The following is a 52,281-nucleotide window of genomic DNA, read 5'->3' as shown; positions in this document are numbered from 1 at the left end:
GTGTTTCGCCCGCATCAAATGTGCCGTTTTTGTTCACGTCGAAGGCAACTGTCAGACGGTTAGGAAATGTTGGTGAAGTCGTCGGGAATAATGTAACTTGAACGGTTCTTTTAGTATTAGCATCCGTGCGACTGGTTGCATTTATATTATCTATGCCACCGGGAACGACTGTGCTAGTTAAAAAATTATAAGATGTGCTTTGGCTGCCTCTAAGTCCTACTGCATCAGGTAGCTGCCCCGTGCCGCCCTGTTTGCCAGCAATAGTGCTAGAATAATTGCCAAATTCGTCTAATCCGACACCTAAATAACCTCCTACAATACCGGGTGAATTTGAATTAGTATTTTGAGCATAGCCGAGAGAGCCCCTAAAGCCTCCCGCTTGTGTTGGCGTAGCTGTTCCATCAATGAGGAAAAAACTAATGCCATCGGCACCAAGGAGGGAACCATCCCCTGGTGAAGGGACAGTACCTCTGTTATAGGCAAAGAAATCAAAGGTAATTCTCAGACCCTCAGTGGCGGAGATGGGGTTGTTGTAGATTACAAAAGCTGCTTGGTCAAAGGCGTTTGAGGTTAATCTCAAAGTACCTGTTCCGGGTGTATCGCCAGTCCCTAAAGCGGGAATAACGCCGCTGCTGTTGGGTGTACTACCTGCGGTTAAGCCTGGGTTAGCTGTAGAGGCGTTGCCAACTCCATATATCCAAGGCCCGATTACGGTTGGATTTTTAAATTCTTCAGCCGCTAAGGTAGCCAGGACTGATGTGTAGCCTTCTATGACTTCTTTTTCAAAGGCTATGTCGGTATTTATTTGTCCTGTAGTAATTTCTAATTCCCAGTCGCCACCTAATGCTGCACTCCCTGTTAGGTTATTGGAAGCGGCAATATTTGCCCCGGTTAATTCGCTGAGTTTTTGTATGAATTTAATGCCGGATTCGCCGGCGGCTATGTTACAGCCGTAAAGCAGAATGCTGCCGGATTCGTTAAGGGCTTTTCCCCACTGCTGCAATTGGTTGCTGTAGGTTTCTAGATTATCAATATTAAGTTCTGTTGAGCCGATTTCTACTGCTGCTTCTCTGCCGTGAGAAACTATGTGCAGGCTGGTGATGCTGCGCTGACCCAGAATTTCGGTGATTTGCTCGATCCCATCCCGCGTTTCATCTAGGATAATTACTTCAGCATTTGGGGAAATGCCGCTAATTAAACTCTGATAATCTTCAACATTTGAGTCAATAAAAACTAGAATTGAGTCCCATTTTTGGTGTATTATTTGCATTATATTTAATTTGAGATTTTTAGATTTTTCCTTCAAACAATATTTATGTAAGCACTAGCAATCAGATGCTAGTGCTTACATCATTCCTTGCGATTGCTTCGCTTCGTCCGCAATGATATGGTTAGTATTTATGCACTTACTACTAGGTCATTACGAATAACACAGCAATTTTATGTCGCGATTCAAGAAGCAATTGCAATCACCTTTATACCTTACCAAGGACTTCCAATCATTGTAAAGCCAGACCAATAATAAGGATGGTAAAGGTTTTGATTACCTAGTTTAGCTAATTCTGGTGGCAATTCTAACTCCTTATTTAAGTTAGACAAAATTAAACGGCCATTTTCAATGCGAACTTGACCTTTGATCATGGCGATTTGAGCCTGCCGTAAGGCTTCGGCTTTAATAGGCGCGACTTTTAACTCATGGTAAAATTCAGCCATTAACCCTAAAGTACCTTCATCGCTGACGTACCAAAGACTCGCCAAAACTGACTTCACCCCCGCTTGCACAGCTAGCCCCGCAAAGCCTAATTCAGCGTCATTATCACCCACAGCAGTTTTACAAGCGCTCAACACCAATAGCTCAACTTTAGGCGGCTGATTCCACCCTAGTTCGCGAACGCGATCGAGCGTTAGTCTGGTGTCTGCTAACTGGATGTAAGAATTGCTCGGTGCTCCCGGCTTAAATTCTCCGTGAGTGGCGAGGTGAATAATCCGATAGGGTCTGTCATTGCGCTGCGATTGAAGATTATTGAGAGTAAAGGTTTGGTTGAGGAAAGATTCGCCTTTCCATTCTGAGGCAATAGCATTAAGTTCTGCGGGCACTGCTGGCAAGGGTTGGTTATTGGTAAATTGCGAGGCTCCCATTGCTAAAACTTCAGCATTTTTAACGCTTTCATAGTTAGTATCGGTCAAGTTGACACTGGGAATAAGTGCGATGCTGTATTTTTCTACTAGAAATTGAGAACCGTCATGGAGGGCGGCTAAGGGGAGCGATCGCAACCCCGCATCCATACTAAAAACTAGCGTATCGATGCCCTGAGCTTTCAAATCAGCTTCCAAGGGTGCAATTATCCACTGGTAAAGTTGTTGGGATGCTGGCAAATAGCTCTGAGTATTGATTTTGCTGGGACTAAGGAGTTCAGACCTCAAATTGGCGACGACTTGCATCAAAGTTTCGCGCTTAGCTGGGGGGATGCTTTTATGAATTGGGATGCCTGTAGGGGGAACGATGATCAGGTCTAATTGTTCAGGGCGGGCTAAGGCGTAAATAATGGCTGGTTTCTTACCAGTTTGGTTGGCGATGACTTTAGTTCTTTGCTGTATTGCCGTAAAAGATTGGAAATCCCGCCTGATTTCCTGGTTAATGTATGACCCCACTTGTTCGCTATAGAAGATATCCATAAAGACACTGGCTTGAGAGATATCGCCCTTATCGATTAGCCCTGTGATATCGCTGGGGCTAACTATATTTAGAGGCGATGCCGTTTGGACAACTTCGCTTACCCAATCGGATCTGTAGTTAAAAAGAGATTCAATTCTATTAATGATACTCAGGTTGTCAGATTGAGCGATCGCGTTGGTAGTTGAAATATCCGGTAAAGAGAAGGTGGCATCAAGAGACGGAGATAAAGTTGGTGTCGGACTAGGTAATGGCATCGGGGCTAGCATTTCAGGCGCAATGGAGGGCACAAGCAATATCGGAGACGGTATTGCTTGTGGAATTGGCGCGGGTGATGGGGTTGGTTCTGGTATTAAAGATGGCGCAGGTGATGGCGTTGGTTCTGGTATTAAAGATGGCGCAGGTGATGGGGTTGGTTCTGGTATTAAAGATGGCGCAGGTGATGGGGTTGGTTCTGGTATTAAAGATGGCGCAGGTGATGGAGATGGTGTCGGTTCCGGTGTTGGAGATGGTGTCGGTTCCGGTGTTGGAGATGGTGTCGGTTCCGGTGTCGGTTCCGGTGTTGGAGATGGCGTCGGTTCTGGCGTAGGCGATGGCGTTGGAGATGGGGTCGGTTCCGGTGTTGGTTCGGGCGTTGGAGATGGTGTCGGTTCCGGCGTTGGAGATGGCGCGGAAGTAACGATCGCAATATTGCCCTGAGTGTAAGTGCTTGGCGGCACTGGCACTGCAAACTGTGGCGAAATTGTCTGGGAACCTGATGTAATGGCTCCCGCCGTCCCATTCGTTGTCGCATCGCCGACAATAAAAGGTGTAGTCGTGCCCCCTGCGTGGCGAATAATAATCGCGCCGCCACTTGTGCCATTAGCGCTGGAAATGCTCACATTTACAGCGTTACTATCTGTAAAAGTGCCGCTGACTGTGAGAAGATTGCCAGCCGTGAGGTCAATACTGCCGCCAGTAGACTGAAGAGTGCCTGTAACGGCGATGTCGCTAGCAGCTTTGAGAGTAATATTACCCCCAGAAGTCGCGATCGCATCCAGCGCAATGTCCCCTGCTGATTCCAAAATCACAGGCCCGCCTGCTGTCGAAATCGCTCCCACTCCGATGCTATTGCCCGAAGCAACACCGGGCGAGGCAAAAAATGTCTCCCCTGCTGTCGTAGTCGGCGGCACATTGGCAGCATTCGCCAGAGTCGAAACGCCCGATCGCAGAATTAAAGCTGCACTACCTGAAAGCACCGCCGCATCTGGATCGGCGGAACCCGACAAAGTAGTATCTGGCCCTGTGATGGTAATATCTCCGGCCGCGATCGCGCCTTTTGCTTCTACCTTAAGTGAGGTTCCAGTATAATCACCAAATCTCACATCTCCCTCGGAGCTAATAATCGGGTCGAACAAACTCAAAAAACTGCCACCGTTGCCAGACAATGTGAGAATACTTACATTACCTCCCGCAGCGAAGTGAGCATCACCGGAAACATTGCCATTGCTCAATAATGTGATATCTCCTGCGGATTGGAATGCAGGGTTAGGGTAATTTAGCGCGAAGATATCAATATTTTGATTACCTTGTATAGTAAGATTGCCGCCTGCGATCGCCCTGAAAGCGTTATTTCCATCCCGCACCCGCAGCGTATCTCCTGCCAACAGATACAAGTTATTCTCAGTAAGTAGCTGGCTTTCTACCAAAGTGAGATTACGTGCTGCCGAGAGTGTAGCATTCTGACTATTAACAGTAGAACTAGCGATCGCCGCATCCCCGCTTTCCACCCTCAAACCCGCCGTCAAAACCACTTCTCCTGCACTGTTAACGGAGATACCAGTAGCAGAGTTTCCACCCGCCCCCGCAAGCAATTGCGGAAGAGACAAAGGCAGAGATAATTGCCCATTCTGTGCCAACAATCCCCCGTCAACAACCCCTATTTCTAAACTTAATAAATGTCCTTCTTGACGAAGCCGAATAGTATTCTCACCGGGAACAGCAGCGACAATAATATTACCTTGGGGAGCATTGAGGGAACCAGTGTTGACAACTGTGCCGCCAATTAAACTTATACTTTGCCCCGGCATGACTGCTAAAGTACCTGCATTGATGATACTTCCAGGTTGGCTGAGAGTAAAGTAAAAAGTGTTCGGAGTTCCTATCAGCGTACTGTAATCGTTCGCTCCGGCAACATTGAACAAACCCGAATCAAAACCGATGTTAGTAGCAGTAGTAGCTGTAAAAGCAGCCGGAAGATTCAAGCTAGCATTAGGGCCTAAAATAATGCCAGAAGGATTGATTAAAAATAGGTTGGAAGTGCCGCCACTTACTTGAATTAAACCGTTAATAATAGAAGGATTCCCACCTACTACCCGTCCTAAGATGTTGCGAATAGCGGGAGTAGACATAAAATTAGCAATCTGCCCTTCGCTAAGCCCAAACTGTTGAAAACTGTGGAAAAGATTCGCTCCATCTCTAGAAGTTTGACCGCCTGTAATATTCAAGCGATCGCCGTTGTCAGGCGTGACAGTAGTGCCAGTGCCATCAGGTGCGGGAACAATGGGTTGTCCTTGTCCCACCGCTGTACTCAAAATAGTGGCTGCGATCGCTAGCATTGCAGCACCATGTATAGAAAAGAAGGCTAGTTTCATTAGCTTTTAGCTGGCCGAGCACGTATCTGACAATTATAACTTTAAGGTATTAGCTGCTCAGTGCGGTCAACTGCGACGCAGGCTTAGCTATTAAGAACGTCGTCACCATCAGGGCGGTTGGTTTACCTGAAAATCACATTCTGCACCCTCAACTGTAAGAATAGGTTATTACTTGTTTTTATCCAGCAATAAAGCTATAATTTATAGCTTTAAACCGTACATTGACTGATAAAAAACTTTTTAAAAGCCTAATTTATTACTTAAAAAAGAGAGTTTTCTGCGTAATGATGCTGTGTGAAACCCCAGGCTGCGTAATGTGGGCTGAAAATCAAAGCAAAAGTGCGATCGACTGTTGTGCACAATACAAATTAGGCGAGCGAAATCGGGGCTACCACAAAGTATTTGCAGGCTGCTACCCGAAAAACTAAACATTTGTTAACAAAGCTTATTTTTGCTTTTCTAACGCGCTATGCTCTAGACAAAACTGGTGCGTGTTGACTGCGCGTTAATTTTTAGCCTAAAAATCAATATGCTCTCTATTGCAGGCGTTGCCACCCAGACACTTCTCTATGAAAGTGCCAACTCTCTGGTTTACCGAGCCATTCGGGAAGCAGATAACCAGCGGCTTATCCTCAAACTTCTCAAAGAGACCTACCCCACACCTCAAGAATTGGTGCGCTACCGCACCGAATACCGCATCACCCGAGAGCTAAAAGAGCCGGGAGTTGTGCAGGTTTATGACTTGCGAAAATACCAAAACAGTCTCGTGATGTTTGTAGAGGACTTTGGCGGCGAATCCTTGAAAATATGGATGCAGCAGCGAAAGTTTACTCTGGAGGAATTTTTGCAAATTGCGATCGCCACAACTGAAATTTTAGGGCAAATTCACAGGGCAAACATCATCCACAAAGATATTAACCCTTCTAATATTGTTTACAACCCCCAAACGAAACAATTAAAAATTATTGACTTTGGCATTTCTACTCAGCTAACGCGAGAAACGCCGCTCCTGAAAAACCCCAACGTTTTAGAAGGCACCCTCGCTTACATCTCGCCGGAACAAACTGGCAGGATGAATCGCGCTCTCGATTACCGGACTGACTTTTACTCGCTCGGCGTCACCTTCTACGAATTGCTGAGTGGAAAACTGCCTTTTGAGACAGAAGATGCTTTAGAGTTGGTTCACTGCCACATTGCTAGAGAGCCCGTTCCGCTGCAGGAAATCGAGCCGACAATTCCCCTAATTCTCTCGCTTCTTGTAAGTAAATTGATGGCGAAGAATGCCGAAAATCGCTATCAAACGGCCGGGGGGCTAAAGCACGATTTAGAGAGTTGTCTGGTTCAATTACAAGAAACCGATAGCATAGCCGAATTTGACTTGGGAACGCGGGATATTACAGACCGTTTCCTGATCCCCGAAAAGTTATACGGCAGAGAAAGTGAAGTTGATAATCTATTAGCGGCTTTTGAACGAGTCAGTACAGGTAACGCCGAAATGATGCTGGTGGCTGGCTTGTCTGGGATTGGTAAAACCGCCGTAGTGAACGAAGTCCACAAGCCTATAGCCAGACAACGGGGCTATTTTATTAAAGGCAAATACGACCAATTTGGGCGCAATATTCCCTTCAGTGCATTTGTGCAAGCATTTCGGGAATTGATGGGGCAATTATTATCAGAAACCGATGCTCAGTTACATACATGGAAAACAAAAATCCTAACAGCAGTAGGCGAGATTGGGCAAGTGCTGATTGAGGTGATTCCTGAGTTAGAACGCATTATTGGCGCTCAAGGTCCTGCACTAGAACTATCGGGGAGTGCCGCCCAAAATCGCTTCAATCTGTTGATGCAGAAATTTGTGCAAGTATTTACTACAGCCCAACATCCCTTAGTAATGTTTTTGGACGATTTACAGTGGGCGGATTCAGCATCTTTAAAGTTATTACAACTGTTGATGGAAGATACGGGGCATCTATTGGTGGTGGGTGCTTATCGGGATAATGAGGTGTCACAATCTCATCCATTTATGTTGACGTTGGATGAGATTATTAAGTCTGGGGCAGTGGTGAATACTATTACGCTGCAACCGTTGAGTTTAGCAGATATGAATCAGTTGGTAGCAGATACGCTGATTTGTGATTTATCTTTGGCCGGGCCTTTGACAGAATTGGTGGCTCAAAAAACCAAAGGTAATCCCTTTTTCTCGACTCAATTCCTCAAGTCGTTGTATGAAGATGGTCAAATTATCTTTAACTACCCTCAGTCCCCCCTTATTAAGGGGGGACCTAAAGGGGGGTGGCAGTACGATATTGCTCAAGCTAGGCTTACCCATGCCTTGGATGTGGTGGAGTTTATGGCGGTGCAATTGCAGAAGTTGCCTGCCCAAACTCAGGATGTTATCAAGTTGGCGGCTTGCATTGGAGCGCAGTTTGATTTAGAGACATTGGCAATAGTCAGCGACGAATTACCCGAACCAACGGCATCAGCGCTATGGAGAGCCTTGCAAGAAGGACTCATTTTACCCATTACCGAAGGCTATAAGTGCTTCATTCAAACAGATGGTCAATCTAATACTCAACCTGTTGCCAATCCGATTTATCAGTTTTTGCACGATCGCGTCCAGCAAGCCGCCTATTCCTTGATTCCTGAAGACCAAAAACAATCCGTCCATTTGCACATTGGGCAATTGCTATTGGCTCGAACCTCAGCAGAGCAACTAGACGAGAGAATTTTTGCGATTGTCAGTCAATTTAATCTGGGCATCGATCGCATTGCAATTCAGGCTCGGCGAGACCATCTAGCCAATCTCAATTTGATGGCTGCACGTAAAGCACGGCTTTCGGCTGCTTACCCAGCATCGGCTCAATACTGTGAGATAGGGCTGCGACTTTTAGCCACTGACAGTTCCGATCAATGGATCAGACAGCCCATTCTTACTTCAGAACTGCACATTGAAGGGGCTAATTCAGCCTGTCTGATTGGCGCATTTGAGCGGGTAGATGCTTGCGTCGAGGCAGTTCTCCAGCATAGGTCAAACCCCCTAGAACAAGTTAAAGTCTTAGAAATAAAAATTCAATCCTTGATGGCCCGCAATCAATTATCAGAGGCGATTCAGGTGGCACGGGCAATCCTTCAAGAGTTGGATGTTGACTTGCCAGAACATCCCACCCAAGAAATGGTAGCCCCTGCTCTCAATGCTATTGGTGATCGACTGATGAGTGTGGATGTGATGAATTCACCAAAGATGAGCGATCCGCAGAAGCTGGCTGCAATGAATATTCTCAGCAGTATGGCTTCAGCAGCCTATATCGGTTCGCCAGCCCTCTATCCCTTGATTGTACTCAAACAAATTGAATTGTCACTTCAGTTTGGAAATGCGATCCAAACACCCTATGCTTATTCAACCTATGGACTAATTCTTTGTGCATTTGGTGGGGAAATTGTAGCCGGAAATCGTGCTGCTGATATCGCGATCGCCTTGATGGAAATGTTTAAAGCATCAAGTTTTAAAGCGAAAATTTTCAATTTAGTTTATCCATTTGTTCGCATTTGGCAGGAGCCGATGCACACTGTACTGATGCCTTTGCTCGAAGGCTATCAAGCGGGTTTGGAAACGGGAGATTTGGAGTTCGCGGCTTACTGTGCCTATAACCGCTGTCAACTCGCTTATGCTGCGGGAAATGAACTTCTACAACTGGGACAAGAGATGCAAACCTATGCAGAGGCGATCGCCCAAGTCAAACAAACAACTGCTCTGAACTTTCACCAAATTGTGCAACAGGCCGTCTTAAATTGGACAGGGGAAGCCGACGCTCCCCAGAAATTGGTTGGAGAAGCTTACGATGAAACGACACGATTACCTCAGCATAAATTAGCAGGAGATACTTACTCGCTCGGGAGCGTCTATGCTCATAAATTGATTCTGGCTTACCATTTTGGGCAACCCCAGGAAGCTCTGGAGATAGCTCAAATTGGCGAAAAAACAATTGGTGCCATTATCGGAACTTTGTTCTATGGAGTCTTTTATTTCTATCATGCACTGACGTTACTCGCCAACACCAACACCTTGCCAATCAGTGAAGCGGTTACGAAGGATCTTGAGCAACTTACTAAGTGGGCGACTCATGCACCCATGAACTTTGCCCACAAAGGCGATTTAATTCGAGCCGAACAGCAGCGAATTTTAGGAAACAAAGCAGAGGCGAGTGACCTCTACGATCGCGCCATTTCTGGAGCCAAAGAAAATAAATTTATCAACGAAGAAGCACTAGCTAATGAACTAGCAGCCAAATTTTACCTAGAATGGGGTAAAGAAAAAGTTGCTAAAACCTACATGATTGAGGCGTATTATTGTTATGCCCAATGGGGAGCCACTGCTAAGGTAAAGGATTTAGAAACGCGATATTCCCAATTACTTACAGCAATTAAACCGGGAAGAAAAAACCATAAAACTACCGCATCATTGACAACTAATGGTTCGGGCATCAACCTAGATATTACTACAGTAATGAAAGCTTCTCAGGCGATTTCTGGCGAAATATTGCTAGAAAAACTAATGTCTAGCTTGATTAAAATTGTGATGGAAAATGCAGGAGCGCAAAAGGGTTATCTGATTTTGTCAAGTCAGGGAAAGCTGTTAATTGAAGCTGAAGGGACAATAAATTCAGAACAAGTCACTGTGTTGCAGTCAATCTCAGTTGAAAGCTGTCAAGAACTTTCCTCCGCAATTGTCAATTATGTGGCCCGCACTCAAGAAAGCGTGGTACTAGATGATGCTGCCCGAGAGGGACAATTTACCAACGACCCCTACATCCAAAAGCATCAGCCCAAATCAATTTTATGCGTGCCGCTGATTTACCAATCTCAAATCGTCAGTATTGTTTATGTAGAAAACAATTTGACCGCCGGAGCTTTTACGCCAGAAAGAGTAGAACTATTAAAAGTGTTATCTGGACAGGCGGCGATCTCGATTCAAAATTCTAAGCTTTATACAGAAGTACGCGAGAATGAAAGAAAACTGACTCAATTCTTAGAAGCGATACCAGTTGGTATAGGAATCGTGGATGCTTCCGGAAAACCTTATTATACAAATCGCGTGGCACAGGATTTACTTGGTAAAGGAGTCATAGCGGATTCTAGGTCGGAGCAAATAGCAGAAGTTTATCAAAACTATAAAGCGGGTACGGATGAGGAATATCCCGCTGCTGATTTGCCAATTGTTCGGGCGTTGAACGGCGAAAGTACAACCGCTGACGATATAGAAATCCACCAGGGTGATAAGATTATCCCGATAGAGGGTTGGGGTACTCCCATCTATGATGAAAAGGGTCACATTGCTTATGCCATTGTAGCTTTTCAAGATATTACGGAGCGAAAAAAAGCCGAAACAGAGCGAATCAGATTTACCAATGAATTGTTCCAACTCAACAAAGCTTACGAGCGCTTCGTCCCCAATCAGTTCCTCCAGTTTTTAGAGAAATCAAGCATTATTGATGTCGAATTGGGCGACCAAGTGCAGTTGGAAATGTCGGTGCTGTTTTCCGACATTCGCGACTTCACCACGCTCTCGGAAAGCATGACGCCGGAGGATAATTTCAGATTTATCAATTCCTATCTTTCTCGCATGGAACCCGTTATTAATGGAAATAACGGGTTTATTGATAAATATATTGGCGATGCGATTATGGCGCTGTTTAGCGGCGAGGCGGATAATGCGGTGAAAGCCGGAATCGCTATGCTGCAGAGCCTCGTTGAATACAATCAACAGCGCGCTAATTTTGGCTGTGCGCCGATTCAGATTGGGATTGGCATCAATACTGGAACTTTGATGCTGGGAACGGTGGGCGGTCAAAATCGCATGGAGGGCACAGTAATTAGTGATGCGGTGAATTTAGCTTCTCGCGTGGAAAGTTTGACGAAAAATTATGGGGTGTCGCTATTAATTACCCAGTCAACTTACTCGCGTTTAGAAAATTTATCCCAGTACGCAATCCGCACCCTCGATACGGTAAAAGTCAAGGGAAAATCTGAATTAGTAACAGTTTATGAGGTGTTTGATGCTGAGCCGCCAGAAATTAAAGCTGGCAAGTTAGCTACGCTGGAATTGTTTGCAGAAGCTTTGGAAATTTACTCGGAAGGGAAGTTAGCTGAGGCGGCCCGGCTGTTTGCCGAGTGTTGGGGTCAGAATCAGGGCGATCGCGTTGCTAAAATTTATTGGGAACGCTGTCAGTCTACTTTAAGAAATCGCACAAAAATCAAAGATCGGCCACACGATTTAGATTAATCATAAAAGTCCCAAACTCGATCGCTACATTAAAAACTCAACATTTGTTACAAAAACAAAAAAATTTCTTTCTAAGGTGCTATTCTATACACAAAGCTGGTGCGTTTTGAGTTAGCTTTAATATTTACCATAAAAATCAATATGCTCTCTATTGCAGGCGTTGCCGTCGTGACACTTCTCTATGAAAGCGCCAACTCTCTGGTTTACCGAGCGATTCGGGAAGCAGATAACCAGCCGCTTATCCTCAAACTTCTCAAAGAAAGCTACCCCACACCTCAAGAATTGGTGCGCTACCGCACCGAATACCGCATCACCCAAGAGTTGAAAGAGGCGGGAGTCGTGCGAGTATATGACTTGCAAAAATACCAAAACAGCCTCGTGATGTTTGTGGAGGACTTTGGCGGCGAATCCTTGAAAATATGGATGCAGCAGCGAAAGTTTACTCTGGAGGAATTTCTGCAAATTGCGATCGCCACAACTGAAATTTTACGGCAAATTCATGCCACGCATATTATTCACAAAGATATTAACCCTTCTAATATTGTTTACAACCCGGAAACGAAACAATTAAAAATTATCGACTTTGGTATTTCCACTCAGCTAACCAGAGAAACGCCGACTCTGAAAAACCCCAACGTTTTAGAAGGCACATTAGCCTATATTTCACCCGAACAAACGGGGAGGATGAATCGCACTCTCGATTACCGCACTGACTTTTACTCACTCGGCGTTACATTTTACGAATTGCTGAGTGGAAAACTGCCTTTTCAGACAGAAGATGCTTTAGAGTTAGTTCACTGCCACATTGCCAGACAGCCAGTTGCCACGCACCAAATAGAGCCAGAAATTCCCCTAATTGTCTCTCAAATTGTCAGCAAGCTGATGGCGAAGAATGCAGAAAACCGCTATCAAACGGCCGGGGGGCTAAAGCACGATTTAGAGAGTTGTCTGGTTCAATTACAAGAAACGGGTAGCATAGAAGAATTTGACTTGGGAACGCGGGATATTACAGACCGTTTCCTGATTCCCGAAAAACTCTACGGCAGAGAAACTGAAGTTGATAATCTATTAGCAGCCTTTGAACGAGTCAGTACAGGTAGCGCCGAAATGATGCTGGTGGCTGGCTTTTCTGGAATTGGTAAAACCGCAGTAGTGAACGAAGTCCACAAGCCAATCGCCAGACAACGGGGCTATTTTATTAAAGGCAAATACGACCAATTTGGGCGCAATACTCCTTTCAGTGCATTTGTGCAAGCTTTTCGGGAATTGATGGCGCAATTATTATCAGAAAGTGATGCTCAGGTACAAACATGGAAAACCAAGGTTCTGACAGCAGTAGGCGAGAGTGGGCAAGTGCTGATTGACGTAATTCCTGAATTAGAACGCATCATTGGCGCTCAAAATCCTGCACTAGAACTGTCGGGGAGTGCCGCCCAAAATCGCTTCAATCTGCTGATGCAGAAATTTGTACAAGTATTTACCCAAGCCGAACATCCCTTAGTGATATTTTTGGATGATTTACAGTGGGCAGATTCGGCATCGCTGAAATTGTTACAACTGTTGATGGAGGATAGGGGGCATCTGTTAGTATTGGGTGCTTATCGGGATAATGAAGTCTCCCCTGTTCATCCGTTTATGTTGACAGTGGAGGAGATTATTAAGTCTGGGGCAGTGGTTAATACTATTACGTTGGAACCGTTGAGTTTAGCAGATATGAATCAGTTGGTAGCAGATACGCTGATTTGCGATTTATCTTTATCTCAACCTTTGACAGAATTGGTTTATCAAAAAACCAAAGGTAATCCCTTTTTCTCGACTCAATTCCTGAAGGCGTTGCAGGAAGATGGTCAAATTACTTTTGACTGGAATGTACGGCATTGGCAGTGCGATATTGCTCAAGCTAGACTTACCCACGCCTCGGATGTGGTGGAGTTTATGGCGGCGCAATTGCAGAAGTTGCCCAGAGAAAGTCAGGATGTTCTCAAGTTGGCGGCTTGCATTGGAGCGCAGTTTGATTTAGATACATTGGCAATAGTCCACGAAAAATTAACCGAACAAACGGCATCAGCATTGTGGAAAGCTTTGCAAGAAGGACTCATTTTACAGATTACAGAAGGCTATAGCTTAATTCAAACAGACGTTCAATCCCCGAATCAGTCTGTTACTAACCCAATTTATAACTTCCTGCACGATCGCGTCCAGCAAGCGGCTTATTCATTGATTCCCAACTATCAAAAACAAGCCAATCATCTCAAAATCGGACAGTTACTCCTGCAAAATTTATCAGAGAGCCAAATAGAGGAAAAACTGTTTGATATTGTTGGGCATTTGAATCTAGGAATTAAGGCGATCGCCCAACCAAGCGAACGGGAAGCCTTAGCACAACTTAACTTAAAAGCCGGACAGAAAGCCAGAAGCTCTACCGCCTACACTGCAGCAAAGATCTATCTCCAAACAGGGATTGAACTCTTGAGGGCCAACTGCTGGCAAACTCAATATGAATTGACCCTAAATCTTTACGTTGCTGCTGCCGAAGCCGCCTATTTGAATGCTGACAGTGAAGGCATGGAACAGATGGCAGCACTGGTGTTGCAAGAAGCTAAGACGATTTTAGACAAAGTTAAAATTTACGAAATTCAAATCGCTAGTTACGCAGCCCAAAGTCAGATGTCGGAGGCGATCGCAGTGGGCACAAAGGCACTGAAGCAATTAGGGATTGAATTACCCACCGAACTTGACAAAGCTTTGATTAGTAAAGCGCTACAAAACCTGGCCAGCCAACTCCAGGGTAGACAAATTCAAGAACTGGTTGACTTGCCTGTAAGGACAAATCCACAAACTCAGGCCGCTATGCAACTTTCTGGGATGTTACATACAGCAATTTTCCAGGCAATGCCGGGTTTGCTGCCACTACTTAGCTCCACGATGGTGAGTTTATCGCTCCAATTTGGGAATGCACCCGCATCGCCGGTGGGGTATGCAATTCATGGTATGGTGCTGTGTGCCTTTTTGGGAGAGGCGAAAACGGGCTATGACTTTGGGCAATTGGCACTCTCATTGCTAGATCGGTTCAATGTACGGGAATTCAAGTCTCTAATTCTGGTTTTGTTTGGGGCTTTTATTCAGCATCACCAAGAATCTCTCAGAGCAACGATACCGATACTGAAAGATGGCTTTAGGGCAGGCATCGAAACTGGCGATTTTTTATACGCTAGCTACAGCATAAACGCTTACTTTTTTTCTCATTTCTTAGCTGGGGTAGAACTAGACACTTGGGAAACCGAAATACTAAGTTACAGCGCTGCCTTGGCTCAAATGAAGCAATATTCTGCCCAGATTTTTTTGGATATTACGCAGCAGACAGCGAAGAACTTGAGGCAAGCCCATATTCTGTCGGATTGCCTAATAGGGACTGCCTACGATGAAACGGTGATGATTCCTAAGCACCATCAGACCAATGACCGGACGGTGATTGCTTTTATCTACATCTACAAACTACTGCTTGCCTACTTCTTTGGCAATTACACGGCTGCCCTAGACTATATTGCCCAAGCCAAAAAGTATTTGATGGCAGTATCGGGATTGGTTCTTGTTCCCATTTTCCATTTTTATGCAGCCCTGACGAACTTGGCACTTTTCCCCACCCAGCCAGAAACCAAGCAAGCTGAAATTCTCGCCGTTGTGGAAACTCATCAAAGCACTCTACACCAATGGGCGCAAAATGCTCCGATGAATTATCTGCATAAATGGTATTTAGTTGAGGCTGAACGGCAACGGATATTGGGTAATAAAGCCGAGGCGATTGAAATGTACGATCGCGCCATTTCTGGAGCCAAAGAAAATAAATTCCTCAACGAAGAAGCACTAGCTAACGAACTAGCAGCCAAATTTTATCTAGAATGGGGTAAAGAAAAATTTGCTCAAATCTACATAATTGAGGCGTATTATTGTTATATCCAATGGGGAGCCGCTGCTAAGGTAACGGATTTAGAAACGCGCTATTCCAACTTATTGAGACCTCTTCAATCGCCAAATAAAAACACTAAAAATACTGCATCCGTGACGACCACTGGTTCTGGTTTCAACTTAGATATCACCACAGTAATGAAAGCTTCTCAAGCGATTTCCGGTGAAATAATGCTAGATAAGCTAATGTCGATCTTGATGAAAATTTTGATGGAAAGTGCCGGAGCGGAAAGAGGATATCTAATTTTATCAAGTCATGGAAAACTGTTAATTGAAGCTGAAGGGAAAATAGATGACAATCCCGTTACCGTGTTGCAGTCAATCTCAGTTGAAACCTGTCAAGAACTTTCCAAAGCGATTGTCAATTATGTGGCCCGCACTCAAGAAAGCGTGGTACTAGATGATGCTGTCCGAGAGGGACAATTTACCAACGACCCCTACATCCAAAAGCATCAGCCCAAATCAATTTTATGTGTGCCGCTGATTAACCAATCTCAAATCATTAGTATTGTTTACCTAGAAAACAATCTCACAGCCGGAGCTTTTACGCCAGAAAGAGTGGAACTATTAAAAGTGTTATCTGGACAAGCGGCGATCTCGATCCAAAATTCTAAGCTTTATACAGAAGTCCGCGAAAGTGAGAACCGACTCGCTCAATTTTTAGAAGCAATTCCAGTGGGGGTGTCAGTGCTGGATGCTTCTGGCAAATTTTACTATAGTAATCGCGCTGCTATTCAATTATTAGGCAAAGGAGTTATTCCTGAAGTCACCAGCGAGCAACTACCAGAGGTTTATCAACTCTATCAAGCTGGAACAGAGGAGGAATATCCCTCTGCCGAATTGCCAACTACGCGGGCGTTGAGTGGCGAAAGTGCCACTGTAGATGATATGGAAATTCACCAAGGCAACAAGATTATTCCGATCGAAGCTTGGGGTACACCAATTTATGATGAAAACGACAATATTTCTTATGCAATTGTAGCCTTTCAAGATATCACGGAGCGCAAAAAAGCCGAAACAGAGCGAATCAGATTTACAGATGAATTGTTCCAACTCAACAAAGCTTACGAGCGTTTTGTCCCCAATCAGTTCCTCCAGTTTTTAGAGAAATCAAGCATTATTGATGTGGAATTGGGCGATCAGGTGCAGTTGGAAATGTCGGTACTTTTTTCTGACATTCGCGACTTCACCACGCTTTCGGAAAGTATGACACCGGAGGATAATTTCAAATTTATCAATTCCTATCTTTCTCGTATGGAACCAGTTATTAATGAAAATAACGGGTTTATTGATAAATATATTGGCGATGCAATTATGGCGCTGTTTAGTGGGGAAGCTGATAATGCTGTGAAAGCCGGAATTGCCATGCTGGACTGCCTCGTTGAATACAATCAAAATCGCGCCAATTGTGGTTATCCACCGATTCAGATTGGGATTGGCATCAATACTGGAACTTTGATGCTGGGAACGGTGGGCGGTCAAAATCGCATGGAGGGCACAGTAATTTCCGATGCGGTGAATTTGGCTTCTCGGGTGGAAAGTTTGACGAAAAATTATGGGGTGTCGCTGTTAATCACCCAGTCAACTTACTCGCGTTTAGAAAATCCATCTCAGTACGCAATCCGCACTCTCGACACGGTAAAAGTTAAGGGGAAATCTGAAGCGGTGACGGTTTATGAGGTGTTTGATGCTGACACGCCAGAAATTAAACAGGGCAAGTTAGCTACGCTGGAATTGTTTGCTGAAGCTTTGGCAATTTACTCCGAAGGGAAGTTGGCTGAAGGGGCGCGGCTGTTTGCCGAGTGTTGGCGTCAGAATCAGGGCGATCGCGTCTCTAAAATTTATTGGGAACGCTGTCAGTCTGCATTGATGAGTCGCAGCACAAAAATTAAAGACCGGCCACACAATTTAGATCCATGATAAAAGCCCAAAGCTCGATCGCTACATGGTTGGAAGGGGAGAGCATTTTCATTTTTCACGAGTGGTATTGGGGTGACGGTTGGGTGCAGTCTCGGTTGGACGGAGTGTGGCTGCTAGCGCTGAATTTCGAGCAAACGGCTAGTTTACTGCGGCTGCGGGAGTTTTTGGCGGGTAAGCAGAAAGCCTCCGAGTGATGTGAAGAGCGCTTCATTGAGGACTAGGATTAGGTCAAGATCCATCACAGCAGCGATCGCGGGCAAGGAGGGCAAAAGCAAGAGTAACCGAATTTTTCTGGCATTATCTAAACTTATGTCCCTGGGTAAAAACATACCGGAACATATCCTAGACTTTTCGCCCAATTCGGTATGCAACATTAGCTGTAAGTTGAGAAAAAGTAATTATCCTTGTCTTGTTAAAATGCTAAAATTAGCTTTACATGATTAATGGTAAAGCTGGGCAGTGCTTGTGTCAACAACTGTATATTTATAAATTTCAGTAAAACGTAATCAGCGAGCAGATTTATGTATACTCAACTTTCATTGTGGGAAGAGCCAAAAGCACAAAGCCAGAAACATGGTCAGCAATTATCTCTACCTGATGCCGAAATAATCATGTACCGCGACTTCTTCAATAACAATGAGAGCAACGAGATATTTGCGGAATTGTACGGCACTATTAATTGGAAGCAAGAGGTGGCTCTGCTTTTTGGCAAGCAAGTCGCTATACCGCGACTTACCGCATGGTACGGAGACGCAGGTAAATCTTACACTTACTCCAACATAAAAATGGAGCCTAATGTATGGACACCTACACTCCTAACAATCAAATCTAAAATAGAAGCAATAGCAGGTACATTGTTTAACAGCGTGTTGCTTAATCTATATCGCGACGGCAAAGATAGTGTAGCTTGGCACAGTGATGATGAATCAGAACTTGGTGAAAACCCAGCGATAGGTTCTGTAAGTTTTGGGGCTACTCGTCGTTTTATGCTCAGGCACAAATACCAAAAAGAAACGAAATTAGAAATTCAATTAACTCCTGGAAGCTTCCTGCTGATGAAAGGACAAACCCAGCATTTTTGGCAACACCAAATCCCGAAAGCAGCCAAAGTTACTCAACCAAGAATCAACCTTACTTTCAGGAAAGTAAGCTAAATGAATTAATGGTAATTTGTAATTTGCCTATGCGTTTATCTGCCTTTACTTGGGGTTTTAATAAAAAATATTGCAACTTTTGTTAACAGTAAAAGTAGCGATTTTAGCACAGCAATAACAGTACCGCCGAATTAGCGATCGCACGGGAGTGCCGCTGCTAAGGCTGAATTTGGGTCAAACGGCTAGTTTGTTGCGGCTGCGCGGGTTTTTGGCGGGTCAGCAGAAAGGCTCAGACTGATGTGAAGGCCGATCGCACTTATTGTCTCTCAAAGTCTCATTCTTCACGTTTAGCAATTTTGCCTGTTAAGGTGTAGTGCATCCCCTTAAGTTGTACCTCATCTTTATTCCCTAACTCTTTCAAGTTCCTTAACTAACTCGAAGCTAAATGTGATCGAACTATTGACATAACTTTAGCAACATATATATTAATAATTTGTAAATAGCTAGGTCGGGAGGAATAGAAATCTCGACAAAAATAATTATATCTGAAGATAGACGAATCCTAAATTAAACACAGCTAGCCTATATAACTAGCATCAAATAAAATACTTAAAAATTGCTTATAATAAATTGATTGATATAAGGAATTTTTAAGTAGATATTCAGATAAAAAAAAGGAAATTTATGGTACTAAGCATTATTGTTCACGGTGGAGCAAAAACCATCTCAGAAGACAAGGTAGCAGCCAACAATGCAGGCTGTACCGCAGCAGCAGAAGCTGGTTGGGCAGTGCTCGCAAGGGGGGGTACAGCAGCAGAAGCTGTTGAGGCAGCTATCCGGGTTCTGGAAGCTGACCAGACATTTAACGCAGGCTTTGGATCGGTTCTCAACAGCAAGGGAGAGGTAGAGCTAGACGCAGCGATGATGGAAGGTGGTTCATTAGCTTGGGGAGCCCTCGCCAATGTTCAAGGCGTGCGGCATCCCATCTCCGTGGCGCGAAAGATTATGGATACAAAACCCATGTTCTTAGTAGCGGATCACGCAGAACATTTTGCAGCAGAAAATGGAGCCGAGATGTCTGCAAAAGAAGACTTAATCGCGGATGAGCAACAGGAAGAGTGGGAGGAGGAAAAAGAAGTTATTGACCGCCCCAATACCGTTGGTTGTGTAGCTTTAGACAGCAGCGGCACCTTAGTTGCCGGTACCTCAACAGGCGGCACTATGAATAAGCCCGCCGGTCGCGTCGGCGACAGCGCCATTATCGGCTCAGGCTTGTTTGCTGACAGTCAACAGGGCGGTTGCTCGACCACAGGCGATGGCGAGTCGATTATACCAGTAGTTCTGGCGAAGACGGCGATCGACATTCTAGCGTCCGGCAAGCACCCAGATGAAGCAGCGCAGATGGCTATTGAGACTCTGGCATCTAAGGTGGCAGGAGAAGCTGGGTGCATCCTCATAGACCCTCAAGGGCGGGTTGGCTGGGCGCATAACTCAACCGACATGGCTTGTGCTTATAGAACCTCAGAAATGGACAAGGTGGCTGTGTTCACTAAGAAAAAACAACTCGTCCATCATTGAAATTATTGAGGTTGCATTCTCCCTAGTTGGAGAGTGTTAAAATTCCGCAACTAATATCTTGTTTCCTAGGTATTAAGTAGCTGGACATCAATAAACATTTTTTCAATTTGTAGGGCGGGCATTGCCCACCCTACTTTTAATTGTGTCGAGCTACTTAGTGGCCGGCAAAACAGTTCAATTCAAACTCGACTTGAAGGTTTATTATGAACTCAACATACGACTTTCCTTACTTTCAGGGTAATTCTCTTTCCGATTTATTTGCTGCAGACATCACAGATGCACGTTATGCGTTCATCCTAAATTACCCTGCAACTGCCAGTTGGGCTGCTTACCCCAACAGGGAAAAATACTTTATTCAAGACGGCAGCAGTGAAGCCACCAAAACTTCTTTCGACAAGATTGGTCAGAAGGAACCTTGGAAAAATCTGGCTGTGTTAGGCGATGCCATCCCAGGGATTGTGATTAATTCGCCGCCGAACTCGCTGATGGATTATTGGCGGGAGCATTTTGGCTTCAGCTACAGCAGTATGGAGATGATAGACTGCTCAACTTATCTCGAAGATCTCAGCGTAAGCGATCGCTTTGACAAACTCCTCACTCTATTTCCCTTCGACAATCTCAAACCAGAAAAACACGCCGTCCATCCCGACATCCACTACCACTTGCTCAGCAAAGCAACGCTAGCAGAATTAGGCGTGCAATGTCCGAAATACCAAACCTACAATCTGCACGAAGTCAATCTCGAAAGCATTCAGTTACCCGAGAAATTCCCCTACTTGATTAAAGCATCCCACGGACTTTCTGGAGAAGGGACTTATATTATCAAAAGCGCCAGCGATCTGAACTACTGCTTGCAGGAAGTGAGGAAATATCTGGATATTAAGTTGCTGGATACGATTATTGTCTCGGAATTCGTCAAGAATGAAGTGCAGAACTACTGCGTGCAGTTCTATGTAAGCAAAACGGGAAATATCACGCTTATCGGCACTACCAGCCAACTTGTCACCCCAGAGGGCAGCTATTTAGGGGGACTAATTCACTACCGCGAAACCGACATGAGTAGGTTTTTTGAGATGATTGCCGCTATTGGTAAATATGCTCACCAACAGGGTTATTTCGGCGTTATTGGCTTCGACGTGCTAGAAGACTCTGAGGGAGAGTTGTATGCCATTGATGCCAATTTCCGAGTTAATGGCTCGACTCCGCTTTGTGTGCAGCGCCATACCTTACTGGGGCTGGGAAAGGAGGTGGCTCAATATTCCAGTAGCTGGCGAATGGATGGGACTTTGGAATCGATTCTTGTCACGCTGAAACCAGAACTCGCTCGCAAGGACTTGATAATCCTGTCGGCTTTAGAGAAGGTTAAATACGGAAAAATCTACACGGAAATGTACGGGATAGTTGCGGGTGAGGATATGAAGGAAATGCAGCACATTGAGGATAATTTGCACAGTAAGGGATTGCAGCAATTTGGTTGATATCTACTCTACCCATTGCAGCGGTTATGGGGTTTTCCCGGTCATTTGGCGCGCACCACCAACACCGAACAAGGAGCCTCAGCGACAACCTCAGCACTCACCGAGCCCTCCAAAATTCGCTTTAAACCAGTCAAACCCCGACAGCCGATCGCAATTAAATCCGCCTTATAAATATTAGCCAAACGCACAATTTCTTCTGCAGGTTGTCCCGAAACAATCTCCAATTCGCTCTGGCAAGGCAACTTTTCCTGATAAGATTGCAGTAACTTCTCCACCTCTCGGTAAGCAATCTCATCTCCCTGAGCGTGAGGTCGATCGACAACCGCGTCAAAATCCGACATACCAGAACTGACAACATGAACTAGAATCACCTTTGCCGTCGGTTCTAGCTGAAATTGTCCTACAACTTGCAAAACCCGTTCTGCAAGCTCTGAATTGTCGATCGCTACCAAAACAGTATTCAATACCATGCACCTTTAAACCTGAGATATTTAGACTTTAAATATTTCGTTGATTGTTGCCTACTTTCCCCTATTTTCGCGCTTCCCACCCACATCATTATTACCTACCCAGAAACCCGGTTTCTTAACATAATTGCGTCATTTAAGCAAGATTCTTGAAGAAACCGGGTTTCTTAAGCCCGCAGTGCGTAAGTAGGTAAGTGCAAATAAATTGGACCGCTTGTCACAGAATGTAAAGCTACCATAATCGCAAGAGAATTGCTTCCTTTCATTGCATTTCACTCGCTTTTGACTACCTCTGTATTTTGCCGATCATCTACTTAAATCTACCCTCTAAAACTCACCCTTTCCCTCATTTTCAGTCCGCAGCCGCACCGAATCAGCGTGAGAAGGAAGCCCCTCTGCTTCCGCCAAAACATTAATCGCCCTACTCACCTTCTTAAGTGCAGCAGGCGAATACTGAATCAAACTCGAATGCTTCATAAAAGTTTCGACACCCAGCGGCGACGCATAGCGCGGAGCCCCAGAAGTCGGCAAAGTGTGATTCGGGCCAGCCAAATAATCACCTACAGCTTCCGGCGTCGAGCAGCCCAAGAAAATCGCCCCAGCGTGGCGAATTTGGTCGAGCAAAGCCCAGGGATCTGCAACTTGCAATTCCAAGTGTTCCGGGGCAAACTCGTTAGAGAGTTCCGCCGCCGCTTTGAGCGAGTCAACTACCACGACTAAACCATAGTTGGCGATCGCCTTTTCTGTTAAAGTTCGGCGCGGGTGATTTGCCAACTGTCTGTCTACCTCAGCCACCACCTTCCTAGCCAGCACCGAATCCGCCGTCAGCAAAATTGCCGACGCCATCGAATCGTGCTCAGCTTGAGCCAACATATCCGCAGCCACGTGCACGGGATTCGCCGAACCATCCGCAATAATCAACACCTCCGACGGGCCAGCCAGAGAATCGATCCCCACAGTCCCGTAAACCAGTTTTTTAGCCAGAGTGACGTAAATATTCCCCGGCCCAGTAACTAAATCCACCTTCGGAATAGTTTCCGTACCGTAGGCCAAAGCCGCGATCGCCTGCGCCCCGCCGACCCGATAAATCTCATCAACTCCCGCTTCCTGAGCCGCTACCAGCACCGCAGGATTCATTTTCTTCTCCTGTCCGGGGGGAGTACACATCACCAGTCTCGGCACCTTGGCGACCTTCGCAGGCACCGCATTCATGATCACCGAGCTCGGATAGGACGCCTGACCCCCAGGAATGTAGATTCCCGCTCGATCGACCGGCGTGTAGCGCTTGCCCAAAACAATCTCGTCATCGCCAAACTGCACCCAAGACTTGGGTACGCGCTGTCGGTGAAACGCCTCTACCTGTTTGCAAGCCAGCCGGATGGCATTTAATAATTCTTTCGACACCTGCTGGTAAGCAGCATCCAGTTCGGCGCCGCTGACCCGTAAATCTTCCACATTTAGGGTCATGCGGTCAAATTCAGCAGTGTAGTGCAGCACAGCCTGATCGCCTCTGCGCCTTACAGCTTGCAGCACCTCCCGCACGGTGGCTTCTTTGTGAACGACAAGTTCGTCATGGGTGCGATCGCAGATCCGTCGCAGTTCAGCTTGTGCCTCAACCCACTGAGTAATGATTCGCAGCATGGAGATTAGGAATGCCGTCTATAACTTCACTAACATTTGCTTGACAATTGGGGATTTTTGTGGCGTTCTCCTAGAGAAGTAGGCCACCACCAGTCCACAAGCTTAAACCGCGAGAGTCGCGGCATTTTCCAAGGCTTCAGTGCAGCGTTTAAATCTCTGTCGAGGATTTTGCAACACTGAGGACAAGTCACAATCTTCTCTAGGAATTGCCCGCCAGAGAACCGGGTGCCCGGTGAGAGGGTTGGAACGCAGAAGGGGAGAGTGTCCGACCCCGATAATATCCGAGAGGGAGAGTGTTCGAGCGGAAGAATTTTGATTCTGCCTTCTACTTTCTACCTTCAGATCCGTTGCTGTCTTCTACCTTCTACCTTCTACCTTCAGCTTTTTACCTTCTACCTTCGGTAAGTGCTTCTTGCCGAAGCCCAAATAACCCGTATTCTTTGTTATAGCTTAACTTGGATTTTTCAGAGAATTGGATTTTAAGCAGAATAGGTGCTATATTAGTTTTTCCAACACCTGATAATTTTTTTATAAAAAAACGCCAAATTATTGTATACTTGAAAATTGCGCGCAAGAAACCGTGACTTTAACTCGTGACGGTGGAAACACCGCAAAACGCCTCTGTAAGACCCATGTCCTACCTTATGGGTATTGTCAGGGGTAAAAAACAGGCAGTTAAATGAGTCAATAAAAAATTATTGCGCGGGCGTCGCCAAAAAGTAGCCACAGACTCAGCTCAATCTGAGCTAATGGAAAGTTGGCTGTCTCACTCCGCCTTTAAAAATCAAGCTTTTTGCGGATCGATCCCGAAAAGGTTGTCCTTCAAAATCCCCGTGTCTTGGGACTCTCTTGAGACTAGGGTGTATCAATGAATACCTACTTCCAGCAACTGAACTATGGCAAATATTAAGTCCGCCGTCAAACGAGTCAAAATCGCCGAACGTAACCGCTTGTACAACAAATCTTACAAGTCAGCGGTCAAAACTTTGATGAAGAAGTATTTCGCTGCCGTAGACAAGTACGCCGCGGCTCCGAGCCCGGAATTAATGCAAGAAGTCCAGCAGCGAATGTCTGAGGCCTACAGCAAAATTGACAAAGCTGTCAAAAAAGGTGTACTCCACCGCAACAACGGCGCTCGCAAAAAGTCCCGCTTGGCAAGAACCCTCAAGCCGCACGAAGTATCGGTAGCATCTTAAGGAAGCAGAAAGTTCGGCAACGAAGCAGTGTACAAGATTGAAGGGATGGATGTTGAGGGAAGAAGTCAAGGGTGAAGAAGTCAAGCGTGAAGAAGGAAGAAGAAAGAAAGAAGACGGAACATTTTTCCCACACACTCTCGGCCACTCCCACTCCCAGACTCTCTCACTCCCCCTCGCCCTATCCCACCAGGACTCTCCCGTATCATTTCTAATCTGCTTCCCCCATGCAGCTCATCGACACTCACGTTCATATCAACTTTGAGACCTACAAATCTGAGTTAGAAGCCATTCGAGAACGCTGGCGCGAAGCTGGTGTAGTTCGGTTGGTTCATTCTTGTGTAGAGCCAGAAGAATTTGCCGGCATTCAAGCAATCGCCAATCAGTTTGCCGAAGTCTCGTTTGCGGTTGGACTCCACCCCCTAGATGCCGAGAAGTGGACAGACGAGACGGCGAGCCAGATTAGGGAATTAGCGAATTCGGACTCTAGGGTAGTGGCGATCGGCGAAACCGGACTGGACTTTTATAAAGCTGACGATCGAGAACATCAGTTTAAAGTGTTTGAGGCACAGCTTGAAATCGCCCAGGAACTTGACAAACCAGTCATTATCCACTGTCGCGACGCCGCAGCCCCAATGGCCGAAATGCTGAGGAACTTTTGGCAGACTCGCGGGCCAGTGCGCGGGGTCATGCACTGCTGGGGAGGCACACCCGAAGAAACCCAGTGGTTTTTAGACCTAGGTTTCTACATCAGTTTTAGCGGAACAGTAACCTTTAAAAAAGCCTTGCAAATACAAGAATCAGCTTGTATGGTAAATAGCGATCGCATCCTAGTCGAGACAGATTGCCCTTTTCTCGCCCCCGTACCCCAGCGGGGAAAACGCAACGAACCAGCCTACGTCTACTACGTAGCCGAGCAAGTTGCTAAATTGAGAGGAGTTTCTCTCTTAACTTTGTCCCAGCAGACAACCGAAAATGCCTGTCAGCTATTCGGCTTTTCAGTTTAGTTATAGCAGAACAGAGAAACGAGGAAAACAGGTCGATTTAGGAGCCAGCGATCGGGACAATTTCATTTCTATCCTGCCGGAAAAACCGGATTCATCCTTTATTGGAGATTCTTTTAGCGTTGCCTGCTGCGATCGGATTTGCGTCCTATAATAAAAAGAACCGCCCGATCGGGCGTTGGCTTAGTATCCGCGACTGCGATGTCGCCCCGGAAATGCCAACACAACGCGAGTACGCTAACCTTCGGGATCGGCAAAAACTTCACGCAATACCTCAAACTTACACACTCAAACTTACACATCAGAAGAAACTTGGAACCTCAGCAATTTGGCAATAGCTGTCAAGTCAATTTTAGGAGTCAAAAGTGTAGGGAATTTACCCCGGGATACCACGATATCGGAGCTAAAAGCATCGGAATCGAAACTAAAATTCGCACAAAAACACTGCGAGCCACCAGCAAAAATAACCGTTGCAGCAGTTGGCAGGCGATCGAAAACATCATATAAATTCTCTCACACAATCAATCAAAAAAACGCAACAAGGTAAAAAAGCCCAGCCTTGGCGCCATGTAAAAAGCTAGAGCCACTGCGGAAAAAGGACCCCCATGACCACTAAAGATTACACAGAATTCGCCTTCACCTTGCCCGATTTGATCGAAATCCAGCGGGCAAGTTTTCGCTGGTTCCTAGAAGCCGGGCTGATCGAAGAACTCGACAGCTTCTCCCCGATTACAGACTACACGGGGAAGCTGGAACTCCACTTCATGGGCAAAGACTTCAAACTCAAGCGCCCGAAATACGACGTGGACGAAGCCAAGCGCAGGGACAGCACCTACTCGGTGCAAATGTATGTACCCACCCGCCTGATTAACAAAGAAACAGGGGAAATCAAAGAACAAGAAGTCTTCATCGGCGACTTGCCCTTGATGACCGAGCGCGGCACTTTCATCATCAACGGCGCGGAACGGGTGATAGTCAACCAAATCGTGCGTTCCCCAGGCGTCTACTACAAATCGGAAACCGACAAAAACGGTCGCCGTTCCTACAACGCCTCGCTCATCCCCAACCGAGGCGCTTGGCTGAAATTTGAAACAGACAAAAACGATTTAGTCTGGGTCAGAATCGACAAAACGCGCAAACTATCGGCTCAGGTGCTGCTCAAAGCCCTCGGACTCACAGACGGCGAAATCTACGACTCCCTGCGGCACCCGGAATACTTCCAAAAAACGATCGAGAAAGAAGGACAATTCGGCGAAGAAGAAGCTTTGATGGAGCTCTACCGCAAACTCCGTCCCGGCGAACCCCCCACCGTGGCGGGCGGCGAACAGCTCCTCAACTCGCGCTTTTTCGACCCCAAACGCTACGATTTGGGCCGAGTCGGCCGCTACAAACTCAACAAAAAATTGCGCTTGACAGTCCCCGATACCATGCGGGTGCTGACATCGCAAGATATATTGACGGCGATAGACTACTTAATTAACCTCGAATTCGACATCGGCTCGACAGACGACATCGACCACTTAGGCAACCGTCGCGTCCGCAGTGTCGGAGAACTGCTGCAAAACCAAGTGCGCGTCGGACTCAACCGCTTAGAACGGATTATCCGCGAAAGAATGACCGTCTCGGATGCCGACTCCCTCAGCCCCGCTTCTCTGGTCAACCCCAAACCGCTGGTAGCAGCAATCAAGGAATTCTTCGGTTCCTCCCAGCTATCGCAGTTCATGGATCAAACCAACCCTCTGGCAGAACTGACGCACAAACGTCGGCTTTCCGCCTTGGGCCCAGGAGGTCTGACTCGGGAACGCGCCGGGTTTGCAGTGCGGGACATTCACCCCTCCCACTACGGCCGGATTTGCCCGATCGAAACACCAGAAGGCCCCAACGCCGGTCTGATCGGTTCCTTGGCAACCCACGCCCGCGTCAACCCATACGGCTTCATTGAAACTCCTTTTTATCCAGTCGAAAAAGGACGGGTGCTGCGCGACAAAGCCCCTGTTTACATGACAGCCGACGAAGAAGACGATTTGCGCGTCGCCCCCGGAGACATCAGTCTCGACGAAAACAACAACCTATTGGGCGAAACTGTAGCCGTCCGCTACCGCCAAGAATTTACGACGACTACACCGATGCAGGTGGACTACATGGCGATTTCGCCCGTGCAAATCGTCTCCGTCGCGACATCGCTGATTCCGTTCCTGGAACACGACGACGCCAACCGAGCTCTGATGGGATCGAATATGCAGCGGCAAGCTGTGCCGCTACTGAAACCAGAACGACCGCTAGTCGGTACGGGGTTGGAAGCTCAGGCGGCCCGAGATTCCGGGATGGTTGTGGTTTCCCGGATCGACGGCGAGGTGATTTACATCGACGCTACCCGGATTATTGTCAAACCCCTGGCTGTAGATGCCGAATCGAATTCCAGCGAAGAACATTTCCTGATTAAGGAATACGACGATCTCAAAGTCAAACAGCCCTCGGTTTGGAAGCAAAAATATGCTGGCTGCATCGAACACGAACTGCAAAAATATCAGCGCTCTAACCAAGATACTTGTTTAAACCAGCGTCCGCTGATTTATGAGGGCGATCGAGTCGTAGCAGGTCAAGTGCTCGCTGACGGTTCCTCCACCGAAGGGGCAGAACTCGCTCTGGGTCACAACATCCTCGTAGCTTATATGCCTTGGGAAGGCTACAACTACGAAGACGCGATGCTAATTAGCGAGCGTTTGGTGTACGAAGATGTCTACACTTCGATCCACATTGAAAAATATGAAATCGAAGCCCGCCAAACCAAACTCGGGCCCGAAGAAATCACCCGCGAAATTCCTAACGTCGGCGAAGACGCGCTGCGCCAGCTAGACGAACAGGGCATTATCCGCAAAGGTGCTTGGGTGGAAGCCAGCGACATCCTAGTCGGCAAAGTCACCCCCAAGGGCGAATCCGACCAACCGCCGGAAGAAAAACTGCTGAGGGCAATCTTCGGCGAAAAAGCCCGCGACGTGCGCGACAATTCCCTCCGCGTCCCTAACGGCGAAAAAGGCCGCGTGGTGGACGTGCGGGTCTTTACCCGCGAACAGGGCGACGAACTGCCCCCCGGCGCCAACATGGTCGTCCGCGTCTACGTAGCTCAAAAGCGGAAAATTCAAGTCGGCGACAAAATGGCCGGCCGCCACGGGAATAAGGGTATTGTGTCCCGGATTCTGCCGATGGAGGATATGCCTTATTTGCCCGACGGGACTCCGGTTGACATAGTGCTCAATCCCTTGGGCGTACCGTCGCGGATGAACGTGGGTCAGATTTTTGAGTGCTTGCTGGGATGGGCGGGCGAAAATCTGTCCATGCGGTTCAAGATGGTGCCTTTTGATGAAATGCACGGCGCTGAAAAGTCGCGGGAAACCGTGCACGGCAAGCTGCAGGAAGCCCGCGAAAAAACCGGCAAGCCTTGGGTGTTTAACGAAAAGCACCCCGGCAAGACTATTGTCTACGATGGCCGAACAGGGGAACCGTTCGATCGCCCCATCACAGTCGGCATCGCCTATATGCTGAAGCTGGTTCACTTGGTAGACGATAAGATCCACGCCCGCAGCACAGGCCCTTACTCGCTGGTAACGCAGCAGCCTTTGGGCGGCAAAGCGCAGCAGGGGGGTCAGCGGTTCGGAGAAATGGAAGTCTGGGCTCTGGAAGCGTTCGGCGCAGCTTATACTTTACAAGAGTTGCTGACTGTGAAGTCGGACGATATGCAGGGACGGAATGAAGCGCTGAATGCGATCGTCAAAGGCAAAGCTATTCCGCGGCCCGGTACGCCGGAATCTTTCAAGGTGCTGATGCGGGAGTTGCAGTCTTTGTGCTTGGATATTGCTGTGCACAAGGTGAATACGTCCGACGAGGGCAGCGAGCACGTTGAGGTGGATTTGATGGCAGATGCTGGGGGCAAGCGATCGCCCTCCCGGCCTACTTACGAATCGCTTTCTCGTGACGAACTTGACGAGGATTAGGCATTAAAGATTAAAGATTAAAGATTTTTTGACCGGATTCAATTCTTTAATCTTTAATCGACAATCTCAAATTAAAATGCCTCAGCAGTGGTACGAACACTGGTGAGGCGAATCAACGCTCTTAAGAGGAGAGACGCTGACATGACTATTGTAACAGTTGTCCCAGGAATAGAAGGAGAAGTTGACCGGGCGACAGGCTGTATTAACTGGCAAGGGAGCAAGTTTGGCAACGGTTACGCGCGCAAGTGGCTCGATGGCAAAACGGTATTAGTCCACCGATTAGTCCTCGAATCAAAAATAGCAGGATTCCTTGGTTCCGGTTATTTTGCTTGCCACACCTGCGACAATCGAAGCTGCATCAACCCAGCACATCTCGTAGCGGGAACTGCGGCGGAAAATACCGGGCAGATGATGGAGCGCGATCGCAAAACTCCCAGACGCAAAAGTATTCCGGGTATTGGCCAACTGTCGATCGAACAACTCCGGGAAATTCAGACTAAATATTTATCTGGAACAGTCAAAAACCACCTAGCAAAAGAGTATGGAGTACAACATGAAACTATTACTAAGATACTTCAGACAAATATTCCCGATAACTTCACTACAGTTTTGCCCGGTTTTTTAGGAGAAATTCAAGACAACGGCTGCATCATTTTTCAAGGCTCAAAGGACGGTCAAGGCTATGGCAGATACTGGAAAAATGGGAAATCGAAATCAGTTACTCGTGCTGTTTTAGCTGAGAAATTAGGATGTGCAGTTCCGACTTCAATAGATGCTTGTCATACCTGCGACAATCCCAGTTGTATTAATCCAGAACACCTTTGGGGTGGTACTCGCACTCAAAATTCATTAGATGCTTCTAAGAAAGGACGCACTCAAGGAAAAAGTCATCCCCTTTCCAAGGCAAAATTAGACTGGGAAAAGGTACGAGAAATTCGGCAAAAACTAGCCGCAGGAGAGAGAGTGAAGGATGTAGCTCAGGAATATGGTGTGGGTCGCAAAACCATACATGATATTAAGTATCACGTCACTTGGAAGGAAGCAGGCCAAGAGGTTCCAGTTCCTCGCATAGGTGGATATCTCGATCGGAAATTGACTTTCGAGCAAGCTCTTGAGGTACGAAAAAGGATTAGAGATAGAGAATCAATCTCTAAAATAGCTGATGACTTAAGAGTCTCCTCAAGTGTCATCTATGATATTAAAAACAATATCACATATAAAGGAGTATAAGATTGATTTAAGCCGTAAAAAAAGCACAGAAAAAAGATAAACCACCACAAATAATCTACTGTAAATTATCAATTGGAGTCAAGAATGGCTAAAATAGAACAACGCTTTGATTACGTCAAGATAGGGTTAGCTTCACCAGAAAGAATTCGACAATGGGGAGAGAGAACTTTACCCAACGGTCAGATAACTGGAGAAGTGACGAAGCCCGAAACAATAAATTATCGGACGTTAAAACCTGAAATGGATGGCTTGTTTTGCGAGCGCATTTTTGGGCCTGCAAAAGATTGGGAATGTCATTGTGGGAAGTACAAACGAGTTCGCCATAGAGGCATTGTTTGCGAAAGATGCGGTGTAGAAGTCACTGAATCTCGCGTCCGCCGTCACCGGATGGGATTTATCAAATTAGCAGCTCCAGTAGCTCACGTTTGGTATCTCAAAGGCATCCCGAGTTACATGGCAATTCTGTTAGATATGCCGCTGCGAGATGTCGAACAAATAGTTTATTTCAATGCCTATGTTGTTCTCAACCCCGGTAATGCCGAAAAACTGCAATACAAGCAATTGCTAACCGAAGATGCTTGGCTGGAAATAGAAGACGAACTTTACAGCGAAGATTCCACACTCACAGGTGTAGAAGTGGGGATTGGTGCTGAAGCTTTGCAAGTTTTGCTGCAAAACATTCCGCTAGAAAGCGAAGCGGAAAAGTTGCGGGAAGATATTGCTAATGCTAAAGGTCAAAAACGGGCGAAGTTAATTAAACGTTTGCGGGTAATTGACAACTTCATCGCTACGGGATCTCAACCCGATTGGATGGTGCTCAATGTGATTCCGGTGATTCCCCCCGACTTGCGGCCGATGGTACAGCTAGACGGCGGGCGTTTTGCAACGAGCGACCTCAACGACCTTTACCGGAGAGTAATCAACCGCAACAACCGCTTGGCGAGACTCCAAGAAATTCTGGCGCCGGAGATTATCATCCGCAACGAAAAGCGGATGCTGCAAGAAGCTGTGGATGCGCTGATTGACAACGGTCGCCGGGGCCGGACAGTGGTGGGGGCAAACAACCGCCCGCTGAAGTCGCTGTCGGACATCATTGAAGGGAAACAAGGTCGCTTCCGGCAAAACTTGCTGGGGAAACGGGTTGACTACTCCGGGCGTTCGGTGATTGTGGTGGGACCGAAACTGAAAATTCATCAGTGCGGTTTGCCGAGGGAAATGGCGATCGAGCTTTTCCAGCCTTTCGTCATCCACCGCTTGATCCGCCAAGGATTGGTCAACAACATCAAAGCTGCCAAAAAACTGATCCAGCGCAACGATCCCAGTGTTTGGGACGTGCTTCAGGAGGTGATTGAAGGACACCCGGTAATGCTAAACCGGGCGCCGACCCTCCACCGTTTGGGGATTCAAGCCTTTGAGCCGATTTTGGTAGACGGCAGGGCGATTCAACTTCACCCGCTAGTCTGTCCGGCTTTTAACGCTGACTTTGACGGCGACCAAATGGCCGTGCACGTGCCTTTGTCTCTGGAATCTCAGGCGGAAGCGCGCTTGCTGATGCTGGCTTCTAACAACATTATGTCGCCGGCAACCGGAAGACCGATCGTTACTCCTTCTCAAGATATGGTGCTCGGTTGCTATTACTTGACAGCCGAAAATCCTGACGCTCAAAAAGGAGCCGGTCACTATTTCTCCAACCTTACCGACGCGGTTGTAGCTTACGAACAAGGAATCGTTGACTTGCACTCTTATGTGTGGGTGAGGTTTCAAGGCGCCATAGAAAACGCAGAACCCGAGGGAGAACCGCTGAAGGTGGAACGCTCTACCGACGGTATAGTGACGAAAGAATACAAGTTCCGCCGGGTTCGGGAAGACGGAGAGGGCAAGGTGATCAATCAATTCATTCGCACTACTCCGGGCAGGATTATCTATCACCAAACGATCGAATCGGTAATTAACAATTAGAAATTGGGAATGGGTAAGAGGTAATGGGTAACAGGTAATGGGTAATAATTCGCCACTAATTGCTAACAAATAATAGCGATTGAAGACGGAAAAATTACCAATTACCAATTACCAATACTTCGGCTACGCGGTTCCCGATCGAAGTCGAAGGGCAGTAAAAGTTACTCATTACCAATTAAGTAGGTAGGTGCAAGTAAACTTTATTGTGGGAAGGGCAGGGGAGTGCATTTATCTCCTAGCTTAGCTCTCTTCCTTATACGCTAAACCAACCCCCTACAAAAGGCTTGTTGTTTTTTCCCGCCACTCTACTTATCAATTACCAATTACCAATTACCAATTACCAATACTTCGGCTACGCGGTTCCTCCATCCTTCGGATTCGCTCAGGAACCGAAGTCGAAGGCCAGTAAAAGTTACCAATTACCACTACTCAGAAAAATGACAGAAAATAAGGAAATTGTTTTTCGCAATCGAGTTGTTGACAAAGGTCAGCTCAAAAAATTAATCTCTTGGTCTTTCATGCACTACGGAACGGCCCGTACAGCGCAAATGGCCGATAAACTCAAAGACTTGGGTTTCCGCTTTGCGACACGAGCGGGAGTTTCGATTAGCGTAGACGATTTGCAAGTGCCCCCGTCAAAACGATCGCTCCTCGATGCCGCCGAAGAAGAAATCCGCATCACCGAACAAAAATACACCAGAGGCGAAATCACCGAAGTCGAACGCTTCCAAAAAGTAATCGATACCTGGAACAGCACATCAGAAGACCTCAAAGACGAAGTAGTCAAAAACTTCCGAGCCACAGACCCCCTAAACTCGGTCTACATGATGGCATTCTCCGGGGCGCGGGGAAACATTTCTCAAGTGCGGCAGCTAGTCGGAATGCGCGGATTGATGGCTGACCCCCAAGGAGAAATCATCGACTTGCCAATTAAAACCAACTTCCGCGAAGGACTCACCGTCACCGAATACATCATCTCTTCCTACGGCGCGCGCAAAGGCTTGGTAGATACAGCTTTGCGGACGGCAGACTCTGGCTATTTGACTCGCCGTTTGGTGGATGTGTCCCAAGACGTAATTGTGCGGGAAGTGGACTGCGGCACTCAGCGGGGAATTCGAGTACGGCCGATGACGGACGGAGCAACAGTGCTGATTCCCCTCAAGGACAGGCTGCTAGGGCGGGTGTTCGCCAAAGATGTGGTGCACCCCAAAACCGGGGAAATCGTGTCTTACGGCAGCGAAAAAGCCGTGCGAAATCAGCCAATTACCGAGGAGTTGGCGACGGAAATTGGTAATTCTGGGGTGGCAGAGGTGTATTTACGATCGCCCCTGACTTGCGAATCTACGCGATCGGTTTGTCAGCACTGCTATGGCTGGAGTCTCGCCCACTTGAAAATGGTGGACATGGGAGAAGCGATCGGGATTATTGCAGCTCAGTCGATCGGGGAACCGGGAACCCAGCTCACCATGCGTACCTTCCACACCGGGGGCGTATTCACTGGAGAAGTCGCGAAACAAGAACGCGCACCCTTCCCGGGCGTAGTGAAATTCAAGAACTTGCGTACTCGCTCCTTCCGCACCAGACACGGCGAAGAAGCGCTGGTGGCAGAAAACAACGGCAAACTTGTATTTGAAGGCGACGGCTTTGAAGAAGGGAAATCAGGCGCCAAAAATCAAAAACTGAAAATCGAATTGGCGATCGTCCAGGGTTCTACTCTGATGGTCAAAGACGGACAGCGCGCCATTCCCGGTCAAGTTTTGGCAGAAGTGCCGATCGTCGGTCGCGCCGCCCGCAAAACCACTGAAAAAGTGACTACAGACGTGGCTTCCGACTTAGCCGGAGAAGCCAAATTTGCTGATTTGGTGCCTGAAGAAAAAACCGACCGCCAAGGGAACACAACCCGCACAGCCAGCAAAGGCGGACTGATTTGGATTCTCTCAGGAGAGGTCTACAACTTGCCCCCTGGTGCCGAACCTGCAGTGAAAAATGGCGATCGCATTCCGGCCGAAAGCGTAATTGCCGAAACCAAACTCATCTCTGAACACGGTGGCGTAGTCCGCATCGCTGACCCCAGAGAAATTGAAATTATCACCGCCCAAGTCCTGCTCGACCAAGCAGTCGTGCGGGCAGAAAGCGCAGGCGGCCGCGACCACTACACCATCGAAACATCTTCTAAGCAGCGGTTTTCCCTAAAGACGGCTCCCGGGAGCAAAGTCATCAACGGGGAAGTCGTCGCCGAACTGCTCGACGACAGCTACCGCACAGCTACAGGGGGCATTGTCAAGTACGGTGGGGTGGAAGTCCACAAGCGCGGCAAAGCTAAACTTGGCTACGAAGTCGTTAAAGGCGGGACTCTGCTCTGGATACCGGAAGAGTGCCACGAGGTAAATAAAGATATTTCATTGCTGCTGGTGGAAGATGGCCAGTACGTTGAGGCCGGTACTGAGGTGGTTAAGGATATTTTCTGCCAAACCAGCGGGGCAGTGGAAATCACTCAGAAAAATGACATCCTCCGGGAAATTGTGATCAAACCGGGCACACTCCATGTAGTTGACCGCCCGCCGCTAACATTTGGGGAAGGTCAAATCGTCAACGCCGGTGAAGAAATTTTCCCAGGCTTGGTTGCCGAAGAGTTGGGCTATGCGGAGTATATCGAAACTCCCGAGGGCCCGGCTTTGCTGCTGCGGCCTGTGGTGGAGTTTCCGGTGCCGGATAAGCCACCTGTGCCTTCTCAGACGGCGCTGAATGAGTCGATCTCTTTGAAAGCGGTGCAGCGACTTCCTTATAAGGATGGGGAGCGCGTCAAATCAGTCGAGGGATTGGAACTGCTGCGGACTCAGCTTATCTTGGAAATTGGTTCGGGAGCTCCGCAACTGGCGGCGGATATCGAGCTGCTGCCGGATGAGGAGGATGCTACGGCTTTTGGGGCGGACGGTTCGGGCCCGGCTTGGGGTTCGCCTGAAGACGCTAGTGCGTCGCAAGAGTTGGCGATGGCTGTGGCTGATGGGGGCGATCGAGCTTCAAAGACTTTCCGCTTGCAGCTAGTCATTTTGGAATCGCTGGTGATTCGGCGGGATGTGTCTGCAGATCCGACTCAGGGCAGCACTCACACGCGGCTGTTGGTCGAAGATGGGCAGTCGATCGCGCCCGGGGCAGTAGTCGCCCGCACGGAGATTCTCTGCAAAGAAGCGGGCATCGTTCGGGGCATCCGTGAGGGGCATGGCGAACCAGTGCGCCGACTGTTGGTGATGCGAGATGCCGATTCTATTTCGATCTCTGTGGCGGGTACGCCGGATGTGAGTCCGGGTCAACTGCTGGTGGCTGGTACCGAAATAGCTCCGGGGGTTGTTCTCGAAGAGTCCGGTCAAGTTGTGAAGGTTGTACCTGCGTCGGAGACAGAATCGGCGAAACTCTTGCTCAGGGTGGCTCGTCCTTACCGGGTTTCGGCCGGTGCTGTGCTGCACGTAGACGACGGCGACTTGGTGCAGCGGGGTGACAATTTGGTGATTCTGGTGTTTGAGCGGGCAAAGACTGGGGATATCATTCAGGGTTTGCCACGGATTGAGGAACTTCTTGAAGGGCGGAAGCCGAAGGAAGCTTGTATTTTAGCCAAGCGGCCGGGGACGGCTCGCGTGGTTACGGATGACGATGTTGTGGAACTTGCGGTGATTGAGGATGATGGCCGGATTGAGGAGTATCCTTTGTTGCCTGGTCAAAACCCGATCGTTTCCGACGGACAGCGCGTAGGCGTCGCCGAAGCTTTGACCGATGGGCCCGCCAATCCTCACGAAATTCTGGAGGTGTTCTTCCACGTGCTCAAGGAGCGGCAGTCTACTTTTGAGGCTGCTTTGGAGAGTTTCCAACAGGTGCAGACGTTTTTGGTGAATGAGGTGCAGTCGGTTTATCAGTCTCAGGGCGTGGATATTTCTGATAAGCACATCGAGGTCATCGTTCGCCAGATGACCAACAAAGTCAGGATGGAAGATGGTGGCGATACTACTATGCTCCCGGGCGAGTTGGTAGAATTGCGGCAGGTTGAGCAGGTTAATGAGGCGATGTCAATTACTGGTGGAGCGCCGGCGGATTATACTCCGGTGTTGCTGGGGATTACTAAGGCTTCGCTGAATACTGATAGCTTTATTTCCGCTGCTTCGTTCCAGGAGACTACGCGGGTGTTGACTGAGGCTGCGATCGAAGGTAAGTCTGACTGGCTGCGGGGGCTGAAGGAAAATGTGATTATCGGCCGCCTGATTCCTGCGGGTACTGGGTTCAATGCCTATGAGGATGCTGGGGTCCAGGATGCGGGTTTTGATGGTGCTGTGTTTGATGACGACATCCACGATTTACAGGAGGATGTGGTACTTGATGACCGTACGGCGCGTCGCGCGTATACGATCGAGAGCGGTTTTGAGATCGGGCGCGGCTCAGATCTTGAGCCTGATGAGGATTTTGAGGAAGTTGAGGTTGATGAGGACGAGTTTGTCGCTGAGACTGATGATGATGCCTTGGGACCTGATGTTGACGATGATGATGATATCGGTTTTGACTTCGATGAGGACGAAGACTAATCATAGTTTTGAGCTTGCATGAATGAGTGAACAGCGTTGTGTTCGCTGAGGATAAGTTGGTTCCTCGCCACAACGCACACTCCGATTTCATGAGTTAAATAAGCTCAAATTTTTTCTCACAAATTCCAAGTCCGAACTCATAGCATTGTGCTATGGGACATCGAAAGGAAGAAGGAAGAAGGAAGATTTAGAGTTCAAGAAAACCTTGTAATTCTAGAGTTTTAATTGTTTGTTGGTTCACACAAACAATTCTTTCTTCCTGCTTCCTTTTTCCTTCTTCCTTCTTATTCCTTCTGCATATATGGTTCACTCAATCAGGCAGCAAAGCCTTGATTTGATTAACAAACTCTTGATGGTCTACCACAGGTTTAGAGATGTAACCGTCGGCACCGCTTTGATCTAGAAATGTTTCTTTATCACCAGCCATCGCGTGAGCAGTCACCAAAATAATCGGCAGCGAGGCAGTTTGCGGGTCAGCTTTAAGCAGTTGAGTAATCTTAATGCCGTCCACAGATTTGCCCTGGTACACGCTGCGCGAAAGAGACACATCCATTAAAATCAAATCCGCTTCGCCGTTGGCAGCAATCTGCATCACCTCTTCAACATTTTCCGTGTGCTTCACGGCTAAGCCCCCCCGCTTAGTCAGAATTTTGGAAAAAACCCGAGCATTAACCAAATCGTCCTCTACAATCAGAACGGTTTTCATAAATAAATATGGGAAGTATAGAAACTTTGTGACTTTAGTCCAAAGAGGAACACGACACGGGGACTACATTCCCCGTCAAAAATGCAGAGTTTTTAGCGCCATCAGCCGGGAACCCTGCAAAACCCGTATGTATATCCTTGAGCCACTAGCTGTGAGACGGTGTACAGATGCCTAGAAGCATCCAGTACCATCATTTAGACTACTACACACAGACAGTTTAGTTCTTTTTTATAACTCGACCTGACACTGGTGAGAGTCTCAAGATTCTCAGGTAGCAGGTTTCTAGTACAATCCAGGACGCATGGACGACGCCTCGCAACCGGGTTTTCGATTGTTTCGGCGGGCTATAACGAACTATTGCTATGAAAAAACCCGGTTTCTGACTACCCGTGCGTCCTGGACTATAGTATCCTCTCTTTCGGTCAAGCCTCCGGCTTCTACCATTTTAGATTTTAGATTTTAGATTTTAGATTTTAGATTTTAGATTTTAGATGGGAACTGATTGACTGGATATGGGTTTGGATCGCGGATCTAGAGTTGCATTATTTTTTAAACTGGTATTAGATTCGGGAATGTGTGATAATTATTTTCCTTCTCCCTCATTAGAATCAAGCCATGTTTATTCACATACTCCCGTCGCCACAGCATTCGGAGTAGCGAATCTAGCGGGGCTTGTTGGAGATTCCTAATTCTCAGTTTTAACCCCTCAAAACGGCTTAAAATATCGACGCTTCCGTTCATCAAGGGGATGTCAGACTAGGAGATATCGCCAGGAGAGCTTTTGACTGATGAATTCATCAATATCGGCATTTTTGACACTCTCAGCGAGTCACGGCCGCGCTCTATGGTTGAATAAGCCCAAAACTTGGACTTCACTCATAGTCCAGTGGTTTCTACAGGATCAGAACAAGTACCAGTACCAGAGGTATTCCACTTCCGCTTACTTTTGTTTTTTAATACTTTCGGAGTCCATCACCCTTGCCAAAATACGGTAAGCTCGATCTTCTACCATTGCTGCTCGATCCAGGCTACGGCTGTACCGAGACTAGCTCAATCTGAGGTTTCTCCTGAATAGAATATTTCTTCGTGTAGATGGTTATTCCTAATTGCAATTAAATTCTATCATAGATTGACGGGGACTCAAGTTCCTCGTGATGCTTTCCTAGGAAGAGCTACAGCCTCACTACGTTCTGAGTTTCTGGCATTCCGTGTTCTCCTGTGAATCAACCTTCTCACAGCAGAAGGTAAATAGACAGGTAGGCGCAAATGAAGGCAACATAGAGGTTAGGGTAAGAGTGGAGAGTAACAGGCAAGTGTTGCCCGTCTTCGGGACTCTGATTCTGTTTTCACAAGTTAAGTTTATTTTTATTCTTCAACTGGGCGGTTGGATCGAACTTTCGGTTCGCCTGCGGCAAAGGCTTTTAAATCGAGACAGGGAACCTCGGCATTATTGACAGAGGCTGTTTTCACTCAGGAATTAACGGACACAAGGACTCATGGCTAAACAACTCAACCTACTTTCCGGGCAAGTAATTTCTACGCCTCTGCACGCCGAGATGCAGCAATCGTACCTCGAATATGCCATGAGTGTGATCGTCGGGCGAGCTTTGCCTGATGTCCGCGACGGTTTAAAACCAGTTCACCGTCGAATTTTATATGCGATGCACGAACTCGGTCTGACGCCAGACCGACCTTACCGTAAGTGCGCCCGGGTAGTTGGAGATGTTTTGGGAAAATATCACCCCCACGGCGACCAATCGGTTTACGACGCTCTGGTACGCATGGTTCAGGAGTTTTCGAGCCGTTATCCTTTACTGGCGGGTCACGGCAATTTCGGTTCGGTGGACAACGATCCGGCGGCTGCTATGCGCTATACGGAAACGAGGCTAGCGCCGATCGCCCACGAAGCTATGCTAACCCAAGTCGGCGAGGCAACTGTTGATTTTACTGGTAACTTTGACAGTTCGCAGCAGGAACCGACGGCGCTGCCTGCTCAGTTGCCGTTTCTGTTACTCAACGGCTGTGCTGGCATTGCTGTGGGGATGGCAACTAATATCCCGCCGCACAATTTGGGGGAGGTGGTAGACGGTTTAATTGCTTTGATTGAAAACCCGGAACTATCCGACGAGAAGTTGATAGAACTGATTCCGGGTCCTGATTTTCCAACCGGAGGGGAAATCGTCGCTACAGAGGGCATTGTTGACGCCTACACTAAGGGTCGAGGCAGCATTGCGGTCAGGGGTGTGGCCGGGGTGGAAGAAGTGCCAGGTAATCGCAAGGTGCGTACTAAAACGGCGATCGTGGTGACGGAGTTTCCGTTTCAGGTAAATAAGGCGGCTTGGATTGAAAAGGTGGCGGAGTTGGTCAATGCTGGCCGCCTCGACGGTATTTCTGATTTGCGTGACGAGAGCGATCGCGAAGGCATTCGAGTGGTGATTGAACTCAAGCGGGAATTTTCCCCAGAAGGGGTTCTGGCTCGCCTTTACCAACAAACTGACCTGCAAACAAATTTTGGGGCGATTTTGCTGGCAATTGTCAACGGTCAACCGCGACAGTTAACGCTCAGACAATTGTTGCAGGAATTTCTGGATTTCCGGGAAGTGACTCTTACCCGCCGCTACAATTACGAGTTGCAGGCTGCTGAACGCCGCTGTCATATTGTCCAAGGCTTAATGTTGGCTTTGACAAATCTCGATACAGCGATCGACATTCTCAGAAATTCTCCTGACGGCTCTACTGCTAAGCAAACTTTGCAAGTTCGCCTCAATTTGAGCGAAAGTCAAGCTGATGCGATTTTAGCGATGCCTATGCGGAGGCTGACTGGTTTGGAAAGGCAAAATTTGCAGTCTGAGTTTGATGAGTTGATGGCTAATATTCAAGAATTGCAGCGGTTGTTGAGCGACAGGCGCGAACTTTTGAAGGCTTTAAAGAAGGAATTTCGCTCGCTCAAACGCAAGTACGCTGACCCCCGCCGCACTAAATTCGCTAATGGAACTGCACGCGCAGCAAACGCCGAACCCCAATTTTCTGGTAAGAAAAATTCTGCTGTGAAGCAGTTGTCGCCGGCAACGATTCAGCCTAACTTATTGCCAGTTGTAGAGGCAGAGGAAACTATTGTTGAATTTTCGCACAAGCAGTACGTGCGACGCTTGCCGGCTGGGGAACGACCGCGCTCGAAAAGTCGCGAAAAATCGGTTTCAGCTTTAGAAAAAAATGAAGATTTTATTGTGACGGCAAATCTGACGAAAACCGATCGCACTTTGGTCGTCTTAACTCCTAACGGCAAAGCTTACCCGCTGAAAGTGGCCGATATTCCTAGTAGTAGCGCCAAAGACCGGGGAACGCCGATCGTTAGTTTGTTGTCGCCGAGTGCTACTAAAGAAAGTGCCGGTCGCGCTTTGTCGGAAATCACAGTGGCACACTTTATTTTGCCGGAAAATTCGGAAGCAGCAGATTTAGTAACTCTGACTCAGCAAGGGAAAATTAAGCGCTTGCCGATGCAGGAATTTGCTGATTTGACTAATCGTGGCGTTACTGTTGTTAAACTCAAGGAGGACGATCGGCTGCGCTGTGCGAGTCTGGCTAAAGTCGGCGAGCAAGTGGCGATCGCAACTTCAGGAGGCCGAGTCCTCCGGTTTGAGATTGATGATGAACAACTGCCGCCAATGGGCCGCGCGGCCCAGGGCTCTCAAGTAACCAGGTTGCGGAAGCAGGAAGAGTTGGTGGGTTGCATCACTCTGGACCCGAACGACAGTCTGGTGCTATTTTCCGAGTTGGGTTGGGCAAAACGAATGCCTGCTGGTTCTGTCAGACTTACTAACCGGGGCGAAATTGGCACTCAAGCTTTTCGTTTCTCAGAGCCTAAAGATGCTTTAGTTGGCTTGCTGCAGGCGGTTCCGGGTACGGATGTCAAACTTTTTACTAATTCAGGCCGTATGCTGCGATCGGCTATTGATGCTATAGCTTTTTGGGGGAAAGATGCTGCGGGCGATCGAGTTTTTGACCTCAATCCAGGTGAAAAAATTATCAAAGTTATCAGCAGTCAATAGTCATTGGGCATTGGGCATTGGGCATTGGGCATTGGGCATTGGGCATGGGGCATTGAGCATTGGGCATTGGGAATTAATCTGATTTCTGACCTCTGACTTCTGAATTCAACATCGATCCGTTAAATCATTTAAATCCCGTATACTGCTCGTTGCCGAACTTCCTGCTTCCTTGAATGCCCTAATTACCAATGCCCCATGCCCCATACCCCATGCCCAATCTAAAATCTAAAACCTAAAATTGTTTAATGGCGCAAGTTGTATTAGAAAATATCTACAAAAGTTTTCCGCTCCGCCAAGGAGAACAGGAAAAAGAAGGAAACACCGTCGCAGAAAGTGTCTCGCCTCTAGCCGATCGCCCTTCGTCTAACAGCGTTTTGCGGCGCATTAACTTAACGGTCGAAGACGGGGAATTCATGGTGTTGGTGGGGCCTTCTGGCTGCGGAAAAAGCACTTTGCTGCGATCGATCGCCGGTTTGGAAGTTTTGACTGCCGGCAATATTTGGGTTGGCGATCGGCTGGTTAACGATTTGCCTCCTAAAGACCGAAATATCGCTATGGTATTTCAAAATTATGCTCTCTATCCTCACTTAACAGTTTACGATAATCTCGCCTTTGGATTGCGCCGCTCGGAAAGGGAGAAAGAAGAAGGCAGAAGGAAGAGGGAAGAAGGAAGAGGGAAGACGGAAGAAGGAAGAGGGAAGAAAGTAGAAGGGATAAGGGGGAAGATACAAGGAGAAGAAGGAAGCCTCGCGAAGATAGAAAAAATTAGGAATAAGATAGAAGAAGTTATTAATGATTTAGCTTCTAATTCTTTTAAAAATCCTCTAATTTACCCTTTGTTTGAGGATTTTTTAGGAGGAGCTACTCGCAAGTTGCCTCCGGGTTTGCGCTATTTGTCGGAACGGGAAAAGGCTGTAGGAAAACGAGTGCGAGAGGTAGCTGAATTATTGCAAATAGAATCTCTTTTAAATCGCTTGCCAAAACAACTTTCGGGAGGGCAAAAGCAGCGGGTAGCTTTGGGTAGGGCGATGGCTAGGAATCCTGAAGTTTTTTTGATGGACGAACCGCTATCTAATCTTGATGCGAAATTGAGGGCGGAAACTCGATCGCAAATTGTGCAGTTGCAGCGACAGTTGCGAACTACAACTATTTATGTGACTCACGACCAAACTGAGGCCATGACAATGGGCCATCGAATTGCTCTTATGAATAGAGGCCAGCTTCAGCAAGTAGCTCAACCTCTAGAGCTTTACAACAAGCCGGCTAATTTGTTTGTTGCTGAGTTTATCGGTTCTCCGCCGATGAATTTTTTGTCGGTTGAATTTAGTGCTCCGCTGTTGATTTCTCACCCGCAATTTCGCTTTACTTTACCCGATATTTGGGCAAAAAGTCTACAACAATATGACGGGCGAGGGCTAATTTTGGGAATTCGGCCGGAACATCTGAGTATTAACCCTCCGGCTACCAAAAATCTTTCGGTACAAGTGGAAATTGTAGAGGCTTTGGGACACGAAACTTATTTGGGGGTTTGTTTGACGGATGATCCGGCGGTGCGAATGCAAGTGCGGGTTCCTCCTGAGCGATCGATCCGAGTTGGCGAGGAGCTTTGGTTGGCCATCGCCCATGACAAAATTCACTTGTTCGACCCTGATACCGAGTTGGCTATTTTTCCTCGTTAGGTAAAATCATCAAGGTCGATCGACCGTTGTGACAGATATCACCAATCACAAGCTTGCATTTGTATCAAGGAATGTTATATTTATTTACATAAGCCTTACACAAGTTAACGAAAGGAGTTCGCACTATGCAAGAACAAAAACGCAACGCTTGGAACTGGGGCTTCAGCGAGGGAGCCGAAAATTGGAACGGTCGTTTGGCGATGATTGGTTTCTCTGCCGCTGTCATCATCGAATTGGTTTCTGGTGAAGGCCTGCTTCACTTTTGGGGCGTGATGTAATTTTCTAGTTAAGACTTTTGTGACACTGCAAAGCTTGGGAGTTCCGTAACGGACTCCCTAAATTTTGGCAGCGCAATTTGGGCAGCAAATAGCCACTAGCTCCGGGCAGTTAGCTGCCCAAAACTTAACAGCTATAGCTCAAACCGGGGCGGGGGGTCTCCCCCCCAAAAACAACAGTGCGAATCACTCTTTTGGGTGATGCTAGCAAATTACTCTAGCGGATATATTCTTTTAAGATGCTGTTGCGGTTGGGATGGCGCAACTTCCGCAGGGCTTTAGCCTCGATTTGGCGAATCCGCTCACGAGTGACGTTAAAGATTTGACCAATTTCCTCCAAGGTCTTCATCCGTCCATCATCTAAGCCGTAACGCAGCCGCAGTACATCCCGTTCTCGGGGGCTGAGAGTATCCAAAACGCTTTCCAAGTCTTCTCTGAGCAAGTTTTTGGAGACTTGATCTTCTGGTGTTTCCCCGTCTGATTCAATAAAATCTCCCAAACGTGAGTCTTCCTCTTTGCCGATCGGAGTTTCTAAAGAGATAGGCAACTGTGCGGACTTAGCAATGAACCGCAACTTCTCGATCGTCATCTCCATGCGGGTAGCAATTTCTTCTTCCGTAGGCTTGCGACCCATTTCCTGAGACAAGAGTTTGGTAGTTTTCTTGATCCGCGAAATGGTTTCGTAAAGGTGAACCGGCAGGCGGATAGTGCGCGATTGGTCGGCAATTGCCCGGGTGATGGCTTGACGTATCCACCAAGTTGCGTAGGTAGAAAACTTGTAGCCTTTTTCGTGATCGAATTTTTCAGCAGCCCGGATCAGACCCAAAGAGCCTTCCTGAATCAAATCTTGGAAAGACAAACCGCGATTCATGTATTTTTTGGCGATCGACACCACCAAACGCAGGTTTGATTGCACCATTTTTTCCTTAGCCCGACGGCCGACGTGGAGTCGGTGACGGAATGCAGGAAGTGCCATATCTACAGCATTAGCCCATTCGCTGTCTTTGGGTTCGCGGTTATACTCTTCGAGCAGTTGTTCTCGAACTCGCTCTAATTCCAGCAAATCTGCAATCTTGCGCGCTAGTTCAATCTCTTCGTCAGCTCGCAGCAGTCGAATCCGACCGATTTCTTGCAGGTAAAGACGAATAGAGTCTTCAGTATAATGCTTTTTCTTTGCCTGTGCCCGACGGCGGGCTTTGGCGCCTTTGCCAGATTTAGGGTCTTCCTCAGATTGAGAGTCTAAGAATTCTTCGCGATCGTCTTCTTCGTCGATAAAGAGTTCTAACTCGCTCTCAGGTAGAACGCTTTCGGCGCTCCGAAGCAACTCGATTGTTTCCATTTCCGGTGTAATTGTGGTTTCGAGTACGGTGTTAGCCTGGATCATGCCGTCTTCCTCATGCTCCTGAATTAAAGAATAAATAAGAGTGGAATAGTGTCTGTTTGTAGTTTAGACAAGTTAGCCAGTATTGACATTCCCGCAGGAAAAAATAGTGGGATTTTCGGTCTGCTAGCTGAATCTGTTACCGAAACTGCACCAGTTTTATGAGTCAAAGTTCGAGTTCGGGTTTGAAGCAGGCAGCGCATTCAATCGATCGCAGATTTTAACATGGCGACCTTAAATTGAGCTGGCGGCTTTTTCTTTCGGAGCGAGTTACCACATCATCTGCAATATCTTGCCCAGAGAAACAAACCATGAACTACGATCGATCGCACTTCCAAAAATACTGGCTTTTTTACTCGGTACTTCGAGTTTTTACCCGTACAAGTTTTCCCGCACGGAACCCTCTAACTTTTGTATTCGAGGTGTCGAACTTTTGATTCGCCTTGCTTTACTCGGGTTGTCGGACATGACAGTTGCGCGGCAAATTTTCGCCACCTTGGATGTTGGTCTGCTGCCTCAAATGCAACAGCAGAGGGTTGAAGCACCAAACCGGGAGAATCGGATCTTGCAAAGACCTTCCCGATTGTAGCCTTTCTCACAAAAAATGGAAGTTGTTTTCCATTGTTGGTCAAGAACTAGGAAAACTCTGTCAGCTTAGCTTGACAATACTAACTTATGTCCGGCTCTGCTAAATCCTGAGAACGACCCGCAAAAACTTTGGCACGATCGAACGGCGCTGTTTTCTGCGTATATCTGGGTGAACGGCTGCGGCGTAGTTGGCCAGACAGTTAGCAGACAATTTTTGAGTTGCCCAAATTGGAACCAATACCATCCGTGTAGATACACCCATCATTACCCTGTTTCCCTGAATTGAATCATACGCAATCTGCGATTGAATAAAGCTCGTAGCTTTAGTTTTAAGCCGGCAACTCTGGATTAGAGACCGACTCTGACCCCCAATGAAGCGTTGCGGGTTGAGTAATGCAACAGGGGCTTTCATTGTTAAGTTAGCTCAAATCTCAGAAATTGGGTTTAATTTTGATGTTAAATCACATTAAGTTCTTAACGTCACATTCTTATTTAAGCAGTTCTACACGAGTTTGTCGCGTCAGTGGCAAAAACCACCAGGATAAATTCTACTGAGAGTTAACCCGCCGCGCAACTCTCGGCTGCGGATTTCTCTAAATTTTTTGGCTTTCGGTTCGCACTTGCGCGCTCTTACATACTCACAAACAACACAATTTGCCATCTCCCGGAAGTATAACTTCACGATTCCTTTAAATATATCGTGACAGTATGAAGATGCGATAAAGCCCCTCAATCAATTTTAGGTAGCATTCCCGAATTGTCTTGATAATTTCAAGCAGACGAAACAAAAGCCACAGCGGGCGTTGCTGCAACAGTCGGCCGACGATAACTCTGCCAGGGAAGAAAAATTTACCCAGTTAGCGATGTGCTTGTTATTGTTAGAGAAGGCATAAGCTGCAGGATACACTTAAAGCAGTGGAACGGTAGGAAGTTGGTGCGATGCTCAAAATTTTGTTATTATTTACAGCGTGTCATCAGAAAGCACAGAGCCTTGCTTTATCCTCTACTCGGGTTTAAATTATGTGGCTTGACCTTGAGGGAATGAAGCTATCAAGAAAAATTTCAGCTCCGTATCTATATAGACAACCCAACGAAGGTTTATTAGAAAGAATTCACCTTCTGGAGAGAAAGATTGAGTAATTAATCTGGCCGATATTACGATCTCTTTATAGCGCCTGTTTGTAGTCAGGACTTCAGTTTTTTGTATATTTGTGAATAAGCACTAAAGTCCTGACTGCGAACTTAATGTAACCGCGAGACAAATTACTGCTGATTCCGCAGGCGAGGGTTCACAAACTCGTTTAATCCTTCCCCCACCAAAGACAGTCCCACCACCATTAAAGTCATCGCCAAACCGGGAAACAAAGCCGTCCACCAAATGCCAGTAGGTAGCGCATCTAAAGCTAAACGCAAGTCGTGTCCCCATTCAGGAGTTGCTTCGGGAAGTCCTAATCCGAGAAATCCCAAACCTCCTAATGTTAAAATTGCATCGGCAGCGTTGAGCGCAAACAGCACAGGTACGCTCTGAATTACATTCAGAAACAGGTAGCGCGAAAGCACTGTCCAAGTGTCAGCACCCATTGCTCGCGCGGCTTCGACAAACAATTCTGTTTTGACGCTGACGGTGTGATTCCTGACGACGCGGTAGTATTGAGGGATGTAGGAAATGCTCAGGGCGATCGCAGCATTCAAAACTCCTTTTCCCACTACAAACGCTAGGGTCAAAGAAAGCAGCAGCCCCGGCAAAGTATAAATTGTATCCATTAAAAATAACAACACTCGATCGAGCTTACCGCCCAAATAACCGCTAACCAAACCCAGGGGCACACCGATAAACAAACTCAAAGCAGTGGCTAAAATTACCACTTGCCAAGCAGCCCGAGAAGCAAACAGCGTGCGGGAAAACACATCGTAGCCGCTGCGGCTAGTACCAAACCAATAATTCGCCGACGGCGGTTCGTGGATGGGGTTAATCAAAGCCTCGGTAGGATTTTGCAGCCATCCCCAAGCTTGCATAGCTGGAGACAAGATGGCTACCAATACAAACACGGCAGTTATTGTCAAACCTGCCCACATCATTTTCATTGACAGGCTTGAGGGCGAGGCACTGTTGAGAAATCGCGGCAGTCGGAGGCGGCTTTGAGCCATAATGACGATCGACCTATATAAGACTTTTCGATTTTAGTAGCACTCAGGCGAAAAAACCCGGAACAGTCAAAAATCCTCTTTCTCATTCGCCAAACACTGCGACAAACCGGGTTTTTTTGCGCGATGGGGTTAAAAAAAATCGGTTTCTCCCCTGCACGGGACTGGCGTGCAGGAGAGAAACCGGGTTTTTGGCAGGCGGGACGCAAGTCGAGTTTAGGTTAAATCTCCCTTGGCGAATCTCAAATCTAAAATCGATCGACTTCCTACAAATTACTGGCAATTAACTCGCGGTACTGGCTTTTCGGCTTAACTCCCTTGAGCTCAGCCACCATATCTTTGTCTTTGAAATACTGAATCGTCGGTGTACCAATCACGCCAGCATTTTCAGCAATTTCTGGATCTTCTTCGATGTCAATTTCCACGTAGTGGATTTTGCCCTCGAACTCATCTACTACTTTGTTCAAAATCGGCTTGAGGCTGTGGCAAGGGCCGCAACTCGGAGAGGCATATTTAACCACAATCAGTCGATCGCTATCGTGGAACAACTTCCGCAAAGCATAACCTCCTTCGTGGCGCGTGTCTTGGATATCAAAGTTCGCGCTGGTTTTGCGTACTTTTTGAGCTTCCGGCGCTGCGACGGGTTGCTCGGATTCCTCGGTTTGGCGGAATTCCTGAGCTAAACCATTGGACGACAGCCACCTTTCTGCCAGCATCGCCCCCATACAACCGCTACCGGCGGCGGTGATGGCTTGGCGAAACTCGTGGTCTTGTACGTCGCCGACGGCGTAAACTCCCTCGACGCTGGTTTCTACCGAACCGTGTTTGGTAACGATATAGCCTACTTCGTCGAGTTCTAACTGACCTTGGAACAGTTGAGTGTTGGGAGTGTGACCGATCGCGTAAAACAATCCTTTCACCACCAAATCGCTCTCAGCGCCTGTCACGATATTTCTAAGTCTCACCCCGTCCATTTTGCCGCCCGCTTCGCCCAAAATATCAACTGCTTCGGTGTTCCAGTGAACGGTAATTTTGGGATTGCTCAGCACTCGGTCTTGCATGGCTTTGCTGGCGCGCATTTGATCGCGCCGCACCAGCATATGTACGTGAGAGCCGTATTTTGTCAAATAAATAGATTCTTCCGCTGCGGTGTCCCCCGCGCCGATTACAGCTAAATCTACTCCCTTAAAAATTGGGGTAGCACCGTCGCAAATCGCACAAGCAGAAATGCCGTGACTCCAAAATACGTGTTCGCTAGGCAGCCCCAGCCGTTTCGCCGTCGCGCCTGTAGCGATTACTATCGTGTGGGTTTTAATTTCTCTGTCTTCCGATCGCACTGTAAACGGACGCTTGGTCAAATCTACCGAAATTACATCTTCTGTGTATAATTCGGCACCCCAGCGCACTGCTTGAGCTTTCATCCGATCCATGAGCTCCGGCCCGGTGATGCCTTCGGGAAAGCCGGGGAAGTTTTCGACTTCTGTGGTGGTCATCAGTTGACCGCCGGGGACGCCTCCCGCTTGGTAGCCTTCAAACACTACGGGTTTCAGGTTTGCCCTCCCGGCGTAGATTGCTGCGGTGTAGCCTGCGGGCCCTGAGCCGATAATTACTAGGTTTTCTACGGTTTCGTTGGTCATAGCTATTTACTTAAACTCATAACGACTTCGTTTTACTCATTTTAGCAGGGTTCGATCGAGTTTGGTTTGATGCCATTGTGCGATCGACGATCTGTATCTATTTTTGAGGGTCGATCGGTCTTCGGGGCAATTCCAACTACTTTAATAAGCAAAAACAATCTAAAAGTCGATTTAGTTTTAAATGTTCGATCTATTTTGACCCCTCAATTCTTAAGAAAGTCTAAAGACGACCAAAATTATTGACTTCATTCTCAATTATTTTACCTATTTACTTGCTTTGAGGCTTGTGGTAGGATTTTCACAATCTAGGGGCATTATGACTAATTAAAGTTTTTGATGCTGAAAGCTTTTAAACTCGTCAAACTAACGAACTCTGCAAATGTAATAAGTCCAATTGTTTATGCAAAATCCGCATTTTATGGTTTAAGAATTGTAACGGAGATTTGGTAGGTTTGACAAAAGACATGATTTGTGTTATGGAAGGTGATATCGGGGGGGAATTCGATCGAACTTTTTAACCGCTTCGGAAGCACAGGCGGGACGCCCGTGCCACGATAAACATAGAATTTTGTATTTGTGTCTGAATGGATAAAATCAAGATATTGTTTGTGTGCAGCCGGAATAAGTGGAGAAGTTTGACTGCCGAGAATATATGCCAGAAGATTAGTGACTACAGCGTGCGATCGGCAGGAACGGAAAAAGGTGCAAGAATTAGAGTAACTGAGGGTCTTGTCGGTTGGGCAGATTGGATATTTGTGATGGAGAAGAAGCATGGCGATCGACTCCGCAGCAAATTCCCGGAAAGTCTCGAAGGCAAGAAGCTTATTTGCCTGCAAATCCCGGACAATTACCAATATATGGAACCGGAGTTAGTCGAGCTTTTGCAGGCGAAACTGAACCCCTATATGAAAATGCCAGATAACGAGATAAATTTTATGCAGCGAGTTTTGGAACCGGAAGTGATGGATTCCTTGGAAGAGGCGATCGAATACGATTCGATGGACTTTGCTGAGGTTAATGCTGCTTTTGCTCAGAGTGCTGCCGCCTTGGGGCCGGTTTTTGGAAACGTTTTGGATGCGGGGACGGGTACGGCGAGAATTCCGATCGCCCTTTGTCAACTCCGGCCAGCATGGAAATTGACTTGCATTGATTTGTCGGCAAATATGCTGAAAGTCGGGGCGGAAAATGTGGAAAAGGCGGGCGCGCGATCGCAAATTAATCTCGAATTAATTGATGCTAAGGCAATGCCTTACCCTGACAACTATTTTGATATGGTTATTTCCAACAGCATTATCCACCATTTGCCCGATCCGCTGCCCTTCTTTCAGGAAGTCAAGCGGGTGTTGAAGCCGCAGGGAGCAATTTTTTTGCGGGATTTGCTGCGGCCGGAAAAAGCGGAAATCAGGGATAATTTAGTCAAGCTTTATGCGGGAGATTGCAACTCGCATCAGAAACAGTTATTCAGCGATTCGTTGCAAGCAGCATTTACGCTGGATGAAGTTGAGGAGATGATGCAGAATGCCGGGTTGGATGGGTTGAGGATTTATGAATCTTCCGACAGACACTGGACGGCAGAACGTGCTTGGTGCGAGTCTTTGTAGACACGGGACGATCGCCCGATAACAGTTCAAATGAGAATAGGAGCGATCGCGTCTTTCCAGCTATGCGCCTTACCGTTGCGCGATCTGTTTGTTGTTTAATTAATTTTTTCGGGTCGGAAAAATTAGTATGATTGAACCGCGAAGACGCGAAAAACGCGAAGGAAGAGTCAGGAAGAATCAGAAGTAGATAATCTTCTCCGGGGAAGCAAGCAAGATGTTTAATATCATGTCCGGTAGTACAACCATAGTAAAATAGCTAAGTATACCCTTTGTAAAAAGCATCTATCTGACCAATGCCAAAACGTATTAGCATTGAACCACATCTATCGTTAGGAGAACTAGAACAGCGTTACCGTCAAGCAAAAGACCCGGTTGAAAGAAGTCATTACCAAATTATCTGGTTATTAGCATCTGGCAGAAGTAGCCGAGAGGTTTCACAAATAACTGGTTACAGTCTCAGTTGGATTTATGAACTAGTTTGGGGGTATAACCGCATTGGTCCAAAATCACTTGGAGATAAAAGGCATGAACATCAAGGTGCCG

At 47.2% G+C, this 52,281-nt stretch carries 27 protein-coding genes and 1 pseudogene; 19 read left to right on the top strand and 9 right to left on the bottom strand.

What is annotated here, in order from left to right:
- Both QUA71_RS22305 and QUA71_RS22300 read right to left on the bottom strand, forming a co-directional pair.
- On the bottom strand, positions 1-1,270 hold a 1,270-nt coding region (locus tag QUA71_RS22305), incomplete at its 3' end, for a DUF4347 domain-containing protein (RefSeq protein WP_333288362.1).
- Between the two features lie 212 nt (positions 1,271-1,482).
- Positions 1,483-5,271: a CHAT domain-containing protein gene (locus tag QUA71_RS22300; protein WP_445243817.1), complete on the bottom strand. Its 3,789-nt coding sequence runs from the start codon at positions 5,269-5,271 to the stop codon at positions 1,483-1,485.
- Between the two features lie 565 nt (positions 5,272-5,836).
- Between QUA71_RS22300 and QUA71_RS22295 the strand changes: the two genes are divergently transcribed.
- From QUA71_RS22295 to QUA71_RS22270, 6 genes are all read left to right on the top strand, one after another.
- Positions 5,837-11,587 carry an AAA family ATPase gene (locus QUA71_RS22295; protein WP_333288358.1) on the top strand — a complete coding sequence of 1,917 codons (5,751 nt, stop codon included), beginning with the start codon at positions 5,837-5,839 and terminating at the stop codon, positions 11,585-11,587.
- 141 nt (positions 11,588-11,728) lie between these two features.
- Positions 11,729-17,473 (top strand): AAA family ATPase, encoded by a 5,745-nt coding sequence (locus tag QUA71_RS22290; protein WP_333288356.1) that lies wholly within the window; start codon positions 11,729-11,731, stop codon positions 17,471-17,473.
- On the top strand, positions 17,470-17,667 hold the full coding sequence (locus tag QUA71_RS22285; RefSeq protein WP_333288364.1) for a hypothetical protein: 198 nt from the start codon (positions 17,470-17,472) through the stop codon (positions 17,665-17,667). The genes QUA71_RS22290 and QUA71_RS22285 overlap by 4 nt, the downstream gene beginning before the upstream one ends.
- A gap of 327 nt (positions 17,668-17,994) precedes the next feature.
- Positions 17,995-18,627, top strand: coding sequence for an alpha-ketoglutarate-dependent dioxygenase AlkB (locus tag QUA71_RS22280; RefSeq protein WP_333288354.1), 633 nt, complete (start codon positions 17,995-17,997; stop codon positions 18,625-18,627).
- A gap of 624 nt (positions 18,628-19,251) precedes the next feature.
- Complete coding sequence (locus tag QUA71_RS22275; protein WP_333288353.1) at positions 19,252-20,145, top strand: isoaspartyl peptidase/L-asparaginase family protein; 894 nt, start codon at positions 19,252-19,254, stop codon at positions 20,143-20,145.
- Between the two features lie 203 nt (positions 20,146-20,348).
- On the top strand, positions 20,349-21,623 hold the full coding sequence (locus tag QUA71_RS22270) for a carbamoylphosphate synthase large subunit (RefSeq protein WP_333288351.1): 1,275 nt from the start codon (positions 20,349-20,351) through the stop codon (positions 21,621-21,623).
- 41 nt (positions 21,624-21,664) lie between these two features.
- On the opposite strand, the gene QUA71_RS22265 is transcribed toward QUA71_RS22270, so the two are convergent.
- Positions 21,665-22,093: a universal stress protein gene (locus QUA71_RS22265; RefSeq protein WP_333063490.1), complete on the bottom strand. Its 429-nt coding sequence runs from the start codon at positions 22,091-22,093 to the stop codon at positions 21,665-21,667.
- Between the two features lie 324 nt (positions 22,094-22,417).
- The gene (hisD, locus tag QUA71_RS22260) at positions 22,418-23,731 is read right to left on the bottom strand and encodes a histidinol dehydrogenase (protein ID WP_006632885.1); all 1,314 of its coding nucleotides are present in this window, start codon (positions 23,729-23,731) and stop codon (positions 22,418-22,420) included.
- A gap of 896 nt (positions 23,732-24,627) precedes the next feature.
- Between hisD and rpsT the strand changes: the two genes are divergently transcribed.
- From rpsT to QUA71_RS22225, 7 genes are all read left to right on the top strand, one after another.
- Entirely contained in the window at positions 24,628-24,927 is a 300-nt protein-coding gene (rpsT, locus tag QUA71_RS22255; protein ID WP_006632886.1) for a 30S ribosomal protein S20, read from the top strand.
- Positions 24,928-25,151: 224 nt separating this feature from the next.
- The gene (locus QUA71_RS22250) at positions 25,152-25,931 is read left to right on the top strand and encodes a TatD family hydrolase (RefSeq protein WP_190660454.1); all 780 of its coding nucleotides are present in this window, start codon (positions 25,152-25,154) and stop codon (positions 25,929-25,931) included.
- Entirely contained in the window at positions 25,900-26,082 is a 183-nt protein-coding gene (locus QUA71_RS22245; RefSeq protein ID WP_333288348.1) for a hypothetical protein, read from the top strand. The genes QUA71_RS22250 and QUA71_RS22245 overlap by 32 nt, the downstream gene beginning before the upstream one ends.
- A gap of 451 nt (positions 26,083-26,533) precedes the next feature.
- Complete coding sequence (gene rpoB, locus QUA71_RS22240) at positions 26,534-29,920, top strand: DNA-directed RNA polymerase subunit beta (protein WP_333041547.1); 3,387 nt, start codon at positions 26,534-26,536, stop codon at positions 29,918-29,920.
- Positions 29,921-30,061: 141 nt separating this feature from the next.
- On the top strand, positions 30,062-31,150 hold the full coding sequence (locus QUA71_RS22235; protein ID WP_333288346.1) for an HNH endonuclease: 1,089 nt from the start codon (positions 30,062-30,064) through the stop codon (positions 31,148-31,150).
- A gap of 84 nt (positions 31,151-31,234) precedes the next feature.
- The gene (locus tag QUA71_RS22230) at positions 31,235-33,109 is read left to right on the top strand and encodes a DNA-directed RNA polymerase subunit gamma (protein WP_333217584.1); all 1,875 of its coding nucleotides are present in this window, start codon (positions 31,235-31,237) and stop codon (positions 33,107-33,109) included.
- A 284-nt stretch (positions 33,110-33,393) separates the two neighbouring features.
- A complete protein-coding gene (locus tag QUA71_RS22225; RefSeq protein ID WP_333288344.1) occupies positions 33,394-37,677 on the top strand; it encodes a DNA-directed RNA polymerase subunit beta'' in 4,284 nt (1,427 codons plus the stop codon).
- A 310-nt stretch (positions 37,678-37,987) separates the two neighbouring features.
- On the opposite strand, the gene QUA71_RS22220 is transcribed toward QUA71_RS22225, so the two are convergent.
- A complete protein-coding gene (locus QUA71_RS22220; protein ID WP_006632892.1) occupies positions 37,988-38,383 on the bottom strand; it encodes a response regulator in 396 nt (131 codons plus the stop codon).
- Positions 38,384-39,879: 1,496 nt separating this feature from the next.
- Between QUA71_RS22220 and QUA71_RS22215 the strand changes: the two genes are divergently transcribed.
- The 3 genes from QUA71_RS22215 (at position 39,880) to QUA71_RS22205 (ending at position 44,389) form a co-directional block, all read left to right on the top strand.
- Complete coding sequence (locus tag QUA71_RS22215; RefSeq protein ID WP_333288342.1) at positions 39,880-42,432, top strand: DNA topoisomerase (ATP-hydrolyzing); 2,553 nt, start codon at positions 39,880-39,882, stop codon at positions 42,430-42,432.
- 245 nt (positions 42,433-42,677) lie between these two features.
- On the top strand, positions 42,678-44,111 hold the full coding sequence (locus tag QUA71_RS22210; protein ID WP_333288340.1) for an ABC transporter ATP-binding protein: 1,434 nt from the start codon (positions 42,678-42,680) through the stop codon (positions 44,109-44,111).
- 125 nt (positions 44,112-44,236) lie between these two features.
- Positions 44,237-44,389 (top strand): chlorophyll A-B binding protein, encoded by a 153-nt coding sequence (locus QUA71_RS22205; protein ID WP_333288338.1) that lies wholly within the window; start codon positions 44,237-44,239, stop codon positions 44,387-44,389.
- Between the two features lie 214 nt (positions 44,390-44,603).
- On the opposite strand, the gene rpoD is transcribed toward QUA71_RS22205, so the two are convergent.
- Complete coding sequence (gene rpoD / locus QUA71_RS22200; protein WP_333048311.1) at positions 44,604-45,770, bottom strand: RNA polymerase sigma factor RpoD; 1,167 nt, start codon at positions 45,768-45,770, stop codon at positions 44,604-44,606.
- Positions 45,771-46,059: 289 nt separating this feature from the next.
- Here rpoD and QUA71_RS22195 point away from each other — a divergent pair, with 289 nt between their 5' ends.
- Positions 46,060-46,356 (top strand): hypothetical protein, encoded by a 297-nt coding sequence (locus QUA71_RS22195; protein WP_333288336.1) that lies wholly within the window; start codon positions 46,060-46,062, stop codon positions 46,354-46,356.
- A 99-nt stretch (positions 46,357-46,455) separates the two neighbouring features.
- Here QUA71_RS22195 and QUA71_RS22190 read toward each other — a convergent pair whose 3' ends face one another.
- The 3 genes from QUA71_RS22190 to trxB all read right to left on the bottom strand — a co-directional run bounded on the left by QUA71_RS22190 (position 46,456) and on the right by trxB (position 50,137).
- Positions 46,456-46,620 carry a hypothetical protein gene (locus QUA71_RS22190; RefSeq protein ID WP_333288334.1) on the bottom strand — a complete coding sequence of 55 codons (165 nt, stop codon included), beginning with the start codon at positions 46,618-46,620 and terminating at the stop codon, positions 46,456-46,458.
- A gap of 998 nt (positions 46,621-47,618) precedes the next feature.
- Positions 47,619-48,503 (bottom strand): ABC transporter permease, encoded by an 885-nt coding sequence (locus QUA71_RS22185; protein ID WP_190660478.1) that lies wholly within the window; start codon positions 48,501-48,503, stop codon positions 47,619-47,621.
- Positions 48,504-48,766: 263 nt separating this feature from the next.
- Positions 48,767-50,137 (bottom strand): thioredoxin-disulfide reductase, encoded by a 1,371-nt coding sequence (trxB, locus tag QUA71_RS22180; protein ID WP_333288332.1) that lies wholly within the window; start codon positions 50,135-50,137, stop codon positions 48,767-48,769.
- 584 nt (positions 50,138-50,721) lie between these two features.
- On the opposite strand from trxB, the gene QUA71_RS22175 reads away from it, so the two are divergent.
- Both QUA71_RS22175 and QUA71_RS22170 read left to right on the top strand, forming a co-directional pair.
- A complete protein-coding gene (locus tag QUA71_RS22175) occupies positions 50,722-51,738 on the top strand; it encodes a methyltransferase domain-containing protein (protein ID WP_333288330.1) in 1,017 nt (338 codons plus the stop codon).
- Positions 51,739-52,031: 293 nt separating this feature from the next.
- Positions 52,032-52,281, top strand: a pseudogene (locus tag QUA71_RS22170) (IS630 family transposase); the annotation flags it as partial.

The organism is Microcoleus sp. MON1_C5 (assembly GCF_036701875.1).
Lineage (GTDB): Bacteria > Cyanobacteriota > Cyanobacteriia > Cyanobacteriales > Microcoleaceae > Microcoleus.
The sequence above is the reverse complement of the archived record's forward strand: the minus strand, read 5'-3'. Positions and strand labels throughout refer to the sequence as shown.

Excerpts from the sequence above, each read along its gene's own strand:
- QUA71_RS22275 (WP_333288353.1), top strand. The coding sequence starts at position 19,252 with ATGGTACTAAGCATTATTGTTCACGGTGGAGCAAAAACCATCTCAGAA.
- QUA71_RS22300 (WP_445243817.1), bottom strand. The coding sequence starts at position 5,271 with ATGCTAGCGATCGCAGCCACTATTTTGAGTACAGCGGTGGGACAAGGA.
- QUA71_RS22295 (WP_333288358.1), top strand. The coding sequence starts at position 5,837 with ATGCTCTCTATTGCAGGCGTTGCCACCCAGACACTTCTCTATGAAAGT.
- QUA71_RS22270 (WP_333288351.1), top strand. The coding sequence starts at position 20,349 with ATGAACTCAACATACGACTTTCCTTACTTTCAGGGTAATTCTCTTTCC.
- QUA71_RS22185 (WP_190660478.1), bottom strand. The coding sequence starts at position 48,503 with ATGGCTCAAAGCCGCCTCCGACTGCCGCGATTTCTCAACAGTGCCTCG.
- QUA71_RS22280 (WP_333288354.1), top strand. The coding sequence starts at position 17,995 with ATGTATACTCAACTTTCATTGTGGGAAGAGCCAAAAGCACAAAGCCAG.
- QUA71_RS22265 (WP_333063490.1), bottom strand. The coding sequence starts at position 22,093 with ATGGTATTGAATACTGTTTTGGTAGCGATCGACAATTCAGAGCTTGCA.
- QUA71_RS22175 (WP_333288330.1), top strand. The coding sequence starts at position 50,722 with ATGGATAAAATCAAGATATTGTTTGTGTGCAGCCGGAATAAGTGGAGA.
- QUA71_RS22285 (WP_333288364.1), top strand. The coding sequence starts at position 17,470 with ATGATAAAAGCCCAAAGCTCGATCGCTACATGGTTGGAAGGGGAGAGC.
- hisD (WP_006632885.1), bottom strand. The coding sequence starts at position 23,731 with ATGCTGCGAATCATTACTCAGTGGGTTGAGGCACAAGCTGAACTGCGA.
- rpoB (WP_333041547.1), top strand. The coding sequence starts at position 26,534 with ATGACCACTAAAGATTACACAGAATTCGCCTTCACCTTGCCCGATTTG.
- QUA71_RS22235 (WP_333288346.1), top strand. The coding sequence starts at position 30,062 with ATGACTATTGTAACAGTTGTCCCAGGAATAGAAGGAGAAGTTGACCGG.
- QUA71_RS22250 (WP_190660454.1), top strand. The coding sequence starts at position 25,152 with ATGCAGCTCATCGACACTCACGTTCATATCAACTTTGAGACCTACAAA.
- QUA71_RS22245 (WP_333288348.1), top strand. The coding sequence starts at position 25,900 with ATGCCTGTCAGCTATTCGGCTTTTCAGTTTAGTTATAGCAGAACAGAG.
- QUA71_RS22230 (WP_333217584.1), top strand. The coding sequence starts at position 31,235 with ATGGCTAAAATAGAACAACGCTTTGATTACGTCAAGATAGGGTTAGCT.
- QUA71_RS22220 (WP_006632892.1), bottom strand. The coding sequence starts at position 38,383 with ATGAAAACCGTTCTGATTGTAGAGGACGATTTGGTTAATGCTCGGGTT.
- QUA71_RS22215 (WP_333288342.1), top strand. The coding sequence starts at position 39,880 with ATGGCTAAACAACTCAACCTACTTTCCGGGCAAGTAATTTCTACGCCT.
- rpoD (WP_333048311.1), bottom strand. The coding sequence starts at position 45,770 with ATGATCCAGGCTAACACCGTACTCGAAACCACAATTACACCGGAAATG.
- trxB (WP_333288332.1), bottom strand. The coding sequence starts at position 50,137 with ATGACCAACGAAACCGTAGAAAACCTAGTAATTATCGGCTCAGGGCCC.
- QUA71_RS22290 (WP_333288356.1), top strand. The coding sequence starts at position 11,729 with ATGCTCTCTATTGCAGGCGTTGCCGTCGTGACACTTCTCTATGAAAGC.
- rpsT (WP_006632886.1), top strand. The coding sequence starts at position 24,628 with ATGGCAAATATTAAGTCCGCCGTCAAACGAGTCAAAATCGCCGAACGT.
- QUA71_RS22205 (WP_333288338.1), top strand. The coding sequence starts at position 44,237 with ATGCAAGAACAAAAACGCAACGCTTGGAACTGGGGCTTCAGCGAGGGA.
- QUA71_RS22210 (WP_333288340.1), top strand. The coding sequence starts at position 42,678 with ATGGCGCAAGTTGTATTAGAAAATATCTACAAAAGTTTTCCGCTCCGC.
- QUA71_RS22190 (WP_333288334.1), bottom strand. The coding sequence starts at position 46,620 with ATGATGGGTGTATCTACACGGATGGTATTGGTTCCAATTTGGGCAACT.